The 55,682-nt window shown below is 70.9% G+C and carries 57 protein-coding genes and 1 tRNA gene (1 of these 58 running past the window's edge); 39 read left to right on the top strand and 19 right to left on the bottom strand.

Annotation, left to right across the window (positions count from 1 at the left end):
- The 10 genes from DW296_RS04825 to DW296_RS04780 all read left to right on the top strand — a co-directional run.
- A protein-coding gene (locus DW296_RS04825) for a GyrI-like domain-containing protein (protein ID WP_136051317.1) crosses the window boundary here: on the top strand, positions 1–572 show its 3' portion. The gene continues 64 nt to the left of window position 1, outside the view; the window shows 572 of its 636 coding nt (coding positions 65–636); the start codon falls outside the window, past its left edge; the stop codon is at positions 570–572.
- Between the two features lie 70 nt (positions 573–642).
- The gene (locus DW296_RS04820; RefSeq protein ID WP_136051316.1) at positions 643–1,446 is read left to right on the top strand and encodes a DUF1206 domain-containing protein; all 804 of its coding nucleotides are present in this window, start codon (positions 643–645) and stop codon (positions 1,444–1,446) included.
- Between the two features lie 150 nt (positions 1,447–1,596).
- Positions 1,597–2,904: a cysteine desulfurase gene (locus DW296_RS04815; protein ID WP_136051315.1), complete on the top strand. Its 1,308-nt coding sequence runs from the start codon at positions 1,597–1,599 to the stop codon at positions 2,902–2,904.
- Positions 2,901–3,335 carry a Fe-S cluster assembly sulfur transfer protein SufU gene (gene sufU / locus DW296_RS04810; protein WP_025104553.1) on the top strand — a complete coding sequence of 145 codons (435 nt, stop codon included), beginning with the start codon at positions 2,901–2,903 and terminating at the stop codon, positions 3,333–3,335. Before DW296_RS04815 ends, sufU begins: the two co-directional genes overlap by 4 nt.
- 59 nt (positions 3,336–3,394) lie before the next feature.
- Positions 3,395–4,036: an NADPH-dependent F420 reductase gene (locus DW296_RS04805; RefSeq protein WP_136051314.1), complete on the top strand. Its 642-nt coding sequence runs from the start codon at positions 3,395–3,397 to the stop codon at positions 4,034–4,036.
- 69 nt (positions 4,037–4,105) lie between these two features.
- Positions 4,106–4,765 (top strand): GntR family transcriptional regulator, encoded by a 660-nt coding sequence (locus DW296_RS04800; RefSeq protein ID WP_136051313.1) that lies wholly within the window; start codon positions 4,106–4,108, stop codon positions 4,763–4,765.
- A 100-nt stretch (positions 4,766–4,865) separates the two neighbouring features.
- Positions 4,866–5,111 (top strand): hypothetical protein, encoded by a 246-nt coding sequence (locus tag DW296_RS04795; protein WP_136051312.1) that lies wholly within the window; start codon positions 4,866–4,868, stop codon positions 5,109–5,111.
- Positions 5,111–5,971, top strand: a complete 861-nt coding sequence (locus tag DW296_RS04790) for a hypothetical protein (RefSeq protein ID WP_136051311.1) — start codon at positions 5,111–5,113, stop codon at positions 5,969–5,971. The genes DW296_RS04795 and DW296_RS04790 overlap by 1 nt, the downstream gene beginning before the upstream one ends.
- A 115-nt stretch (positions 5,972–6,086) precedes the next feature.
- Entirely contained in the window at positions 6,087–6,671 is a 585-nt protein-coding gene (locus DW296_RS04785) for an asparagine synthase (RefSeq protein ID WP_136051310.1), read from the top strand.
- Between the two features lie 77 nt (positions 6,672–6,748).
- A tRNA-Arg gene (locus DW296_RS04780) sits at positions 6,749–6,821 on the top strand.
- 75 nt (positions 6,822–6,896) lie between these two features.
- Here DW296_RS04780 and DW296_RS04775 read toward each other — a convergent pair.
- On the bottom strand, positions 6,897–7,832 hold the full coding sequence (locus tag DW296_RS04775; protein WP_168428983.1) for a LysR family transcriptional regulator: 936 nt from the start codon (positions 7,830–7,832) through the stop codon (positions 6,897–6,899).
- Positions 7,833–7,903: 71 nt separating this feature from the next.
- On the opposite strand from DW296_RS04775, the gene DW296_RS04770 reads away from it, so the two are divergent.
- Positions 7,904–9,634, top strand: coding sequence for an L-aspartate oxidase (locus DW296_RS04770; protein ID WP_136051308.1), 1,731 nt, complete (start codon positions 7,904–7,906; stop codon positions 9,632–9,634).
- A gap of 91 nt (positions 9,635–9,725) precedes the next feature.
- Here the strand turns inward: DW296_RS04770 and DW296_RS04765 are convergent, their stop codons facing one another.
- A complete protein-coding gene (locus tag DW296_RS04765) occupies positions 9,726–9,998 on the bottom strand; it encodes a hypothetical protein (RefSeq protein WP_136051307.1) in 273 nt (90 codons plus the stop codon).
- Between the two features lie 136 nt (positions 9,999–10,134).
- Here DW296_RS04765 and DW296_RS04760 point away from each other — a divergent pair, with 136 nt between their 5' ends.
- The 5 genes from DW296_RS04760 to DW296_RS04740 all read left to right on the top strand — a co-directional run bounded on the left by DW296_RS04760 (position 10,135) and on the right by DW296_RS04740 (position 14,744).
- Positions 10,135–11,628 (top strand): L-serine ammonia-lyase, iron-sulfur-dependent, subunit alpha, encoded by a 1,494-nt coding sequence (locus DW296_RS04760; protein WP_136051306.1) that lies wholly within the window; start codon positions 10,135–10,137, stop codon positions 11,626–11,628.
- 104 nt (positions 11,629–11,732) lie between these two features.
- A complete protein-coding gene (locus tag DW296_RS04755; protein ID WP_136051305.1) occupies positions 11,733–12,473 on the top strand; it encodes an AAA family ATPase in 741 nt (246 codons plus the stop codon).
- Positions 12,474–12,483: 10 nt separating this feature from the next.
- Complete coding sequence (locus tag DW296_RS04750; RefSeq protein WP_136051304.1) at positions 12,484–13,080, top strand: TetR/AcrR family transcriptional regulator; 597 nt, start codon at positions 12,484–12,486, stop codon at positions 13,078–13,080.
- A 147-nt stretch (positions 13,081–13,227) separates the two neighbouring features.
- Positions 13,228–14,013, top strand: a complete 786-nt coding sequence (locus DW296_RS04745) for an ABC transporter ATP-binding protein (protein ID WP_136051303.1) — start codon at positions 13,228–13,230, stop codon at positions 14,011–14,013.
- On the top strand, positions 14,010–14,744 hold the full coding sequence (locus DW296_RS04740) for an ABC transporter permease (protein WP_136051302.1): 735 nt from the start codon (positions 14,010–14,012) through the stop codon (positions 14,742–14,744). The genes DW296_RS04745 and DW296_RS04740 overlap by 4 nt, the downstream gene beginning before the upstream one ends.
- 21 nt (positions 14,745–14,765) lie before the next feature.
- On the opposite strand, the gene hrpB is transcribed toward DW296_RS04740, so the two are convergent.
- The 3 genes from hrpB to DW296_RS04725 form a co-directional block, all read right to left on the bottom strand.
- Positions 14,766–17,321 (bottom strand): ATP-dependent helicase HrpB, encoded by a 2,556-nt coding sequence (hrpB, locus tag DW296_RS04735; RefSeq protein WP_136051301.1) that lies wholly within the window; start codon positions 17,319–17,321, stop codon positions 14,766–14,768.
- 197 nt (positions 17,322–17,518) lie between these two features.
- A complete protein-coding gene (locus DW296_RS04730; protein WP_136051300.1) occupies positions 17,519–19,120 on the bottom strand; it encodes an SPFH domain-containing protein in 1,602 nt (533 codons plus the stop codon).
- Positions 19,121–19,291: 171 nt separating this feature from the next.
- On the bottom strand, positions 19,292–19,720 hold the full coding sequence (locus DW296_RS04725; protein WP_025104537.1) for a MarR family winged helix-turn-helix transcriptional regulator: 429 nt from the start codon (positions 19,718–19,720) through the stop codon (positions 19,292–19,294).
- 261 nt (positions 19,721–19,981) lie between these two features.
- Here DW296_RS04725 and DW296_RS04720 point away from each other — a divergent pair, with 261 nt between their 5' ends.
- Complete coding sequence (locus DW296_RS04720) at positions 19,982–21,028, top strand: NAD(P)-dependent alcohol dehydrogenase (RefSeq protein WP_136051299.1); 1,047 nt, start codon at positions 19,982–19,984, stop codon at positions 21,026–21,028.
- Positions 21,029–21,088: 60 nt separating this feature from the next.
- Here the strand turns inward: DW296_RS04720 and DW296_RS04715 are convergent, their stop codons facing one another.
- Positions 21,089–21,682, bottom strand: a complete 594-nt coding sequence (locus DW296_RS04715) for a TetR/AcrR family transcriptional regulator (protein ID WP_136051298.1) — start codon at positions 21,680–21,682, stop codon at positions 21,089–21,091.
- Positions 21,683–21,781: 99 nt separating this feature from the next.
- Between DW296_RS04715 and DW296_RS04710 the strand changes: the two genes are divergently transcribed.
- The 3 genes from DW296_RS04710 (at position 21,782) to DW296_RS04700 (ending at position 24,001) form a co-directional block, all read left to right on the top strand.
- Positions 21,782–22,171: a DUF1304 domain-containing protein gene (locus DW296_RS04710; protein WP_136051297.1), complete on the top strand. Its 390-nt coding sequence runs from the start codon at positions 21,782–21,784 to the stop codon at positions 22,169–22,171.
- Between the two features lie 39 nt (positions 22,172–22,210).
- Positions 22,211–23,233, top strand: coding sequence for an NADP-dependent oxidoreductase (locus DW296_RS04705; protein ID WP_136051296.1), 1,023 nt, complete (start codon positions 22,211–22,213; stop codon positions 23,231–23,233).
- A gap of 120 nt (positions 23,234–23,353) precedes the next feature.
- Positions 23,354–24,001, top strand: a complete 648-nt coding sequence (locus DW296_RS04700) for a GntR family transcriptional regulator (RefSeq protein WP_060921379.1) — start codon at positions 23,354–23,356, stop codon at positions 23,999–24,001.
- Between the two features lie 59 nt (positions 24,002–24,060).
- Here DW296_RS04700 and aspS read toward each other — a convergent pair whose 3' ends face one another.
- A complete protein-coding gene (gene aspS, locus DW296_RS04695; RefSeq protein ID WP_136051295.1) occupies positions 24,061–25,362 on the bottom strand; it encodes an aspartate--tRNA(Asn) ligase in 1,302 nt (433 codons plus the stop codon).
- Between the two features lie 354 nt (positions 25,363–25,716).
- Between aspS and DW296_RS04690 the strand changes: the two genes are divergently transcribed.
- Both DW296_RS04690 and DW296_RS04685 read left to right on the top strand, forming a co-directional pair.
- Positions 25,717–26,736 (top strand): TerC family protein, encoded by a 1,020-nt coding sequence (locus tag DW296_RS04690; RefSeq protein ID WP_025104510.1) that lies wholly within the window; start codon positions 25,717–25,719, stop codon positions 26,734–26,736.
- Positions 26,737–26,830: 94 nt separating this feature from the next.
- Positions 26,831–28,123, top strand: a complete 1,293-nt coding sequence (locus DW296_RS04685; protein WP_029989632.1) for a hemolysin family protein — start codon at positions 26,831–26,833, stop codon at positions 28,121–28,123.
- Between the two features lie 24 nt (positions 28,124–28,147).
- Here the strand turns inward: DW296_RS04685 and DW296_RS04680 are convergent, their stop codons facing one another.
- Both DW296_RS04680 and DW296_RS04675 read right to left on the bottom strand, forming a co-directional pair.
- The gene (locus DW296_RS04680; RefSeq protein WP_136051294.1) at positions 28,148–29,050 is read right to left on the bottom strand and encodes an arginase family protein; all 903 of its coding nucleotides are present in this window, start codon (positions 29,048–29,050) and stop codon (positions 28,148–28,150) included.
- 37 nt (positions 29,051–29,087) lie between these two features.
- On the bottom strand, positions 29,088–29,630 hold the full coding sequence (locus DW296_RS04675; protein ID WP_136051293.1) for a small multidrug efflux protein: 543 nt from the start codon (positions 29,628–29,630) through the stop codon (positions 29,088–29,090).
- A gap of 157 nt (positions 29,631–29,787) precedes the next feature.
- On the opposite strand from DW296_RS04675, the gene DW296_RS04670 reads away from it, so the two are divergent.
- The 9 genes from DW296_RS04670 to DW296_RS04630 all read left to right on the top strand — a co-directional run bounded on the left by DW296_RS04670 (position 29,788) and on the right by DW296_RS04630 (position 40,970).
- Positions 29,788–30,981, top strand: a complete 1,194-nt coding sequence (locus tag DW296_RS04670) for a sensor histidine kinase (protein WP_240742984.1) — start codon at positions 29,788–29,790, stop codon at positions 30,979–30,981.
- Positions 30,978–31,580, top strand: a complete 603-nt coding sequence (locus DW296_RS04665; protein ID WP_025104505.1) for a response regulator transcription factor — start codon at positions 30,978–30,980, stop codon at positions 31,578–31,580. The genes DW296_RS04670 and DW296_RS04665 overlap by 4 nt, the downstream gene beginning before the upstream one ends.
- 75 nt (positions 31,581–31,655) lie before the next feature.
- Entirely contained in the window at positions 31,656–33,059 is a 1,404-nt protein-coding gene (thrC, locus tag DW296_RS04660) for a threonine synthase (protein ID WP_136051291.1), read from the top strand.
- Positions 33,060–33,286: 227 nt separating this feature from the next.
- Complete coding sequence (locus DW296_RS04655; RefSeq protein WP_136051290.1) at positions 33,287–34,627, top strand: purine-cytosine permease family protein; 1,341 nt, start codon at positions 33,287–33,289, stop codon at positions 34,625–34,627.
- Between the two features lie 43 nt (positions 34,628–34,670).
- Positions 34,671–36,218 (top strand): hydantoinase/oxoprolinase N-terminal domain-containing protein, encoded by a 1,548-nt coding sequence (locus DW296_RS04650; RefSeq protein WP_136051289.1) that lies wholly within the window; start codon positions 34,671–34,673, stop codon positions 36,216–36,218.
- Between the two features lies 1 nt (position 36,219).
- Positions 36,220–37,320 (top strand): DUF917 domain-containing protein, encoded by a 1,101-nt coding sequence (locus DW296_RS04645; protein ID WP_136051288.1) that lies wholly within the window; start codon positions 36,220–36,222, stop codon positions 37,318–37,320.
- Positions 37,317–38,420: a DUF917 domain-containing protein gene (locus tag DW296_RS04640; protein ID WP_136051287.1), complete on the top strand. Its 1,104-nt coding sequence runs from the start codon at positions 37,317–37,319 to the stop codon at positions 38,418–38,420. Before DW296_RS04645 ends, DW296_RS04640 begins: the two co-directional genes overlap by 4 nt.
- 10 nt (positions 38,421–38,430) lie before the next feature.
- Positions 38,431–39,459, top strand: a complete 1,029-nt coding sequence (locus DW296_RS04635; RefSeq protein ID WP_136051286.1) for an S-methyl thiohydantoin desulfurase domain-containing protein — start codon at positions 38,431–38,433, stop codon at positions 39,457–39,459.
- A complete protein-coding gene (locus DW296_RS04630) occupies positions 39,456–40,970 on the top strand; it encodes a helix-turn-helix domain-containing protein (protein WP_205807819.1) in 1,515 nt (504 codons plus the stop codon). The genes DW296_RS04635 and DW296_RS04630 overlap by 4 nt, the downstream gene beginning before the upstream one ends.
- Positions 40,971–40,992: 22 nt before the next feature.
- On the opposite strand, the gene DW296_RS04625 is transcribed toward DW296_RS04630, so the two are convergent.
- The 6 genes from DW296_RS04625 to DW296_RS04600 all read right to left on the bottom strand — a co-directional run bounded on the left by DW296_RS04625 (position 40,993) and on the right by DW296_RS04600 (position 45,295).
- Positions 40,993–41,403 carry a VOC family protein gene (locus DW296_RS04625; RefSeq protein WP_025104497.1) on the bottom strand — a complete coding sequence of 137 codons (411 nt, stop codon included), beginning with the start codon at positions 41,401–41,403 and terminating at the stop codon, positions 40,993–40,995.
- A gap of 44 nt (positions 41,404–41,447) precedes the next feature.
- The gene (locus tag DW296_RS04620) at positions 41,448–42,206 is read right to left on the bottom strand and encodes an SDR family oxidoreductase (RefSeq protein ID WP_136051284.1); all 759 of its coding nucleotides are present in this window, start codon (positions 42,204–42,206) and stop codon (positions 41,448–41,450) included.
- A gap of 10 nt (positions 42,207–42,216) precedes the next feature.
- Positions 42,217–42,504 carry a hypothetical protein gene (locus DW296_RS04615; protein WP_136051283.1) on the bottom strand — a complete coding sequence of 96 codons (288 nt, stop codon included), beginning with the start codon at positions 42,502–42,504 and terminating at the stop codon, positions 42,217–42,219.
- A 145-nt stretch (positions 42,505–42,649) separates the two neighbouring features.
- On the bottom strand, positions 42,650–43,819 hold the full coding sequence (locus DW296_RS04610) for an RtcB family protein (protein ID WP_136051282.1): 1,170 nt from the start codon (positions 43,817–43,819) through the stop codon (positions 42,650–42,652).
- Positions 43,820–44,094: 275 nt separating this feature from the next.
- The gene (locus DW296_RS04605) at positions 44,095–44,496 is read right to left on the bottom strand and encodes a VOC family protein (protein WP_136051281.1); all 402 of its coding nucleotides are present in this window, start codon (positions 44,494–44,496) and stop codon (positions 44,095–44,097) included.
- A 31-nt stretch (positions 44,497–44,527) separates the two neighbouring features.
- Positions 44,528–45,295: a siderophore-interacting protein gene (locus DW296_RS04600; RefSeq protein ID WP_136051280.1), complete on the bottom strand. Its 768-nt coding sequence runs from the start codon at positions 45,293–45,295 to the stop codon at positions 44,528–44,530.
- Between the two features lie 100 nt (positions 45,296–45,395).
- On the opposite strand from DW296_RS04600, the gene DW296_RS04595 reads away from it, so the two are divergent.
- Genes DW296_RS04595 through DW296_RS04580 form a run of 4 tightly spaced genes read left to right on the top strand, consistent with a single transcriptional unit; the run spans position 45,396 to position 49,215 of the window.
- Positions 45,396–46,391, top strand: a complete 996-nt coding sequence (locus tag DW296_RS04595) for a siderophore ABC transporter substrate-binding protein (RefSeq protein ID WP_136051279.1) — start codon at positions 45,396–45,398, stop codon at positions 46,389–46,391.
- 49 nt (positions 46,392–46,440) lie between these two features.
- The gene (locus tag DW296_RS04590; protein WP_136051278.1) at positions 46,441–47,427 is read left to right on the top strand and encodes an ABC transporter permease; all 987 of its coding nucleotides are present in this window, start codon (positions 46,441–46,443) and stop codon (positions 47,425–47,427) included.
- Between the two features lie 7 nt (positions 47,428–47,434).
- Complete coding sequence (locus DW296_RS04585) at positions 47,435–48,463, top strand: iron chelate uptake ABC transporter family permease subunit (protein WP_136051277.1); 1,029 nt, start codon at positions 47,435–47,437, stop codon at positions 48,461–48,463.
- Positions 48,460–49,215, top strand: a complete 756-nt coding sequence (locus DW296_RS04580) for an iron ABC transporter ATP-binding protein (RefSeq protein ID WP_062635655.1) — start codon at positions 48,460–48,462, stop codon at positions 49,213–49,215. Before DW296_RS04585 ends, DW296_RS04580 begins: the two co-directional genes overlap by 4 nt.
- Here the strand turns inward: DW296_RS04580 and DW296_RS04575 are convergent.
- From DW296_RS04575 to DW296_RS04560, 4 genes are read right to left on the bottom strand one after another with little or no spacing between them, the layout of a single operon-like run.
- Positions 49,209–49,901, bottom strand: a complete 693-nt coding sequence (locus DW296_RS04575) for a uridine kinase (protein WP_136051276.1) — start codon at positions 49,899–49,901, stop codon at positions 49,209–49,211. The two genes, DW296_RS04580 and DW296_RS04575, sit on opposite strands and share 7 nt — an antisense overlap.
- Positions 49,885–50,082, bottom strand: coding sequence for a hypothetical protein (locus DW296_RS04570; protein WP_025104487.1), 198 nt, complete (start codon positions 50,080–50,082; stop codon positions 49,885–49,887). Before DW296_RS04570 ends, DW296_RS04575 begins: the two co-directional genes overlap by 17 nt.
- A 38-nt stretch (positions 50,083–50,120) precedes the next feature.
- Positions 50,121–51,080 (bottom strand): DNA-3-methyladenine glycosylase family protein, encoded by a 960-nt coding sequence (locus DW296_RS04565; RefSeq protein WP_136051275.1) that lies wholly within the window; start codon positions 51,078–51,080, stop codon positions 50,121–50,123.
- Between the two features lie 55 nt (positions 51,081–51,135).
- Positions 51,136–51,849, bottom strand: coding sequence for a winged helix-turn-helix domain-containing protein (locus tag DW296_RS04560; RefSeq protein WP_085603874.1), 714 nt, complete (start codon positions 51,847–51,849; stop codon positions 51,136–51,138).
- Between the two features lie 330 nt (positions 51,850–52,179).
- On the opposite strand from DW296_RS04560, the gene DW296_RS04555 reads away from it, so the two are divergent.
- The 4 genes from DW296_RS04555 to DW296_RS04540 form a co-directional block, all read left to right on the top strand.
- The gene (locus DW296_RS04555; protein WP_136051274.1) at positions 52,180–52,488 is read left to right on the top strand and encodes a GNAT family N-acetyltransferase; all 309 of its coding nucleotides are present in this window, start codon (positions 52,180–52,182) and stop codon (positions 52,486–52,488) included.
- Between the two features lie 52 nt (positions 52,489–52,540).
- Positions 52,541–53,023, top strand: coding sequence for a DIP1984 family protein (locus tag DW296_RS04550; protein ID WP_136051273.1), 483 nt, complete (start codon positions 52,541–52,543; stop codon positions 53,021–53,023).
- 254 nt (positions 53,024–53,277) lie between these two features.
- Positions 53,278–54,447: an exonuclease SbcCD subunit D gene (locus DW296_RS04545; protein WP_136051272.1), complete on the top strand. Its 1,170-nt coding sequence runs from the start codon at positions 53,278–53,280 to the stop codon at positions 54,445–54,447.
- The coding region (locus DW296_RS04540; RefSeq protein ID WP_136051271.1) for an AAA family ATPase at positions 54,447–55,682 on the top strand (1,236 nt) is incomplete at its 3' end. The genes DW296_RS04545 and DW296_RS04540, both read left to right, overlap by 1 nt.

Here is a 55,682-nt window from a genome sequence, read left to right as displayed (position 1 = left end):
TCCTCGAGGTGCCGCCGCTGACCTATCTGATGATCGACGGCGCCGGAGATCCGAACACCGCTCCGGCCTTCTTCGACGCGGTCGCGGCGCTCTACCCGCTGGCGTACACCCTCAAGTTCGCCAGCCGGGCCGAGCTCGGCGTCGATCAGGTCGTGATGCCCCTGGAAGGCCTGTGGCACGCGCCCGACATGGCCTCGTTCACCACCCGGCGTGACAAGTCGACGTGGCTCTGGACACTCATGATCATGGTGGGCGACCACGTCACTCCCGCCCTGTTCGACCGCGCGGTCGAGACGGTCGCGGCGAAGAGCGCGAAGAAGGGGGAAGAGCTTCCGGCGCTGGCCGCCGTCCGGCGGGAGGTCCTCGACGAGGGGCTCTGCGTGCAGACGCTGCACATCGGACCGTTCGACGATGAAGGCCCGGTGCTGGAGGAGCTGCACGAGCGCTTCGTCCCGGAGAACGGGTTGCGGCTGCGCGGGCGGCACCACGAGATCTACCTCAGCGACCGCCGTCGCACAGCCCCGGAGAAGCTGCGCACCATCCTGCGGCAGCCCGTCGAACGGATCACCTGAGCGCTTCCGCACCGCGCGTGCGGAAAGCAACCCCCTCATTCCGGCGGTCTGCGGCGGATACTCTTCGAGCATGAGCACCGTCAAGCATGCGGCGCGTGTGGCGAAGGACTCCACCGCGTTCCGGCGGACCGCCCGCGCGGGTTTCGTCGTCCTCGGGATCATCCACATCATCATCGGCGCGATCGCCATCACGATCGCGGCCGGCGGGTCGGGGGACGCCGACCAGGATGGCGCGATGGAGCAGGTGCGCAACAACCCGATCGGCGGACTGCTGCTGCTCGCGATCGCCGTGGGCCTCTTCGCGCTCGCCGTGTGGCAGGTGGCGAGCGGGTTCCTCGCCGCCGACCCCGCCGAGACGAAGAAGTGGGGCAAGCGCCTCAAGCTCTTCGGCATCTCCGGCACCTACCTCGTGATCGCCGGCCTCGCACTCGTCTACGCGGTGGGCGGCCGCGCGGAATCCTCCGACGCGTCGAAGACCCTGAGCCAGGTGGTCCTCGCCGCACCCGGCGGGGTGGCCCTGCTCGTAGTGATCGGCCTCAGCGTCATCGGCGTCGGCATCGGCTTCATCATCGGCGGGATCATGCGCTCCTTCCGCAAGCTCATCGACGTGCCGACCGGAGCCGCCCGCGCCGGCGTGATGGCGCTCGGCATCGTGGGCTACATCGGCAAGGGCATCGCGGTGGGGGTCACCGGGGTGCTGTTCGTGGTGGCGGCCGTGACGCAGGACCCGGAGCGCGCCGCGGGTCTCGACGCCGCGCTGCACAGCCTGCTCAGCCTGCCGTTCGGGCGGCTCATCCTCGGTGCCGTCGGCGTCGGCTTCGCCCTGTACGGCGCCTTCTGCATCGCCCGCGCCCGCCTCGCCCGCATGTCCTAGTCCTTCCGCGCTTCCGCCGGGCACGACTTCGGAGATCGTTGCCGACACGCCGCTCGACGGTCCGGCAGCCCGACGTGTCTTGTCCCATCTCCGAAGTTGTGCCCGCCCGGAGGCGGACCCCGGTCGGCCGGAAGATGGGAGACTGGAACGATGAGCGCTTCTCCCGGAGTCGACGTGATCACCCCGCTGACCGAGACCGAGGTGGAGCGGATCCGCGAGGACTTCCCGATCCTGCACACCCGCGTCCACGGCCACCCGCTGGCGTACCTCGACTCAGGGGCGACGTCGCAGCGTCCGGAGTCCGTGCTCGACGCCGAACGCCGCTTCGCCACCACCATGAACGCGGCCGTCCACCGCGGCGCCCACACGCTGGCCGCCGAGGCGACCGAGCTCTTCGAGGACGCCCGCAGCACCCTCGCCCGATTCGTGGGCGCCGATGACGACGAGATCGTCTGGACCTCGAACGCCACCGAAGCGGTCAACCTCGTCGCCTACTCGCTCTCCAACGCCTCCCTCGGCCGGGGTGGGGCCGCGGCCGAGCCTCTCCGGCTCCGCGAAGGGGACGAGATCGTCACCACCGAGATGGAGCACCACGCCAACCTCATCCCCTGGCAGGAGCTCGCTGCGCGCACCGGGGCCACGCTCCGGGTCATACCGCTCGACGACGACGGGGCCCTGCGGCTGGATGCGGCCGCGGAGATCATCTCGGAGCGCACGAAGCTCGTGGCCTTCACCCACGTGTCGAACGTGCTGGGCGTGATCAACCCCGTCGAGACCCTTGTCGCGCTGGCCAGGGAGGTCGGCGCCCTCACCCTGCTCGACGCCTGCCAGTCGGCTCCGCACCTGCCGCTGGACCTCCACGCGCTCGGGGTCGATCTCGCCGTCCTCTCCGGCCACAAGATGCTCGGCCCCACCGGCATCGGCGCGCTCTACGGCCGTCGCGAGGTCCTCACCGCGATGCCCCCGTTCCTCACGGGCGGTTCCATGATCACGACGGTGACCACGACCGAGGCCGAGTACCTGCCGCCGCCGCAGCGCTTCGAAGCGGGCACGCAGCGGGTGTCCCAGGCGATCGCGCTCGCCGCCGCGGTCGACTACCTCTCCGCGGTCGGGATGGATCGCATCGCCGCGCACGAGGCCGCGTTCGGGCAGCGTCTCGTCGAAGGACTCGGGGCGATCGACGGCGTGCGGGTCCTGGGCGCGGGCATCGAGCTGCCGCGTGTGGGGCTCGCGAGCTTCGACGTGGCAGGGATCCACTCGCACGACGTCGGGCAGTTCCTCGACGACCAGGGCATCGCGGTGCGCGTCGGTCACCACTGCGCCCAGCCGTTGCACCGTCGGCTGGGTGTGACCTCGTCGACGAGGGCGAGCACCTACCTGTACACCACCGCGTCCGAGGTGGACGCCGTCATCGAGGCGGTCGCCGGAGCGATCGCGTTCTTCGGGAGGGGCGCATGAGCGACTTGCAGAGCCTGTACCAGGAGTTGATCCTCGACCACTCGCGCACGCCGCACGGCTTCGGCCTCCGCGAGGAGATCCCCGCGCAGTCGCATCAACTCAACCCGACCTGCGGCGACGAGATCACGCTGCAGGTGCATCGCAGCGCCGACGGCGGCGTCGAGGCGATCGCGTGGGAGGGACACGGGTGCGCCATCTCCCAGGCCTCCGCGTCGCTGCTCGCCGAGCTCGCCGAGGGGCTCACCGTGGACGAGCTCGAGGTGCGCATCGCGGCGTTCCGGGAGGCGATGCGCTCCCGCGGAACGATCGAGCCGGACGAGGAGCTGCTCGGCGACGCCGCGGCGCTCGGGGGAGTGTCGCGGTACGTGGCGCGCGTGAAGTGCGCGATGCTCGCCTGGGTGGCCGCGGAGGACGCGCTCACGCGCCTCTGACCGCGTCCGCCTCCCGTTCTCGACGGGAATAGCATCGGCCGGCAGGCGTTGGCCCGAGCATGACAACTCTCGGAATCATCGGAGCAGGCAACATCGGCAGCCAGGTCGCCCGTGTGGCGGTGGCCAACGGCTATGACGTCGTGATCGCGAACTCGCGGGGGCCTGAGACCCTGGCCGATCTCATCGCAGAGCTCGGGCCGCACGCGAAGGCGGCGACGGCGGAGGAGGCGGCCGCCGCGGCGGACGTGGCCGTGGTGACGGTGCCGCTGCGCGCGATCGATCAGCTTCCCGCCGCGCAGCTCGCCGGGAAGATCGTGCTCGACACGAACAACTACTACTTCGAGCGCGATGGGCACATCGAGGCCCTCGACAAGGGCGAGACCACCACGTCCGAGCTCGTGCAGGCGCAGCTCCCGGAGTCCAGGATCGCCAAGGCGTTCAACCACATCTACGCCGCCGAGATCACCACCGACGGCGCCCCCGCGGGTACGCCGAACCGTCGCGCGCTGGCCACGGCCGGGGACGACGAGGAGGCCGTGGCCTTCGTCACCCGCTTCTACGACGAGGCCGGTTTCGACACGGTCAACGTCGGCCCGCTCAGTGAGTCGTGGCGGGTCGAGCGTGACCGTCCGGCGTATGTCATCCGGCAGAACGCGGAAGAGCTGACGGCCAGCGTCGCGCGGGCGAACCGTCTGCCCTGACCCTGGCGCGCGCCCCGGTCTGGGATACCAAACTTGGCTAATCCCGGGCCGGAGTGCGACAATGCCCGGATGGCGGGGGCTGTGGGGGTAAGCGGGGAACTCGAGTCGGTGAGGGTCACAAGGATCCTCCGAGACGACATCGTGCTGGGTCGGCGCGCGCCCGGTTCCCGGCTGGTGGAGCGGGATATCGCCGCCGAGCTGAATGTGTCCCGACTCCCGGTGCGGGAAGCCATCCGCACGCTAGTCGCGGAGGGCGTGGTCGTCGCACGGCCCCGGACGTGGGCCGTGGTGCGGGAGTTCACCCATGACGACATCCGCAACTTCGCGGAGGTGCGCGAGGCGATCGAGACCCTCATCTTCGTGTTCGCGGCCGAGCGCCACGACGCGAAAGGGCTCGCCCGGCTGCGCGAGGCGTACGAGCGCGAAGTCGCCGCGGCGCGGGCCGGCGACGCGGAGACCGCCCGGACGGCGGCCGCGGTGTTCCATGAGGTCGCCGTCGACCTGGCGGGCAACGAGATGCTCGGCGAGCTCATCGCCGTGTTCCTGACGCGCTTGCGCTGGCTGTTCGGACAGCACGACGATCTGGAGGCGATGGCGGAGGAACACCGCGTCATCCTCGAAGCCGTCCGTGCGCGCGATGTCGAGGCGCTACGACAGATCGTCCCCGCGCACCTGGCGAGCGGGCACTCCGCGGCCGAACGGCGGCTGGCGCAGACGGCGACCACCTGAGGCGTCCGTCCGGAGAACGACCCCCGGACGCGCCGCGAGCGGTTGTATCCTTGTCCGGTCGGAGTCGGTCCGGTCTGTTCGCGCTGTCCTGGGGAGCGAGATGCGAAGTCTTGCTGTCGTCGTCGGGGGGATCCTCCTGCTCGGAGGTGCTGCGCTCCTGGTAGTGGCCGATCAGGAGCGCGCCGCCGGTGTCGCTGCCGTGAAGGCGGAGATCGCGCGGATCGAGCAGGTGCTCGCGGAGTCGCAGGCCGAGAACCTCGAACTGGCGGAGCGTCTCACCGCTCTGCGGTCGCACATCGCGGAGCAGGACGCCGAGCTGAACGACACGACGGGCTTCCTGCCGTGATGCGGCGGGTGCTGGCGGTGACGGTGTCCGCAGCCGTGCTCCTCGCGGGGGCCGCCGTCGCGCGATCCGACGCACTGGACCAGGAGCGCGCCGAGGCGGTGGCCGAGCTCTCCGTGCTGGCCAACCGGTCATACGACGCCGCACAGCGTACCGACCACCTGTCCGGCGCGGTGGCCCGGGCCGAGCAGGACGCGGAGGATCGAGCCTCCGTCCTGGCGGTGCGGCCGGCATTCCTGGAGGAGCTCTCGACGTTGGCCGCCGTCCTCCAGGGCGCAGACGGCAAGGTCGATACCGCGGCGCACCTCGCTTCCGCCCGGTCCGCGCAGGAGACCGTGCGCGCCGAGCGCCATGACCCGGCCACCGTGGTCGCGGCGACCGCGACGGTGGAGGCGCTCACGCAGAAGGTCGGCACCGAGGTCGCCGGGTGGCAGGCGTCGCAGAGCGTCGGTCCCGGGGGGCCCGCGTGGGCATCGAGCGGGCCGGACGGCTACGCGCGGGTGCGGGCCGCCCTCGACCGGGTGGGCGGCGGGGGCGTCGGGTTGTATGAGTCATCGTCCTGTGCGGGTGGCACCGCGCCTGCCTGCGCCAACAGCAACGGCTACATCAAGTACCGCGCCGATATCACCGGCTGGAGCGAGGGGCGCCTGAACTGGGCGATGGCGCATGAGCTGGCTCACATCTATCAGTTCCGGGTCTGGGGCACCCTCACCTCATCGGGCGCGTACGGGGCGATGTTCGGCGGCGATCCGGAGTTCCTCGCCAACTGCATGGCCGTGGTCCGCGGCTTCCCGGGGGCGGTCGGGTGCTCCGGGGAGCAGCAGGCCTGGGCCTCGGGTATCTGGGTCGGCGTCGTCGGCTGAGCCTCGATTCGACGCCGCCTCCCGATGTCGGACGTCTGCGGCAAGCTGATCCGGAGCGATTCCGGCCGAGACTGCGCGGCATCCATACCGGTACGCTCGAGAGAAGGAGGTGCCGGTGGGACGGACTGCGGATGCCATCGCCGAAGGCGTCGCGATCGCGACGGCCGCTGCGCGCCTCGCCGTGAAGAACCACATCCTCATCGGCACCATCGCCGAGGACGGCGTCTTCGATCTCGACAAGTACGTCGAGGATGCGAGGGCTGCGCTCGGGGCGATGGCCGAGGAGTCGGAGGAGGCCGCCGCCACGGTCACGGCTCTGCGCAAGCGCGCCCGCGGTCGGCACTCCGATCCGGTGGGCACGCACGACTACCGTGACCGCGACGTGCGCAATCTCCGGCGGCGGGCCAAGCAGTCGCTCGGCGTCGCACAGCGTCTGCGCGAGATGATGGACGACCGTGCCCAGCTGGAGAGCATCGTCGAGGAGGCGCGCGCGGCGGCCTGGGCCGATGTGCGGCATAACCTCGACCGTCGACTGCGCGTCGAAGGCATGCGACCGGACCAGGATCCCGACTACGCACGTATGCGCGAAGCGCGGATGCAAGCGCTGCGACTGGTCGATCTCCAGGCGCTCTCGTCGCAGCAGCGGGCCAGGGAGAAACGGCGGAAGAAGCAGGAGAAGGCGGCCGCGAAGGGCGAGTGAGCCCTCGTTTCGCTTTCCTGTCTCGTCTGTTGTAGGCTGGTCGTCGGCCCGCTGAGCGGTAAAGCACCGCGGGTCCTGCGCCTCTAGCTCAATGGATAGAGCATCTGACTACGGATCAGAAGGTTGGGGGTTCGAGTCCCTCGAGGCGCACACTGTGTTGAGACAGTACGGAACCCCCGTCGCGGAAGCGGCGGGGGTTTTCGCTGTCCCGGGCACATGCTCCGGTTAGAGCAGGCTGGTGATCGCCGGGTCGCGCTCGGCGAGGTCGGCCGCCGTGGCCATGATGGCCGTGCGCATCGCGGCCACCGCAACCGCGGGGGTGACGTCGGAGCGATGGGCGAGACTGATCGTCCGGGACATCGCCGGGTGGGCGAGGCGCGCCGACCGCAGCGCGGGGCGCTCGAACAGCACCATCGCAGGGACCACCGCGACCCCGACGCCTCGTTCCACGAAGCGGAGCACCGCATCCATCTCCGCACCCTCCAGCGCGAGCGTCGGGGTGAGGTCGGCGGCGCGGAAGGCGGCGTCCATCGCGGCCCGCAGCTCATAGCTCTCGTCGAACTGGATGAGCGGGAGGGTGGCGAGGTGCGCGAGGCTCACGGACGGGCCGTGGGTGACCGGAGGTGCGGAGGCCGACGAGATCACCACGAGCTCCTCGGCGAGGAGCGGAACGTGCGTGAGGCTGACCCCCGCAGGTACCGGACCCTCGGACTGGGTGACGAGGGCGATGTCGACGGCGCCGACCGCGAGCTGTTCGACGAGCAGCCGGGAGCCGCCCTCGGTGAGGTGCAGGTCGATGCCGGGGTGCGCGGCGTGGAACGTGCTGAGGGCTTCCGCGACGAGACTGATGCAGAGGGTGGGTGGGGCGCCGAGGCGCACGCGGCCGCGACGGAGGCCGGCGAGCTCGGCCACCTCGTCGCGGATGGCGTCGGCTTCGGCGAGCATGCGCTGCGCGCGGGGGAGGACCGTCTCGCCGGCGGCGGTCAGGGCGATGTGGCCGCGGGCACGATGGAACAGCTCGGCGCCGAGCTCCCGCTCGAGGGTCGAGATCTGACGGCTCAGCGAGGGCTGCGCGAGATGGAGGTGCTCGGAGGCGCGGGTGAAGTGGCCGAGGCGGGCGACTTCGACGAACCCGCGGAGCTGCTCGAGGTTCATATCCATAGCGTACCCGCATGGTTTCCAGACGAACTATGCATTGGAGTTATTAGGATCGCCTAACTAGCGTCGAGAGCATGAATGCACCCGAACGACAGATCTCCACCACGGTCCTTGTGATCGGCACCGGAGGCTCCGGGCTCCGCGCCGCGATCGAGGTGGCCGAACACGGCGTCGACGTGCTCGCCGTCGGCAAGCGCCCCCGGCAGGACGCCCACACGTCGCTCGCAGCCGGCGGCATCAACGCGGCGCTCGGCACGATGGACGCCGAGGACAGCTGGCAGCAGCACGCCGCGGACACGATCAAGGAGAGCTACCTCCTCGCCAACCCCCACACCGTCCAGATCGTGACCCAGGGCGCCGAACGCGGCATCCGCGACCTCGAGCGCTGGGGCATGGACTTCGCCCGCGAAGGCGACGGCCGCATCTCGCAGCGCTTCTTCGGCGCGCACACCTACCGTCGCACGGCCTTCGCCGGCGACTACACCGGCCTCGAGATCCAGCGGACGCTGGTCGCCCGCGCCGAGCAGCTCGACGTCCCCATCCTCGACAACGTCTACATCACGCGTCTGCTCGTTCGCGACAACGTCGTCTTCGGCGCCTACGGCTTCGACCAGGCGGACGGCACGCGCTACCTCATCCATGCGGACGCCGTGATCCTCGCCGCCGGTGGGCACAACCGCATCTGGCGTCGCACGTCGTCACGGCGCGACGAGAACACCGGCGACTCCTTCCGGCTCGCGGTCGAGGCGGGGGCGCGACTCCGCGATCCGGAGCTGGTGCAGTTCCATCCGTCCGGCATCATCGAGCCCGAGAACGCCGCCGGCACGCTCATCTCCGAGGCCGCGCGCGGGGAGGGCGGCATCCTCCGCAATGCCCTGGGCGAGCGGTTCATGGCGAAGTACGACCCCGAGCGGATGGAGCTGTCGACGCGGGACCGGGTCGCGCTCGCCGCCTACACCGAGATCCAGGAAGGACGCGGCACCGCGAACGGCGGCGTCTGGCTCGACGTGTCGCACCTGCCGCGCGAGACCATCATGACCCGGCTTCCGCGCGTCTATCAGACGATGATGGAGCTGCAGATGCTCGACATCACGGCGGACCCGATCGAGATCGCGCCGACCGCGCACTACTCGATGGGTGGCGTGTGGGTGCGGCCGGACGACCACCAGACCGACGTCGACGGGCTGTACGCGATCGGGGAGGCATCGAGCGGACTCCACGGCGCGAACCGTCTCGGCGGGAACTCCCTCATCGAGCTGCTCGTCTACGGTCGGATCGTCGGTCAGGCCGCCATGGCCCACGCCGCGGGGCTCGAGGCCCAGCGCCGGTCGGCCGACGCGGTCGCCGCAGCCCGTGCCGAGATCGACGACCTCCTCGCCGCGGAGGGGCGCGAGAACGTGCGGGCTCTGCAGCGCGCCATCCGCAACCTCATGACCGAGTACGCGGGCGTGGTGCGGTCGGAGGAGGGCCTAGAGGCCGGACTCGCCGACCTCGACATGATCGAGGGGCGGATGGAGGACATCGGCATCCACCCGGACATCGCCGGATTCCAGGACCTCGCGCACGCGTTCGACCTCAAGGCCTCCGCGCTCGCCGCCCGGGCCACGCTGGAGGCGGCGCGGGAGCGTCGGGAGACGCGGGGATGCCACAACCGCAGCGACTTCCCGGACACCGATCCCACGTTGCAGGTGAACCTCGTCTGGTCGCCGACCGCCGGCGTGACCCGCGAGGAGATCCCCGCCGTCCCCGACGAGATCGCCGAGCTCATGCGCGACGTCGACACGACCGGCAAGCTCGTCGAGTAGATTCCCGAGACCCCGCTTTCGCGTCGAGACCCCGCCCTGCAGGCGTCTGCAGGGCGGGGTCTCGACGGTAGTGCGGGGTCTCGCGGAGGGCTCAGTCGACGCCGAGGCCGACCGCCTCGTGGTCAGGCTCGGGGTCGTCGCGCTTCGGGGCCTTCGGCTCCTCGCCGGGGGACTTCTCGGTGCTGGGCTCTTCCAGCTCCTCGGTGCTCGGCACCTCGGCAGGGTCCGCGTCCTCGGGGGAGTCCGCCTGCGCCGGCGTCGTCGCCTCACCCTCCGTGGTGTCGGAGGCCGGGGTCGGGGTGGGGGTCTGCGCCTCGGGCGAGAGCTCGTCGTTCGCGGTCGGTTCGGGAGTGCTGTCGGTCATGATCGTCCCTTTCTGCGATGTCGTCCCCACAGCCTGCCTCCGACTCTCCGGGAGATGAAGGGCCTTGACGCGGACCCGCCGGCCGCGCGGTTAATCGCGGTGAACCGGAATCCCGAACTCGGCGTAGCCTGGAGGGGTGACTGCGTACGTCTCGGCCTTCGACCTCTTCTCCATCGGCGTCGGCCCGTCCAGCTCGCACACCGTCGGACCGATGCGCGCCGCGCTCGACTTCGCGCGGCAGCTCTCCGCCTCCGGCGAGCTCGACCGCGTCGGCCGCGTCGAGTGCACGCTGTACGGCTCGCTCGGCGCCACCGGGATCGGCCACGGCACCCCGGACGCGGTGGTCGCGGGGCTCCGCGGTCTCGCGCCCGAGACGTGTGACCCGGCGGACGTCCGCACGGCTTGGTCCGCCTACCCCGAGGGGGAGCCGCTGCGGATCGACGGCGCCCATGCGGTGCCGTTCCGGAAGGACGACATCGTGTTCGCGCCTCGGACCCGACTCCCCGGACACCCGAACGCCATGACGCTCATCGCCCGCGACGGCGACGGGATCACCCTGTTCGAGCAGACGTACTACTCGATCGGCGGCGGTTTCATCCGGCGCGAGGGGGAGGAGGCGCACCTCGCGACCGGCGCCTTCCCGCATCCCTACGCCGATGCCGCCTCGCTCCTCGCGGTGTGCGATGACCTCGGACTGTCCATCGCCGAGGTCGCCCGCCGCAACGAGACCGCGCTGCGGAGCGAGGAGGAGGTCGCCGCCGGCCTCGACGCGATCTGGGATGCGATGTCGGGTTGTGTGGACGCCGGTCTGCACGCCGACGGCGTCCTTCCGGGCATGCTCCAGGTCAAGCGCCGCGCCGGCACGATCCGCGCGCAGCTCGAGGCGGTCGAAGCCGACGGGCACCGCGAGCTGCCCGGCGAGTGGCTCGGCGCGTTCGCACTCGCCGTGAACGAGGAGAACGCGGCGGGTGGTCGCGTCGTGACGGCACCGACCAACGGCGCGGCGGGCATCCTTCCCGCGGTGGCGATGTACTGGTGGCGCTTCCTCGCCGACTCGGGACTCGGCGCCGGGAACGCGGTGACGCCGTACGGGGAGCTCGTCGGCAGTGCGCTGCTCGGGTTCGACGGCGCCCCGCCGTCCCCTCCCGCGCTCGATGGGGCGGATGAGGAGATCGCCGAGGCGAACCGCCGCCGGGGCATCCGCAGGTTCCTGTTGACGGCCACCGCGCTCGGTTCGCTGTTCAAGGCCAATGCCTCGATCTCCGGCGCCGAAGGCGGGTGCCAGGCCGAGGTCGGCTCCGCGTGCGCGATGGCCGCGGGCGGGCTCACCGCGGTGATGGGCGGCACGAACCGGCAGATCGAGAACGCGGCCGAGATCGCGATGGAACACCACCTCGGCCTCACGTGCGACCCGATCGGGGGACTCGTGCAGATCCCGTGCATCGAGCGCAACGCGATCGCCGCCTCGACCGCCGTCACCGCCGCCCGCCTGGCGCTCCGGGGCGACGGCAGCCACTACGTCTCGCTGGATGCCGTCGTCGAGACGATGCGGCAGACGGGTCTCGACATGTCGACGAAGTACAAGGAGACCAGCGAGGGCGGTCTGGCGGTGAACGTCATCGAGTGCTGACCTCGCCGACCCACCCCCTTTCGCGCGCCCCGGCCCGTTGTGTGCGCACGGAAAGGGGGGGGCAGGCACACAGAGGGGTGGCTCGACGGAGGAGGGAGAGGCGCATGCGGCAGCAGCCGGTCGTCGCGGTGCGGCCGAACGAGGAGGCGCCGATTCCGGATGGGACGTGGCCGTCGAACATCCCCGCGGTCGCCCAGGTGCTGCGCGAGGGACTGGATCTGGGACCGGGAGTGACCTTCCTCGTCGGCGAGAACGGCAGCGGGAAGTCCACCCTCGTCGAGGGCGTCGCGATCGCCTACGGTCTCTCGCCGGAAGGCGGATCCCGCCAGGCTCACCACCGGACACGCCCGAGCGAGTCGCCGTTGTCGGACTGGCTGCGCCTCCAACGGGGCGTCGGGGCGCACCGCTGGGGGTTCTTCCTCCGGGCGGAGACGATGCATTCGTTCTACACATATCTCGAGGAGAACCCCTCCCTCCGCGGCGATGTGCCCTTCCACGAGATGAGCCACGGGGAGTCGTTCCTCGCCCTGCTCGACAGCCGCTTCGATGATCCGGGGTTCTACTGCCTGGACGAGCCGGAGGCCGCGCTGTCGTTCCATTCGACTCTCACGCTGATCGCCGTGCTGCAGCGCATCGCCGACGAGGGCGGCCAGGTGCTGTGCGCCACGCACTCCCCGGTGCTTGCGGCGCTTCCGGGCGCCGCCATCCTGGAGGTCGGGGAGTGGGGGATCCGCCCGGCCGCCTGGGAGGACCTCGAGATCGTGAACCACTGGCGCTCGTTCCTCGGGCAGCCGCAGCGGTATCTTCGGCATCTGCTCGGTGAGCGAGGATCCGCGGAGCCGTAGGCTGACGGGCATGACCGAGCAGCAGGCGCCGAGACGACGCGGGCGCCCGCGCGGCGGCACCGACTCCCGCGAGCGCATCGTGTCCGCCGCCGTCGACGAGTTCGGTGCGCAGGGGTACGACGGCGCGACCGTGCGATCGATCGCCGCCCGCGCCGGAGTCGACTCCGCGCTTGTCCACCACTACTTCGGCACCAAGGCCGACCTGTTCGCCGAGGCCGCCGGGATCCCGTTGCGCCCCGACCTCGACGTCCCGGAGATCCTCGCGGGGCCGAAGGCCGAGGCGGGGGCGCGGCTCGTCCGCTACGTGCTCGATGCCTTCGAGAAGCCCGACGTGCGCCGCCGCGGCGTGCTCCTCCTGCGCACGGCGATAGGGAGCAGACTGACGACGCCCTTGCTCGCCGGGTTCCTCTCCCGCGAACTGCTCTCCCGTGTGGCGCGCCGCCTCGATGTGCAGGACGCCGACCTCCGCGCCGCACTCGTCGCGTCGCAGATGGCCGGCATGCTCATCGGCCGCTACGTCCTGCAGCTTCCCGCGCTCGCCGGCGCCTCCGTCGACGAGCTCGTCCGCCGCGTCGGCCCCACCGTCCAGCGCTACCTCTTCGACTGACCCTCCCCGCGGCGGGCACACCTTCGGAGATCTCGGGCGCCGCGCCGGACGGCACGGGCCGCCGGCGGCGTGTCGATCCGGCGCCCCGAAGCCGTGCCCGCCCGAGAGCCGTTGACGCCCGACGAGGGGAGGCGCATAATTCATCGCATGATGAATAATGCGGCCGTCGAGATCACGCAGCTCCGCGTGCGGCGTGGGGCCGTGTCCGTGTTCGACGGCATCGACCTCGCCGTGCCCCGCGGCCAGATCACGGGTCTCCTCGGCCCCTCGGGGTGCGGCAAGACCACGCTCATGCGGTCGATCGTCGGTGTGCAGCGGATCGCCTCCGGCGACGTCACCGTTCTCGGCCAGCCGGCCGGGTCCCGCCGGCTCCGGCACCGTGTCGCATACGGCACGCAGGGCGCCTCGGTCTACGGCGATCTCAGCGTGCGGCAGAATCTCGCCTACTTCGCGTCGCTTCTGAAGGCGCCGAAGGGTGACGTCGACCGGGTCATCCAGGAGGTGGGCCTCGGCGCGCAGGCGGCGCAACTCGTCGACGCGCTGAGCGGCGGCCAGGCGACGCGGGTGTCGCTCGCGATGGCCCTGATCGGTTCCCCGGAGCTCATCGTGCTGGACGAGCCGACGGTCGGGCTCGACCCTGTGCTGCGCGCAGAGCTCTGGACCCTGTTCCGCAGGCTGGCCGACCGGGGCGTCACGCTCATCGTGTCGAGCCACGTGATGGACGAGGCGGTGCGCTGCGATCGGCTGCTGCTGATGCGGGAGGGGAGGATCATCGCCGACACCACGCCGTCGTCCCTGCTCGCCGACACCGGCACGACCGACGCCGAGGCCGCGTTCCTGGCGCTGATCGAACGGGACAGGGCCGCCGGCGCCGCGTTCTCTCGGCGCGCACGCCGAGAAGCGCAGGAACGCCAGGAGGAGGACGGGACATGAACGGCCGCCGGCTGTTCGCGACCGCCGGCCGTGTGCTCACGCAACTGCGGCACGACCCGCGGTCCATCGCCCTGATGCTCATCGCCCCGAGCCTGCTCGTCGGTCTCTTCGCCTGGCTGTTCAGCGAGCAGGACGGTGTGTTCGATCAGTTCGGCGGTGCGATCCTGGCGCTGTTCCCGTTCATCGTGATGTTCCTCATCACGTCGATCACCACCCTGCGGGAGCGTCGTTCCGGCACGCTCGAACGGCTGATGACCACGCCGCTCGAGAAGGCCGACTTCATCCTCGGGTACGCGCTCGCGTTCGGGCTGATGGCGGTGCTGCAGGCGGTGATCACGGTCGCGTTCGCGGTCGGGGTCTGCGGGCTCGACGTGGACGGGCCGCTGTGGCAGCTGGGTCTCGTCGCGGTGGTCGATGCCCTGCTCGGCACGGCGCTGGGGCTCCTGGCGAGCGCGTTCGCCCAGACCGAGTTCCAGGCGGTGCAGTTCATGCCGTTGCTGGTGTTCCCGCAGATCATCCTCGGCGGTCTGTTCATGCCGCGGGACCAGATGCCCGACGTGCTGTACGCCATCTCCGACTGGCTGCCGCTGAGCTACGCGATCGACACGATCAACGCGGTCGCGGCGGGGGACGAGGGGTGGGACGTGTTCGGCCCGCTGCTCGTCGTCGTGGCCTTCGCCGTCGGTGCTCTGGTGCTCGCTGCCCTCACGCTGCGGCGGCGCACGCGCTGAGCAGCGATCCGGGAGCGCGGGTCAGCGGGCGGCGCGGTTCTTGGTGTGCTTCGTCGGCGCCGCGGCCCAGGGGTCCTCGGGCCAGGGGTGCCGGGGGTAGCGGCCGCGCATCTCGGCGCGCACCTGGGCGTAGGGGCCGGACCAGAAGGAGGCGAGGTCGTCTGTGACGGCGAGCGGACGCCCTGCCGGGGACAGCAGATGGAAGAGCACGGGGACGCGGCCGTCCACCAGCCGGGGGGTCTCCGCCCACCCGAAGCACTCCTGCAGCTTCACCGCGACGACCGGGCGTGCGGTCGGATCCCCGTCGGGTTCCGGGTAGGTGATGCGCACGCGGGAACCGCTGGGCACCTCGAGCCGTTCCGGGGCGAGCGCATCGAGGTGCGCCGCTTCGGGCCAGGGCAACAGGCGGCGAAGGGCGGACGTGAGGTCCAGTCGGCCGATGGGGGTGTCGGATGCCAGCGCGTCGAGCTCCGGTGCCAGCCATGCGTCGAGGGATTGGAGCAGACCCGCGTCCGACACGTCGGGCCAGGGATCGCCGAGCTCCCGTCGCAGCAGTGCGAGACGGCGCCGCAGGGCATCCGCGCCGTCGGACCACGCGAACATGCCGAGGCCGTCGCGTCGGAGTGCTCGGCCCACGGCATCCCGGCCTTCCGAGGCCGCGGCGCGCACCGGCACCGATGACCGCAGGATCGCACCGATCCGGCGTTCGCGGCGGGCCTGCACCCGACCTCCGACGAACTCGGCCTCGACACGGTCGGTCATCAGAGGGCCCGACGCACGCTCCATCTGCTCCTCGGTGAGCACCGCTGCGGAGCGGATGACCGCACCGGAGCCGGCTGCCGCCCGGGACGCGGCTCGGGTGACGTCGGCCACGGCGAGCCATTCCGACGCGGCCAGAGCGCCGCTGACGCCGGCCCGGGTGCCGGAGGCCAGCAGGAAGGTCGCTCCCGACCCGGTGCGTTCGACACGGTGAGCGACGCGCTCGGGGAAGGCCAGCGCGATGAGGAGACCGACGCCGTCGAGACCGGCGCGGGTGTCCGGTGCCGGAGCGACCAGGCGTTCCAGACGGCGCGCGTCCTCGCGCCACCGCCGGGCCTCGGCCGTGCCCTCTCCGCGCAACGCGACGAGAGCGTGGGCGACGTCGGCGTCCGGGACGCGCTGGTCCCCGCCGAGAAGAGCCACGACCTCGGCCGCGAGCCGGCTCCCCACCACGGGACCGCCGTCCCGCAGCGCTCTGGCCAGCCGCGGATCCGTGGGGATGCGTGCCAGCGCACGGCCTTCTTCCGTCGCTCGACCGTCGTCGTCGATCGCCCCGAGAGCGCGGAGCACGGCGACGGCCTCGGCGAGGCGGTCGGCTCGCAGCGGTTCGATCATGCGCAGGCCCGCACCGCCCGGCGCACCCCAGCACGCGAGGAGGAGGGCGGCGTCGGTGAGGTCGGCCGTGGCGATCTCCGGGGAGGGACGCGCGGGAGCCGCAGCGTACGTGCGCTCGTCGACGCAGCGGATGACGGTGCCGGGGCCCTGGCGGGTCGCGCGTCCGGCACGCTGCACACAGGAGGAGCGGGAGGCGGCGGTGGTGACCAGACCGGTCATCCCGCGGGCGGCGTCGCGCTGCGGCTGCCGTGCCAGGCAGCTGTCCACGACCATCCGCACCCCTGGCACCGTGAGAGACGACTCGGCGAGGGAGGTGGTGACGATGATGCGGGGAGGCTCTTGCGGCGCCCGACCGCGGATCACGGCGTCCTGCTCCGCGGGGGAGATCTGGCCGTGCAGCTCCCGCACGTCGAAGGTGCCGTCCAGCGAGCGGACGCGTCGGGCGATCTCCGACACCTCGCGGGCCCCGGGGGCGAAGACCAGCACGTCGGCTTCGGGGTCCGCATGGACCAGCTCGGCGGCTGCGGATGCGGTGACGCCGGCGAGGTGGTCGAGGAATCCCCGGGTGACACCCCGCTCGTCGAGGCGGGGCAGGGGACTCGGTGCCCAGCGTTCGGTGAGGGGGAACGCCGGGACATCGTGGTCGACGATCGGCGCGGGAGCCTCCTCGGTGCCGATGACCGCGGCGATCCGGTCGGCGTCGAGGGTGGCGGACATCGCGATGACGACGAGGTCATCTCGCAGCTCGCGCACCTCCGAGAGCAGGCCGATGAGGAGGTCGGTCTCGAGGGCACGCTCGTGCACCTCGTCGATGATGACCGCACTCACGCCGTCGAGTCCCGGGTCGTCGAGCATCCGTCTCAGCAGGACTCCGGCTGTGACGAACTCGACCCTGGTGTCGGGCCCGGCGGCGCGCTCGCCGCGGACGGTGAAGCCCACCCGGGAGCCGAGCGGGGAGCCGTCGAGCTGTGCGAGCCGGCGGGCGGCGGCGCGCGCGGCGACCCGGCGCGGCTGGGTGACGATCACGCGACCAGTGCTTCGTGAGGCGAGAAGCGGTGGAACGAGAGTCGTCTTGCCCGTGCCGGGCGGCGCGGTCACGACCACGGATCCGCTCGCGTCGAGGGCTGCGGAGAGCTCGTCGAGCGCGCCCGCGAAGGACAGACCGTCGCCGATGGCGGTGAGGTCGAAGGCAGCGCGGGTCACCCGTCCAGTCTGCCCGGTCGATCGACGCCCGGAGCCGTTCACAACTCAGGAGATGCGGGGGGATTCGGAGCACAGAGAGGGATCGCCGCGTCCGTCCCTGCCGATCTCCTGAGTTGTGAACCGGCGGAGGCGGTGCCCGACGACAGACAGCGGATGCCGCGACCGTGTCGGTCGCGGCATCCGCTGTCCTGTGCTGCTTACTCCGCGTCGGGAGCCGCGGGAGCGGGCGGCGGCGGGGTGGTCGGCGTCGAGACGCGGGGTGCGGGCGGGGGAGTCGATGCTTCGGCGACGCCCGCTCCGAAACCGCGGCCGACGGCCTGCCCCTGGATGATCCCGGCGAGGTCGAGGCCGGTCGCGGAGTGCACGCTGTCGAAGACCGAGCGCATCGCCTTCGCGCTGTCGGCGCCGACGACGTTCGACGCGCCGTCCTCGGCGGACCCGCCGACGATCGAGACGCTGCCGATCGCGGCGTAGCCCTTGGCGAACTCCGACATGATCGACGGCAGCACTTCCAGCACGCGCTGCGAGAGGAAGGCGTCCTGGTTGGAGGCGATGGCCTTGGCCTCGGCCTCGACCGCGGCTGCTCGGGCCTCACCCTCGGCGCGGATCGCCTCGGCCTCGGCGTTGGCGCGCAAACGACGGGCTTCGGCTTCCGCCTCCGCCTGGGCGCGCAGCGCGTCGGCGTCACCGGTGGCCTTCGCGATCGCGGCCGCCGCCTCACCGTCGGCGCGCGCCTTGTCGGCCTGCGCCTGCTGCTCGGCGATGCGCGTGCGCGCCTCGGCCTGCTTGACCTGCTCGATCGCCGCCGCCTCGGCCGCGCGCTCGCGCGTGTAGAGCTCGGCCTGGGCGCGGGTCTCGGCCTCGTACCGCTGCGCGTCCGCGACGCGCTTGACGTCGGCGTCGAGCTGCGCCTGCTTGTTCTCGGCCTGCTGCTGCAGCACGGCCTGCTCGGCCTGGGCGCGGGCGAGCTGCTCGGCCTGCTCCGCCTCGGCACGCGCGCGGCCGATGCCGGCGTTGGCATTGGCGGTGTTCGTGTCGAGCGCGGTCTGCTCGACGAGGTTCGCCTCCTGGTTGGCGATGTTCTTCTGGTTGATCGCGCGGTCGGCGTTGGTCTGCGAGATCTCCGCGGCCTGGCGCTTCGCCTGGATCTCCGGGGCACCGAGGGACTGGATGTAGCCGACCTTGTCGGTGATGCCCTTGATCTGGAAGGAGTCGAGGATGAGGCCCTGCTCGGCGAGCTCCTGGGAGACGTCGGCGGCGATCTGGTCGGAGAACTTCTTGCGCTCCCGCATGAGCTCCACGACGGAGAGCGTCGCGACGATGCCGCGCAGGGCACCCTCGAGCTGCTCGGTGGTGAACTGCTCGATGGCCTTGTCCTGGGAGGCGAAGCGCTCGGCGGCCCGGCGCACCAGCAGCGGGTCGGAGCCGATCTTCACGATCGCGACGCCGTCGACGTTGAGGGTCACGTTGTCGAGCGACTGCGCCTCGGCGTTGAGCGACACCTGCCGCGACCGGAGGGAGATGATCTCGTGGCGCTGGGTGATCGGGTTGACGAGCGACTTCCCGTTCACGATGACCGTGACGGGCGATTCCGACATCTCCGAGCTGCTGGTGCCGTCGGCGCCGATGACGGCACGCTGCACCTTCTGCTTGCGTCCGGAGATGACGAGCGCTTCGTCGGCACGAGCGACCTTGATCCAGCTGCGTGCGAACAGCAGCAGGATCAGCAGGACGACGATCGCGGCGACGACCGCGATCCCGACGATGGTGAGGATGCCGATGATTCCGGCGATCTCCATGGATGACCTCCCTGGTTCCCCCCCGAGGGGGCGGTCCGATATGCCCACAGTCGATGTGGGCGTGCGCAACCCACCCTGCCAGAAAAGCGAAGCCCGCCACCGTCGGGGCGTCATGATCCCGTCGTCGGTGGAGACGTCACCGACCGCGGCGACTGTGGAGGAGCGTGCGGATCAGCGGGTGCGGAGCTTCTCCGCGAGGTCGCGCAGCAGACGCAGCTCCTCGTCGTCGAGGCGTGACATCCGGTCGGCGATCGACCGGCCGTGCACCGTCGCGAGTGCACGGAACGCCCGGGCGCCTTCGTCCGTCGCGCGGATCAGGGCGCCGCGGCCGTCGTCCGGGTCGGCGCATTTCGCGACCAGCCCCCGGGTCACCATCCGGTCGACGAGGCGGGAGACGCTCGGCTGGCTGATGAGCATGTTGGCGGTGATGTCGCGCAGGCGGGCGGTCATCTCCGGCGAGCGCGTGACAGTGAGCAGCACGTCGTACTCGGCCTGCGTGATATCGCCGGTGTCGAAGTCCGCCGCCATCTCGGTGAACAGTTCGTGCTGCGCGCGGAAGAGGCTTTCCCAGGCCTCCAGCGCGAGCTTCCGATCGGTCATCCTCACAGAGTACCGGGCGCAGTAAAGGGCCGGTCGGAGAGGCTCCCGACCGGCCCTTGTCCCTTGCACCAAGAGTGTCCTGCAATCACATGCGGTGGATGCCACAGCAAACATTCACCGTGCGATCACTGTATAACGGCGAGGTAACGAATGCAACGGTTTGATCACGATGAATCGGGCGGATACTGGAGGGGACGGTTTCGAGAGCCCCCGCCTCCGCACCGCGCGGCAGACCTCTCGAACGCCAGGAAGAAGATGCTCATGAAAGCTCTCCGCTACGTCGAGATCGGCAAGCCCCCGGTGGTCGTCGACATCCCGATTCCGAAGCCCGGCCCCGGACAGGTCCTGCTCAAGATCACCGCGGGTGGTGTCTGCCACTCCGACGACTACGTCATGGGGCTCCCCGAGAAGGACTACCACGAGCAGGGCTATCCGCTCCCGCTGACGCTCGGGCATGAAGGCGCCGGCATCGTGCATGAGATCGGCGAGGGTGTCGACTCGACCCTGAAGGTCGGGGATGCCGTGGCCGTCTACGGGCCGTGGGGCTGTGGCCGCTGCCACAACTGCTCGATGGGCAAGGAGAACTACTGCACGAACGCCGCGGCCGAGGGCATCCGTCCTCCTGGCCTGGGCAGCCAGGGGTCGATGGCCGAGTACATGATCGTCGACGATGCGCGCCACCTCGTGCCGCTCGGGGACCTCGACCCCGTGCAGAACGTCTCGCTGACCGACGCGGGGCTCACCCCGTACCACGCGATCAAGAACTCGCTTCCGAAGCTCGGCGCCGGCACAGTCGCCGTCGTGATCGGCACCGGCGGGCTCGGCCACGTCGGCATCCAGATCCTCAAGGCCATCTCGGGTGCCACGGTCATCGCGCTGGACGTGAACGACGAGAAGCTGAAGCTCGCCACCGAGGTCGGCGCGGATCACGCGCTGATCAGCGACGCATCGGCGGCCGAGAAGATCCGCGAGCTCACCGGCGGTCTCGGCGCGAATGCGGTGTTCGACTTCGTCGGCGCGAACCCGACGATCGCCCTGGCGCAGAGCGTGGCCGCGCTCGAGGCCGACATCACGATCGTGGGCATCGGCGGAGGCAGCATGACCCTCGGCTTCGGCTCGATCGCCTATGACGCGGCCGTGCGCATCCCCTACTGGGGCTCGCGCGCCGAGCTGATCGAGGTGCTGGACCTCGCCCGCGCCGGCAAGATCCACGTCCAGACCGAGAGCTACACGCTCGACGACGGCCCGAAGGCATACGAAGACCTTGCGTCGAACAGCATCCGCGGACGCGCCGTCATCGTCCCCTGACACCGGCCCCGAACGCCCGGGAGGGATCGTCTCCCGGGCGTTCGTCGTTTCGGTGCGCCCTCAGCCGCGGCGTCGCCGGTCGGCGAGGAGGGCGAGCGCCGCATCGATCGCGCTCGCCGACGCGTCGGGGGCCACGCGCACGAGGGCGAAGGCGGAGACCACCAGACCCGTACAGGCGTCCGCCAGGGTGTCGACCTCCGTTCCCGCCAGCTCGGGGAGAGCGGCCTGGATGCCGCGGGCGAACGCTGCGCGGAGCTCCGCGCGATAGGACGCCACGACCCGGGCGACCGCGTCGTCGGTGCCGATGGGGGCGGCAGCGGTGTTGACCAGCAGGCAGCCGCTCGTCGCCGGGAGGCTGCCTGTCGTCAGCAGGGCTGCACGCAGTCCGCCGAGATAGGTCTCCAGGGCCTCCGGTGCCACGACCTCGCCCGTCAACGGGGCGAGGCGCGGGCGGATGACCTCGTCCAGGTAGCTCTCGACGGCGGCGTCGAAGAGTCCGCGTTTGGAGCCGAAGGCGTGATAGATGCTGGAGCGGCTGAGGCCGGTCGCGCGCTCGAGCTCCGGCAAGGGCGCGCTCTCGAAGCCGCGCTCCCAGAACACGCCTCGTGCCGCGCGGACCGCCTCTGCGGTGTCGAAGGTTTGTGTGCGCCCCATCCGCCCTGCTCCCGCTCTTTTGTGAATCGCTTGATCCAGTATATATTGGAACGACCGATACAGAATGCGCGGCCCCGCCGCGTCGAAGGGGGGACCGCCATGGTCATCGCAGGACTCGTGCTCACCGGCGTCGCGGCGCTCGTGCACGTCTACATCTTCTGGCTGGAGTCGTTCGCCTGGACCAGCGCGCGCGCTCGCCGCACGTTCGGCACCGGCACGACGGAGGAGGCCGCACGACAGAAGGAGCTCGCCTTCAACCAGGGCTTCTACAACCTGTTCCTCGCGATCGCCGTCCTCCTCGGCATCGTCCTCTTCGCCACGGGGGCGACGGCCGTCGGCGCGACCCTCGTCTTCACCGGCACCGGATCGATGGTCGCCGCGAGCCTCGTGCTGCTGCTGTCGAGTCCCGACAAGGCGTCCGCCGCCCTGAAGCAGGGCGTCATCCCGGCGCTCGGCGTCATCGCGCTCGCCATCGGCCTCCTCGTCTGAGCCCGGCCGCAGCCCCCCAGATCCTCACGAAGGAGAGAAATGTCCCACGCCATCAGCACCCAGATCCAGCTCGCCCGCCGCCCCGAGGGGTGGCCGACCCACGACGACTTCCGCACCGTCGAGGTCGAGCTGAGCGGTCCGGCGCCGGGGGAGGTGCGCGTGGCGAACGAGTTCGTCTCCGTCGACCCCTACATGCGCGGGCGGATGAACGACGTCCGCAGCTACGTCGCCCCCTACGCCCTCGACGAGGTCATCGCGGGTGGCGCCATCGGCCGGGTCGTCGCCTCTGCGGCGGATGACCTCCCCGTCGGCACGGTCGTGCTGCACCAGCACGGCTGGAGCGATGTCGTGCAGGCGGACGCGTCGACCTTCCGCGCCGTGCCCGAAGTGCCGGGCATGCCGCTGTCGCTGCGCCTGCACATCCTCGGCATGACCGGCCTGACCGCCTACGTCGGTCTCACCGCGATCGCCGGACTCGCCCCGGGCGACACCGTGTTCGTCTCCGGCGCCGCCGGTGCCGTCGGCACGGCTGTCGGTCAGATCGCCAAGCTCCTCGGCGCGGGCCGCGTCATCGGCTCGGCGGGCTCGCCCGAGAAGGTCGCCCTGCTGACCGAGAAGTACGGCTACGACGCGGCATTCAACTACAAGGACGGCCCGGTGCGCGAGCAGCTCGCCGCCCTCGCGCCCGAGGGTGTCGACGTGTTTTTCGACAACGTCGGCGGCGACCACCTCGAAGCCGCGCTCGACGTGATGAACGACGGTGGCCGGATCGCGCTGTGCGGCGCCATCACCAGCTACAACACCACCGAGCGCGTGCCCGGGCCCGACAACATGGCGAACATCATCACGCGCGCGCTCCGTCTCCAGGGCTTCACGCTGGCCGCGTACCTGCACCTGTCGCCGGAGTTCAGCGAGAAGATGACCCGCTGGTTCGCGGAAGGGCGGATCGCCTACGACGAGACCATCGTCGACGGGATCGAGAACACGGTCGACGCGTTCCTCGACATGATGCGCGGAGCCAACACGGGGAAGATGCTCGTGCGCGTCACGCCCTCCGCCTGACGTCCGAAGCGGGCCGCCAGTGCATTTGAGATATATTGCTTGAGACGTAGAACTTCACTCTCCATGACCCCCACTGGAGGCAGTGTGACACTCTCTGGCGGCCCCCTCGAACGCCGGTCGATGAGCGACGAGGCTTTCGTGCGCCTGCAGGATGCGATCATCAGCGGCGAACTCCAGCCCGGCGAGCGCCTGCGCGACTACGAGCTCGCCGAACGCCTCGGCACCTCGAAGACGCCGATCCGTCACGCCCTCGACCGCCTGGCCGACAACGGCCTCGTCGAGATGCAGCGCAACCGGTACACCCGTGTGGCTCCGATCGATCTGGAGCGGGTGCGCAACGCCGTCGACCTGTTCGGCGACATCTGGATCGGCTCGGTCCGTCACGTCATGCCGGTGATCCAGGACGACGACGTGGCCTACCTCGTCGAGCTTGCCGACGACATGGCGGCGTCGGTGCAGGCGCGGGACATCATCGCGTTCGGCGCGGCCCTCCGCAGCGCGGCGACGGGTTTCGCCCGGATCGAGGGCAACGCCACGCGCGCCAACTCCATCGAGCGCCTCGGCCCGCAGATCCGCCGGTTCACCCAGCACGCGAAGGACGCCGTGGACTGGTCCGCCGTCGAGGAGTTCGTCGGCGCGATCCGCGAGGCGACGTCGGAGCGCGACGCGGTCAAGACCCGTGCCGTGCTGGTGACCTTCTTCGACGAGACGCTCCCGGCGATCATCGATCGGGCCGAGCAGTCAGGACTCGCCGAGATCTCGGAGTGATCGACCGCTGACGAACGAGGGCGACCGCACACCGCGGTCGCCCTCGTCGCGTCTCGGCGCTACGGCGTGAGGCGATGGAGGTCGCGGGGGAACAGCGTCACCTCGCGGACGTTGGCCGCCTCGACCAGGCGGCCCACCCAGCGCTCCAGTCCGATGGCGAAGCCGCCGTGCGGAGGCATCCCGTGCGCGAACGCCTCCAGGTAGCCGGCGTACGCCGAGGGCGATTCTCCTCGCGCCTCGATCGCGGCGGCGACCTCGCTGTGCCGATGCAGCCGCTGTCCGCCGGTCACGAGCTCCAGACCGCGGAACAGGAGGTCGAAGCTGTTGCTCCCCTCCGCGTCGTCGGGCTGCGGATGCGTGTAGAACGGGCGCTTGCGCATCGGGTAGCCCTCGACGGCCAGCACGTCGCTGCCGAACTCCTCCTTCGCCCACGCCCCGAGCACGCGCTCGTGCGCCGGGGAGAGGTCGGGCTCGTCGGCCGGAGCACCGACCCGGCGCAGCGCGTCGCGGAAGTGCACGACGGGGATGTCCTCGGGGATGACGGGGAGCGTCACGTCGAGCAGCGCGAGCTCCTCCGCGGCGTCGGTGCGGATGCCGTCGAGCATGCCGCGCAGCACGGCGCCGAGGAGGCTCAGGACGTCGCGATGGTCGCGGATGAACCCGAGCTCGACGTCCAGCGACACGTACTCCGACAGATGCCGCACGGTGTCGTGGGGCTCGGCTCGGAAGACCGGTCCCACCTCGTAGACGCGTTCGAACACGCCGACGAGCTGCTGCTTGTAGAACTGCGGGCTCTGCGCGAGGTACCCGGTCCTGCCGAAGTAGTCGACGGGGAACACGTTCGCCCCCGACTCGGTCACGGTGTCGACGATCTTCGGGGTCTGCACCTCGGTGAAGTCCGCGGCGTCGAGCACCCGGCGGAACGCACGCACGCTCGCCGCGGCGATCTGCCAGGTCGCACGGCGTGCGGGGTGGCGCCAGGTCACCGCCGCGTGGTCGAGCAGTGTCGGCAGGCTCGTCTCGAGCGTCGGGCGCCACAGCTCCACGACCGGCGGTGCGGCCGGCTCCGACAGGCTCTCGATCTGCGGGTCGACGATCTCGACGCCGCCGGGGGCCTGCGGGTTCGCGGCGACGGTCCCCGTCACGCGGACCACGGTCTCCTCCGGAGGGAGGCCGTCCGCTGGATGTTCGGCGGGACGGACCACGACCTGCGCGAGTCCGGAGCGGTCGCGGACGATCAGGAACGCGACGGTGGCGAGCTCCCTCCGCCGATGGACATGGCCGAGCAGCGTGACGCGGCGGCCGGGGACGATGTGCACGAGCTCCGCGGCGAGAGTGCGGGCGGGGTCGGGTGATCTCATTTCTCCTCCAGGTTGTGGGAGCCCTGGAGGTGTGGGCGGGGGCCAGATCGCGGTGCCACCACACCTTCGCCGGTGAGAAGCCGGCCTCTCGTCGGTACGCCGGACGCGCGGGGACCGCCTGCCCGGAGGCCGGGGGTCGTCACGCCCCGGCGGTCGCCGCGTCCAGTCTAGGGGCGTTCTCGGCAGATCCACAGAATCGCTCGGGTGCCGTCTCGTACCCTGGATTATCCAAGGGGAGTACTCCGACACGGTCGGGTCGTCATTACGGATGCGTCTGCATCCCGGCCTACCGGTCCCGCTCGGGATGGGGAAGACTTTGGCGCTGTTCCGTCACGCCCGAGTCTGGAGTACCCGTTGGAAATCACCCCTTTGATCTGGGTCATCACGATCGCGGTCACCATCGCGTTCTTCGTGTACGAGTTCTTCGCGCACGTCCGCAAGCCGCACGAGCCGAGCATCGGCGAGTCCGCACGCTGGTCGATCTTCTACATCAGCCTCGCGCTGCTCTTCGGCGTGGGCATCGGCATGGTGTCCGGCTGGACCTACGGCGGCGAGTACTTCGCCGGCTACCTCACCGAGAAGGCGCTGTCGATCGACAACCTCTTCGTGTTCCTCATCGTGATGACGGGCTTCGCGGTGCCGAAGATCTATCAGCAGAAGGTGCTGATGATCGGCATCGTGATCGCGCTGATCCTCCGCGGCATCTTCATCGCCGTCGGTGCGACCCTCATCGAGAACTTCTCCTGGATCTTCTACGTCTTCGGCGCGCTGCTGCTCTTCCTCGCGTACCGCCAGGCCTTCAGCAGCCACGAGAGCAACCCCGCGAACGGCCGCTTCATGACGTTCGTCCGTCGTCACCTCCCCGTCAGCGAGGAGTACAACGGCGACAAGCTCACGGTCGTCCAGAAGGGCAAGCGCTACGTTACGCCGATGCTGCTGACGATCATCGCGATCGGCTTCATCGACCTCGTCTTCGCCGTCGACTCGATCCCCGCCATCTACGGCCTCACCGACCAGGCGTACATCGTCTTCACCGCGAACGCGTTCGCGCTGATGGGGCTTCGGCAGCTGTACTTCCTCATCGGCGGGCTGCTGGAGCGCCTGGTGTACCTGGCCCAGGGCCTCGCCGTCATCCTCGCGTTCATCGGCGTGAAGCTCGTGCTGCACGCCCTGCACGTCAACGAGGTGCCGTTCATCAACGGCGGTGAGCCGATGCTGTGGGCGCCCGAGATCCCGATCTGGTTCTCGCTGCTCTTCATCGCCGCGACCATCGCGGTCGCCACCGTCGCGAGCCTGATGAAGACGCGCCGGCACCGCAACGCCGTCTCTTCCTCGACCGATTCCACCCCCACCATCGACAAGGAGCACTCTTGAGCGCGCAGCGCTGTTCTGACTCTTCGGACTCTGACAGTACGAGCACCCGGTTCATCCCGGGTGCTCACCCCGCCACCGAGGAGGTCGCCCGCTGATGGGCGATCTGCTCTGGAACATCGCCCTCGTCCTGCTCTTCGTGCTGATCGGCGGTGTCTTCGCTGCGACGGAGATGGCCCTGGTCACGCTGCGTGAGAGCCAGCTCAACGCGATCGCCGCTCGCGGCCGTCGCGGAGCGAAGGTCGCCGCCCTGGCCCGCAACCCCAACACCTTCCTCTCGGCGGTGCAGATCGGCGTGACCGTGGCGGGCTTCGCGTCCGCCGCCTACGGCGCGACCTCGATCGCGCCGTCCGTCGCGCCGCTGCTGGAGGGCTGGGGTGTCGCGCCTCCGCTTGCGATGACGCTCGCCACGATCGTGCTGACGCTGATCATCGCGTACCTGTCGCTCGTGCTCGGCGAGCTCGTGCCGAAGCGGCTCGCGATCCAGCGCAACGCGCAGTTCGCGTACGCCGTGGCGCCGGCGCTGAACGGCTTCGCGACCGTCATGCGCCCGGTGATCTGGCTGCTGTCGGTCTCGACGAACGCCCTCGTCCGCGTGCTCGGCGGCGACCCGCACAAGACGAGCGACGAGCTCACCGACGAGGAGGTGCGCGACATCGTGGCGACCCACCAGGGCCTGCCCGACGACGAGCGCCGCATCCTCGACGACGTGCTCTCCCTGCGCGGACGTCAGGTGAGCGAGGTCATGCGCCCGCGTCCCGAGGTCGTGGCGCTCGACGAAGCGGCGACCGTGGGGGCGGCGATGGAGCAGGTCCGCGAGCTGCCCTTCTCCCGGTACCCCGTGTCCCAGACGTCGATCGACGACATCACCGGCTTCGTGCACGTGCGCGACCTCTTCGAGGCTGCGGCCGACGATCCGGAGCGTCCGCTGCAGGGGCTCGTCCGCGACATCCCCTACATCCCGTCCACCGCGCGGGTGCTGCCCACCCTGACGCGCATGCGGGCGGAGGGGCACCACATCGCGGTCGTCGTGGACGAGTACGGCGGCACCGATGGTCTCGTCACGCTGGAGGACCTCGTGGAGGAGGTCGTCGGCGAGATCTTCGACGAGTATGACGCCGAGGTCTTCATCTCCGCTGACGACGGCTTGGACGGGCGCCTCAACCTGCAGGACTTCGAGGAGGCGACGGGGCTCGCGATGCCCCGGGGGTCTTCCGACACGATCGCGGGATTCGTCACCGAGCAGCTCGGCCGGCTCGCCGTGGTCGGCGACACCGTCGAGGTGCCGGGCGCGACCATCCAGGTGGCCGAGGTCGATCGGCGGCGCATCGCGCGGGTGCGCGTCTCGATGCACACCGATCCGGGTGCCGAGCGGGGCACCGAGGACTGACGGGCAGCAGGGTGACGGGGCGCGTCAGTCGCGCGCTCCGCTGCCCAGCTCGCGCAGTCCGTCGCCGAGGACCTCGGTCAGGAGCTGGGCGTAGCGGCCGTCCGGATCGAGGTCGGGGTCGAACACGGTGATGCTCGCCCCGATCGCCTGCGGGGCGAGGGCGCGCAAAAGGGCGGTGAGCTCCGCGGCATCGAGGCCGCCCGGATCCGGGCTGTCGACGGCGGGCATCACCGACGGGTCGAGCACGTCGACGTCGAGCTGCAACCAGTAGCGCCCGCCGGCGGACGCGGCGGTCTCAGCGGCGACCGCGTCGGCTCCTCGTGCCAGGACGTCGGCCGCCGGCGTGACGCGCGCGAGGAGGCCGCGGACCTCCTCCTGCTCCTCGTCGTCGTCGCGGTGCCCGATGTGGGCCGTGCGGGTGGCGGAGAAGTACGGCGCGAGTCCGTCGATGTCGGCGATCGCCGGCCAGTGCTCGCCGACGGCGGCCGCCAGCGCTTCGCCGGCCACGCTCGCGCACTCGTCGCTGTTGCCCGGGTGGCGGAAGTCGGTGTGTCCGTCGATGTGCACGAGGCCCGCGCCTCCACGGCGCTTCACGGCGATCCCGGCGCCGACGAGGATGCCGCAGTCGCCCCCGATCACGAGCGGGGCGCGGCCCTCGTCGAGGACCTCGCCGATGCGCGAAGCCAGGCGGAGGGAGTGGTCGACGAAGGCGGCCTCGTTCCGCACCCGGCCGGCGGGCCGCGTGGCGTCGTCGTCCACGTAGCGTCCGGCGAGCACGATGCCGCCGTCGCTCGCGCCCTGATCGGTGAAGCGCCGGAACAGCCCCGCCTCCCGGAACGCCTCCGGCGCCTTCGCGGAGCCGGGCACGCTGCCGGGCTCCGGAGGGCGCAGGCCGAGATTGCTGGGAGCCGACAGCAGTGTGATCATGCGCTCATCCTGCACCGGGCGTCCGACATCTCGCCGCTCAGCGGATGGCGTAGACGGCGCTCCCCACGATCACCGCGATGACGGTCGTCCAGCCGATGATCGCGACGGCCTGCCACACGAGGATGCGCCCCTTGCCGATGCCGGACGCGGCGAGCATCGTGGCGGTGAAGTGCGTCGGCAGCAGCAGCGGTCCCAGCAGGCTCACCCCGGGGACGCCGTAGCGCTCGAACGCGCGCTGGAACTTCTCGCGGCGGGCGGACCCGCGTCCGGTCTCCACCGGGACGCCGTCGGCCTCCAGGCTCGTCCCGCCGCCCACCGTCACCGGCTGCTTCGCCCGCGAGCGGTCCACGATGGCTCGGCGGGCGCCCGCGCTGGCGAGCACCAGGATCGCGACGCAGAGGAAGTTGCCGACCATCGCGGCGATGGCCGCGACCACGGGCGGGATGCCGCCGAGGATGCCGATGCTCGCGGCACCCTCGCCTTCGACGAACGGCACCGCTCCGGCGAGGGCGACGATGAGGGGCTGGACGAGGTCGGGGACCTGGGCGACGAGGCTCTGGAAGGTCTCGATGAGGTTCATGGGGGAAGCTCCGGGTGTCGGTGCAGACGGTCTCTCCGTCGCGATGACCCCAGTCCAGTCGATGGCGGCCTGAGGCGGCAGTGCCGCCGCGTCATCGCTCTCCGTGCGGTTCGCACCCCGATCCCGTGACATGTGTCACGCCTCTATCGTGGGGAGCGTGAGCAGTCCTTCCCCCGCTTTCTCCGATTCCGGTCCCGGTGCCCGCCAGCTCGCCCGGGGCATCACCGCCACCTGGTGGTACACGGTCGGCGGGGTGATCTTCATCGAGCTCATGCTGGTGGCCGCCTGGCTGGGCATCGCCGTGGCACTGGATCGCTCGGGCGTCGCGCTGCTCGTCGTGGGGGTCGGCGGGGTGCTCTGGGCGGCGTCGACCGTCCTGCTGCTGGTCGACTACCGTCATCGCGTCGACGCCGGGCCCGGGGTGGGCTGGGTGCGCTTGGCCGTGCCGACCGTCGTCGCCCTGATCTACGGCGGCGCGGCGGGGGCTCTGGTCGGCAGCTGGCAGCTCGCCGCGATGCCCGTGGTGCAGGTCTTCGTGCTGGTGAGCTGGCCCCGCGGGATCCGGGTGCGCGTGGCCGTGGCCGCGACCGTCGTGCTCGTCGCTCTCGCGCTGCTCGACTCGACTACCCCCCTCGGCTCCGAGGTCCCGGTGTGGGTGCCGGTGCTCTACGGAGTCATGCTGCCCGGGATGACCGTGAGCTCGCTGTGGTGGTGGGACGTGCTCGTGGCCCTCGATCGGGCACGTACCTCGGAGGCGCGACTGGCGGCGACGCAGGAGCGCCTGCGCGTGGCGACCGACGTGCACGACCTCCAGGGGCATCATCTCCAGGTGATCGCCCTGCAGCTCGAACTGGCGGAGCGCCTGCTGCCCACCGATCCGCAGGCGGGGATGGAGCAGCTCCGCGCCGCCAGGGCGAGCGTCGACGACGCGCGGCAGGGCACCAGAGACCTCGCCACGCGGTTCCGATCTGTGCCCCTCGGCGACGAGCTGGCGAACGCCCGAGACCTGCTCGTGGCCGCCGGGCTCACGGTGGAGGCGCGGATCCACCCGGATGCGGACGCGGCACCCGCGGCCGACCTCGGCCCGGTGATCCGGGAGACGACGACGAACGTCCTGCGGCACGGACGCGGCGGTCACGCGCGTCTGATCCTCGACCGGACGGCGGACGCCTGGCGGTACGAGGTCGCCAACGACGCCGACCCCGCGGCTGAGGACGGGGCGGGCGGCTCCGGGCTCGAGGGCGTCCGCCGACGGATCGGCGAGGCGGGCGGCACGTTCGAGCAGCGTCGGGACGCCGACGAGTTCGTCGTGACGGTCACCGTGCCCGCGCGGGCGGAGATCGTCCGATGATCCGGGTGCTGCTCGCCGACGACGAGGGCATGATCCGCTCCGCGCTCGCCGCCCTGCTGCGTCTCGAAGCCGACATCGACGTCGTCGCGGAGTGCGCGGACGGCGAGGAGGCCGTCGCCGCCGCCGTCCGGCTCGAACCCGACGTGTGCCTGCTCGATCTGGAGATGCCGGGACTCGACGGCGTGCAGGTCGCCGAGAGGCTCAACCGCACGATCGCGACCCGCTGCATCGTCGTCACCCGGCACGCCCGCCCCGGGGTGCTCCGGCGGGCGCTCGCCTCCGGCGTGTCCGGGTTCGTGCCCAAGTCGCGAGGTGCGGACGAGCTCGCCGCGATCATCCGCCGCGTCGCGGCCGGCGCCCGGTACGTCGACCCGGAGATCGCCGCGGATGCGCTGAGCGACGAGCGGTCGCCGCTCACCGATCGGGAGCTGGATGTGCTCCGCGCCGGGCGTCGGGGGGAGACCACGGGACAGATCGCGCGGGCGCTCGCGCTGGCGCCGGGGACGGTGCGCAACCACATCTCCGTCATCCTCGGGAAGCTCTCGGTGAGCACGCGTCAGCAGGCCGTGCTCGTCGCCGAGGAGCGCGGCTGGATCTGACCGTCGTCACGCGTCCGTTTCGGTCGTCACGGCCTGCGAGAATGGAGGCGCCGAGTCCCGAGCCGAGGAGCACACGTGCCGTTCATCTCCACCCGCGGCGGCATGCAGCCGCAGTCGTTCAGCGAGACGCTGCTGGAGGGCCTGGCGCCCGACGGCGGCCTGGCCGTCCCCGACGTCATGCCCGAGGTCGACGGCGAGACGCTCGAGCGCTGGCGGGCCCTGACCTATCCTCAGTTGGCGACCGAGGTGCTCGCCCTCTTCGCGACCGACATCCCGCGGGAGGACCTCGCCCGGATGACGGCGGCGGCGTACGCGGACTTCCCGGACGGCGTCGTCCCGCTGCGTCGCGTGGACGACGACCTCACGCTGGTCGGCCTCTCCGAGGGCCCGACGCTGGCGTTCAAGGACATGGCCATGCAGTTCCTCGGGCAGGTGCTGGAGTACACGCTCGAGCGCCAGGGCTCGGTCCTCAATATCCTCGGTGCCACGTCGGGTGACACCGGCTCGGCCGCGGAGCATGCCCTGCGCGGCAAGGAGCGCGTCGCGGTGTTCATGCTGTCGCCGCAGGGCCGGATGAGCGCGTTCCAGCGAGCGCAGATGTTCTCGCTCGACGACGCGAACGTGCACAACATCGCGGTGGAGGGCGTCTTCGACGACTGCCAGAACCTCGTGAAGAAGCTCGCCGGCGACCTCGACTTCAAGCGCGCACAGCACCTGGGCGCCGTGAACTCGATCAACCTCGCCCGCATCACCGCGCAGACGGTCTACTACTTCTGGGCGTGGCTGCGCGCGACCGACGCCGGCGGCTGGGCCGAGGTGTCGTTCACCGTCCCCTCGGGGAACTTCGGCAACATCCTCTCCGGATTCTTCGCGAAGCAGATGGGGCTGCCGATCCGACGCCTCGTCCTGGCCGCGAACGAGAACAACGTGCTCGACGAGTTCTTCCGCACGGGGGTGTACCGCCCCCGCAGCGCCGCCCAGACCCTCGCGACCTCGAGCCCGTCGATGGACATCTCGAAGGCCTCGAACCTCGAGCGCTTCATCTTCGAGCTCGTCGACCGCGATCCGGCGCGAGTGGTCGGCGCGTGGGACGACCTGGAGGCCCAGGGCTTCTTCGACTTCTCGGCCGAGCAGCCGCGCTTCGCGGAGGAGTTCGGCATCGTGAGCGGCACCTCGACGCACGAAGATCGGCTCGCGACCATCCGCGACGTGTACGAGGCCTCCGGCGAGGTGATCGACCCGCACACCGCCGACGGCGTGAAGGTCGCGCGGGAGTACGTCGAGCCCGGAGTGCCGATGCTGGTGCTGGAGACGGCCAAGCCGGAGAAGTTCGCCGAGACCATCCACGAGGCCATCGGGGTCGAGCTGGCGTACGCCCCCGAGCTGCGCGCCATGCTCGACGCCCCCCAGCACGTGACCGAGATGCCCGACGACGAGCACGCTCTCCGCGCCTTCATCGAGGAGAACGCCCTCCACTGACCCGCGAGACCCCGCTTTCGCGCCGAAACCCCCTATCCCGGACGCCGGAGACAGGGGGTTTCGACGTGAACCCGGGGTCTCGGCGACATTGGGGGAGGGGAGAGGGGAGAGGGGGTGGGCAGTGTGCACAGAGGGAAGGGGGATCGGGGCGGAGTGCACATGTCGGGGAGGGGACGGGGGTGAGTACCGTGGCGGGCAACCCGTATCCTCCTCCCGAAGGACTCCCCATGGCACGCACGGCGCACGCAGACGACTTCGCGCTCTCCCGAGTGACTCCCGAGGCCCGCAAGCCCTGGTTCGGAATCGCCGTCCAGCGATTCGGACAGGTCTCCGCCCTCTCGCAGTTCCTCCTCGGCGCGACCCTCGGTTACAGCATGACCTTCGGCGAGGCCGTCCTCGCCTTCCTGTTCGGCTCGCTCATCCTCGAGGTGATCATGTGCGTGGTCGGCTTCATCGGCCAGCGCGAGGGCCTGAACACCGCCCTCCTGGCCCGCTGGACGGGCTTCGGCGAGATCGGCGCCTCGCTCGTCGGCCTCGCGATCGGCATCAGCCTCATCGGCTGGTTCGGCATCCAGTCCGCCATCTCCGCGCAGTCGCTCGACGCGCTCATGCCCGGTGCCCTACCGGTCTGGGCGTGGAGCCTCATCTTCGGCCTCGCCGTCACCGCGATCGTCGCCTTCGGCTTTGTGGGGATGCAGTGGCTCGCGAACATCACCGTGCCGCTGTTCCTGATCCTCGTGGGGTGGTCCGTCATCTCCGAGCTCACCCGCCACGACATCGGCGAGCTGCTCACCGGCCCTGCCCCCGGCCCGACCATGAGCGTCTGGGCGGGCACCGGCATCGTCGCCGGCGGTCTCATCGTCGGCGCGATCATCACGGGCGACATGACCCGCTTCAACCGCTCCCGCGCCGACGTCGTCAAGCAGACGGTGCTGGGCGTCTCCCTCGGCGAGTTCGTGATCGGCCTCGCCGGCGTGCTTCTCGCCCACGCGGCGGCGACCGGCGACATCGTCGCCATCGTCACCTCGTCCGTCGGGTTCGTCGGCCTGTTCATCGTCCTCACCGGCACGCTGAAGATCAACGACTGGAACCTGTACTCCTCCACGCTCGGCCTGGTGAACTTCATCTCCACCGCCTTCGGGAAGAACCTCCACCGCGTCACCACGACCATCGTCCTCGGGGTGGTCGGATCGGTGCTTGCGGCGGTCGGCATCCTCGGCCAGTTCACCGAGTTCCTCGTCGTGCTCAGCGTCGCGTTCCCGCCGATCGCCGGGATCATGGTCGCGGAGTACTACGTGGTGCGCCGCTGGCGTCCTGAGCTCGACGCGACCCGCGAGGCCGGAACCCTGCCCGGCACCGCGCCCCGGATCGTCCCGGCCACGATCGTCGTCTGGCTGGTGTCCTCGCTGGTCGGCTACTTCGTGACCTGGGGCATCCCCTCGCTGCTCAGCCTCTTCCTGTCGATGGTGCTCTACATCGTCGCCGGCAAGCTCGGCTGGGTGCGCGGCGTCGGCGTCGCGACCACCCGGCAGGCGAACCCCGTCGACAGCGCCCCCGCCGCAGTCTGAGCAGACCCGCCGGACACGAACCACCTCCACGAAAGCGAGCATCATGCACATCGGCATCGACGTCGGCGGCACCAACACCGACGCCGTCCTCATGGACGGCACCCGCACTCTGGCCGGGGTCAAGCACTCCACGACCCCGGATGTGACGAGCGGGATCGTCCAGGCCATCGAAGACCTCCGTGCGGGGCACTCCTTCGAGGGCGCCGACATCGACGCGGTGATGATCGGCACGACGCACTTCATCAACGCGCTCGTGCAGGCGAGCCGGCTCGCTCCGGTCGCGGCCCTTCGGCTCGGTCTGCCCGCGACGCGGGCCCTGCCGCCGCTGATCGACTGGCCGGAGGTCCTCGTCGAGGCCACCCAGGCGCGCAGCTACCTCGCGCACGGCGGCTACGAGTTCGACGGCCGCCCGATCTCGCCGCTCGACCCGGACGAGATCCGCGCGCACGCCGAGGACATGAAGGCGCACGGCATCCGCTCCGTGGCCATCTCGTCGGTGTTCAGCCCGGTCAACCACGACCTCGAAGTGCAGGCGGCCGAGATCGTCGCGTCGGTGCTCGGCGAGGACGCCGCCATCTCGCTCTCGCACGAGATCGGCCGCATCGGATTGCTGGAGCGCGAGAACGCGACGATCATCAACGCCGCGCTCCGCGAGCTCGCGTCCGAGATCGTCGACGGGCTCACCTCGGCGGTCCGCGCGCAGGGCATCGAGGCGCCGATCTTCCTCAGCCAGAACGACGGCACGCTCATGGACGAGGACTACGTGCGCCGGTACCCGGTCGCGACCTTCGCCTCCGGCCCCACCAACTCGATGCGCGGGGCGGCGGCCACCAGCGGCCTCGTCGACTGCGCCGTCATCGACGTGGGCGGCACCACGGCCGACATCGGGCTGCTCATCAACGGCTTCCCACGGGAGACGGCGAACGAGGTGAAGGTCGCCGGCATCCGCACGAACTTCCGCATGCCGGACGTGCTCTCGCTCGGCATCGGCGGCGGCAGCATCGTCGACGAGGAGACGGCCGAGGTGGGCCCGGCCTCGGTCGGCTACCGGCTGACGACGGAGGCCCTGGTCTTCGGCGGTTCGACCCTCACGGCCACCGACATCGCGGTCGCCGCCGGTCGTGCGCAGGTGGGGGATCCCGCCAAGGTCGCGCACCTCGACCCCGCGTTCGTGGAGCGCGTGCTCGCCCGCATCGCGGAGCGCGTCGCGGAGGCGGTGGACCGCATGCGCACGTCGCCGGAGCCCATCGCGGTCGTGGCTGTCGGCGGCGGGTCCATCCTGCTGCCCGACGAGCTGCCCCTGTTCGGCACCGTGCATCGTCCGGAGAACTACGCGGTCGCCAACGCCATCGGCGCCTCGATCGCGCAGGTCGGCGGCGAGATCGACAAGGTCTACGCGATCGAGCCGGGCCGTCGCGACGAGACGATCGCCGAGGTGCGCGCGGAGGCCGTCGACAAGGCCATCGCGGCCGGCGCCAAGCCCGCGACGGTGTCGATCATCGACTTCGACGAGGTCCCCATCCCGTATCTTCCCGGCAACGCCACGCGCATCCGCGTGAAGGCCGTCGGCGACCTCGACATGGGAGCCTGACATGAGCACGACGATCACCGCCGCCGACATCGACGGTCTCGCCCGCGGCGCGGCCGTGCTCGGCACCGGCGGGGGCGGCGACCCGTACATCGGCGCCCTCCTCGCCCGCCAGGCCCTCGCCTCCGGAGACGTCACGGTCGTGGCGCTCGACGAGGTGCCGGACGACGCCCTCGTGCTGTTCGTCGCGATGATGGGCGCGCCCACCGTCATGGTGGAGAAGCTGCCGAGCCTCGCGGAGGTCATCGAGCCGGTCAAGGCGCTCGGCATCCATCTCGGCCGTCCGGTCACCCACATCGCCTGTGCCGAGGTCGGCGGGGTGAACTCGACGATCCCGATCGCCGCCGCCGCAGCGCTCGGGCTGCCCCTCGTCGACGCGGACGGCATGGGACGCGCGTTCCCCGAACTGCAGATGGTGCTCCCGACGCTCTACGGCGTGACGGCCTCGCCGCTCGCCTTCAGCGACGAGAAGGGGAACACGGGCGTGCTGCAGACCGCCGACAACTCCTGGACCGAGCGCATCGCCCGCGTCGCGTGCGTCGAGATGGGCTGCTCCGTCATGATCTCCGGCTTCTCGATGTCGGGTGCCGCCGCACGCCAGTCGCTGGTGGCGGGATCGCTGTCCCGGTGCATCGACATCGGTCAGCGGATCGCGGAGGCCCGCGAGGCGAAGACCGACCCGGTCGCCGCCGTCGTCGAGCTCCTCGGCGGTCGCGAGCTGTTCGGTGGCAAGGTCGCCGACGTGAACCGGGCCACGACGACCGGCTTCGCGCGCGGTCGGGCACGGATCGACGGAGAGAGCGGAGCCTCGCTGACGCTGCAGTTCCAGAACGAGCACCTCGTCGCGGAGGCGGACGGGCGGGTGCTGGCGACCACCCCCGACCTCATCATGGTCCTCGACGGCGAGTCGGGGGAGCCCGTCACGACCGAGGGGCTGCGCTACGGCCAGCGCGTCCGCGTGATCGCCGCCCCCGCTGACGAGCGCTGGCACTCGGACGCGGCTCTCGCGATGGTCGGCCCGGGATACTTCGGCTACGACATCCCGGCGCACCGGTTCGACGGCACGGTCTCCGCCGGAGACGCCGCGACAGGGGCCGCCGCATGAGCTGGGAGCTGACCGCGGCAGACCTGCCCGACCTCGCCCGCGGCGCCACGCTGCTCGGCACCGGCGGCGGGGGCGACCCCTACATCGGCAAGATGCTGGTGGAGCGCGTGCTCGGCGACGGGGCGATCACGATCCTCGACCCGGACGACCTCGCCGACGACCTCTTCGTCATCCCGACCGCGCAGATGGGGGCGCCGACGGTGATGGTCGAGAAGATCCCCGCCGGCACCGAACCCACCCTCGCCCTGCGCACCCTGGAGGACCACCTCGGGCGCCGGGCCGATGCCACCATGCCGATCGAGTGCGGGGGGATCAACTCGATGATCCCGCTCATCGTCGCCGCGGAGACCGGTCTTCCGGTCGTGGACGCGGACGGCATGGGCCGGGCGTTCCCCGAGCTGTCGATGGAGACCTTCGCGGTCTACGGCGTGCACGGCTCGCCGCTCGCGCTCGCCGGAGAGCGCGGGGAGCGCGTCGTCATCGATACCGGAGACGACGATCGTCAGATGGAGTGGCTCGCCCGCGGCATCACGATCCGGCTGGGTGGCGTCGGTCACATCGCCGAATACGCCATGACCGGGGCCGACGTCCGGCGCACCGCGGTGCCGCGCACCATCTCGATGGCTCTCGCGCTCGGTCGAGCGATCCGGCTCGCCCGGGAGGAGCACCGCTCGCCGTTCGAGGCGATCGCAGCGACGCTCGCGACCACGCTCTACCCGCATCTGCGCGAGCTCTGCGTCGGGAAGGTGGTGGATGTCGAACGACGGACCACCGAGGGTTTCGCGAAGGGGCGGGCGGTCATCGCTCCGCTCGGCGCCGCGGAGGACGACACGTTCGAGATCGCCTTCCAGAACGAGAACCTCACCGCGCGGCGGGGTGGACGGCTCGTCGCGATCGTTCCCGATCTCATCTGCGTCGTCGATCACGAGACCGCCGAACCCATCACCACGGAGGGACTCCGCTACGGTCAGCGCGTCCGGGTGCTCGGCATCTCGACGCCGGCGATGATGCGCACCCCCGAGGCTCTGGCCGCCTTCGGGCCGTCCGCCTTCGGCCTGTCCGAGGAGTTCGCTCCCGTCGAGGGGATGGCCGCGTCCTAGGCTGGATCCCATGAGGCTGGAGCGGGACGACCTGGAGGCGCTCGCCCGCGGGTACGCCCTGCTCGGCTCCGGCGGCGGCGGGTCCACGACGATGCTCGAACTCATCCTCGGCACCACCGCGCCCTGGCCCCTCGACGTCGCGCCGGTGGACGCGCTGGACCCCGCCACGCCCTGTCTCGGCGTGGCCTTCGTCGGGTCGACGATGCTGCTCGGCGAGCGGATGCCCGGTGCCGCGCCCTTCGCCCCGCTGCTGCGGGCGGTGGAGAGATGGCTCGGGCATCCCGTCCCGGCGGTGTGCTCGCTCGAGGGTGGAGGGATGAACGGCCTCGCGCCGCTCACCCTGGCCGGATCGCACACCGTGGTGGACGCCGACTGCACGGGGCGTGCGGTGCCGGGACTCGATCAGATGTCGCTCTTCGTCGACTGTGTGCCGGGACTGGTCTTCGCGTGCGAGACCGGGGCCGACGGGGTGGCGCTCGTGGAGGCGACGAGGGCGATCGATGCCGAGCGCGTGGTGCGTTCGGCCATCATCCAGGCCGGAGGCGTCGGCTGCGCCGTGCTCGCCGGGTTCACCGTCGGCGACCTGCGCGAGCACGCCATCGCCGACCACCTCGCCCGCGCGCTCGCCCTCGGCCGCAGCTTCCTGGCGCACCGGGCGGCACCGCTGCCGGTCCTCGCCGAGGTCCTCGGCGGCACGCTGCTCGCCGAAGGGCGGATCGTGGCCGGTGCGTCCTCCGGCGCGGACCCCCACGTGAACGCGGTCGAGATCGCCGGACTCGGCGGAGCGGTGCATCGCATCGTCACCCGCTCCGAGACCCTCGCGGTGCTCACCGACGGCCTGCTGGTGGCCGCGGCGCCCGAGATCATCGTCCTCCTGGACGCCGTGTCCCGAGACGTCCTCGAAGTCACCGAGCTGGCCCCCGGGCGCACCGTGGCGGCACTCGCCCTCCCCGCTCCCGCATGGTGGAACGCCCGCCCGGAGCGTCGGGCCCGGGTGGTGCCCTCCGCCTACGGGCTCGTCGATCTGGACGCGGCGTGAGCGGGGCGCTCGCGCTGCCGGCGCTGCTGGCACAGGAGGAGAACGGCGTCCTCCGCCTCGTCGCGGGCCCTCGGGATGTCGCGTGGGACGCGGTGGTGGTGGAAGCCGGCGAGTCCGACCTGCCCGACGGGGGCACCGGCCGGCTCGCGATCCTCACGGCCGGGGCGCCGATCGCCACCTGGCAACAGGACGCGATGCTGCGCCGGGTCCGTGACCGCGGGTTCACCGGGCTCGCGCTCCCCGGCGCCGCCGGTGTCGACCCCGGGGCGCTCCGCCTCGCGGACCGGATCGGTCTCGCCCTGCTCGACGTCGAGAGGCCGGTCCAGCTCGCCCGCGCCTGCTGGATGCTCATCGAGGCCCGCGACGCTCTGACGCTCACGCGGGTGCGCAAGGTCGCGCAGTCGTTCGAGTACGCCGCCGACGACCTCGGCGACCTGCTCGGACACCTCGCGGCGAACCTCGGTCTGGGCGTCGCCCTCGTCGACGCCGCGGGAGTGCTCCGTGAAGCCGGCGGACACCTGGACGCCGAACTGCACGCGGCGATCCGCTTCGACGCGTGGAGCGACAGTGCCAGGGCGGGGGAGGGCACGGCCGCCTCGGTGCGGGTGGACAGCCCCGGCCGGTCCGGTCTGCGTCTCGTCCTGTTCGGCCACGGCTTCGGAGAGGCACAGCTGCGGTCGCTCCTGGTGGCCGCGGAGGTCGCCATGCCCGCGGTGGCCGCCCGCATCCTCATCGACGAGATCGCGGCCGTCAACGACGTCGCGGCATCGTCGGGCCTGCTGCGGGACTTCGTCGAGCTCCGCGGAGCCGCCGATGCCGATGTGGAACGGCGCATGGCGGAGCGGGGGTGGCGCACCGGCGGGCATCACCTCGGCTTCCGCATGGTGGCGCGCAGCCGGGTGGAGCCGCTCGCACTCCTCCGTGCGATCAGGCCCGGGCTCAGCGCGATCGACGCCGAGGCGCACGCGACCACGGCGGGTCGAGGCCTCAGCGGCTGGCTCTCGTTCGCTGAGGCCCCGGGGCCCGATCGCATCGAGCGGGCCGTGACGGCACTGCGCGACCTCCACCTCACGGCACTGCGCGACTTCGCCGTGGCGACCGGGGTGGGCTCGGCGCAGACCGGGCCGGAAGGACTGGCGGCGACCCTCGACGAAGCCGGCGACGCCGCACGGATCGCCGCGGCCCGGTCGGCCACCGGATGGTTCGTCCGCGTCGACAGCCTCGGGCTCGAACAGCTCCTGCTCGCCTGGACCGGCAACGACACCTTCGTCCCGGCCGCGCAGTCGCTGCTCGCCCCTCTGGCCGAGGGGAGCGGCGAGCTGCTCAGGACTCTGTCGGCCTACCTCGACCACGAGTCCGGCATCGCGGCCACCGCGGCCGCTCTCGGGCTGCACCGCAACACGGTGGCCGTGCGGATCCGCCGGGTGCAGGAGCTCCTCGGGATCGACATGAACGACCCCGAGGCGCGGCTGGCGCTGCATCTCGCGTGCCGGGCGGTGCTGCCGGGCTGAGCCCGGAGCACACCGTCCGGGGTCACTCCGGGTCGCCGTGCAGCATCCAGGCGATCCCGAAGCGGTCGACGAGCATCCCGAACGTCCCGCCCCACGGCGGCACATCGAGCGGCATCGTGATCGTGGCGCCTTCGGAGAGGCGGTCCCACACCTGCCGGGTGACCTCCTGGGTGTTGCCGCTCAGGGACACGGAGACGCCCTGCGGCTTCTCGTAGGTCATGCCCTCCGGGGTGTCCGAGGCCATGAGCACGAGGCCGTCGGGGGTCGTGAGCTGCGCATGCATCACGAGGTCCTTCTGGCTCGGATCCTGCACCATGTCGGGGAAGTCGCCGAAGACCGTGATGTCGAGATCTCCGCCGAGGACTCCCCGGTAGAACTCCATGGCCTCGCGGGCCTCGGTGCGGAAGGACAGGTAGGGATTGAGGTTCGCCATGCGTGCTCCTGGTCGCTCGACTGCTGGAAGACCCCCGCCCCTCCTCAGTCTGCGCGCGCCGGCACCGCCTCGGCAAGCCATTCCGTGAACGTCTGCGTCCCGCGCACGGCATCCGGTCCCGGCAGCGCCTTCCCCGCGCGCATCCCCGCCATCTGCGGGCCGGGCACGTTCAGCGCCGGGATCCAGCCTCGGTACCCGATGCGCCGAGCGAACGCCCGCACCATGTCGGCGAGCTGCTCCTCGCGGGGGCCGGCGAGATCAGGCACGCGACCCCGCGCGCCCCCGGTCGCGAGCGTGGCGAGTCGTTCCGCGACCTCGCGGGCCGCCACCGGCTGCGTGCGCGCACGCGGGGCGAGATGCAGAGGTCCCGCCTTCGCGCGCGAGAACATCTGCGCGGCGAACTCGTGGAACTGCGTGGCTCGGAGGATCGTCGAGGGGACGGCGGACGTGGAGACCAGCTTCTCCTGGGCCACCTTGCCCGCGTAGTAGTCGTAGGGGATCCGGTCGATGCCGACGATGGAGAGCAGGACGATGTGTCCCACCCCGGCGTCCGCGGCGGCGGTGAGGAGGTTCCCGGTGGCGGCCGTGAAGAACTCGATCGCCGTGCTCGCCTTCAGAGCCTCGACGCTCACGACATCGATCACGGCATCGGCTCCGTCCAGCGCCGCCTCCAGCCCGCGCCCGCTGACCAGGTCGACGCCGTGCGAACGACTGAGCACGACGGCCTCATGACCGGCGCTCCGGACGGCCTCCACCGTGGGCGTGCCGACGACGCCGGTCCCTCCTGCGACGACGATCCTCATGCGTCGATCCTCACTCCCGATCCAGCCCGAAAGTGCGCTTCACGAGCGCCTGCACATCACGGTCGAGCCCGTCGATGCGGGCGTTGACGCCGTCGATGCGCGTGCCGACCGCGTCGAAGCGCGCGGTCATCTCGTTGCGCAGGCCGCCGAGCTGACCGTTCATCTCGTTGCGCAGGCCCCCAATCTCGCTGCGCAGGACGCGGATGAACAGCGTCGAGACGACCGTGAGCATGCCCATCATCAGCGCCGTGAACGCGCCGATCATGGTCCAGACCTGCGCACCGTCCATGGTTTCCATCCCCTCATCGTGGCACCGGATCCTTCAGCCTGCCAGCATCCTGGCGGACGCCACGCCCGGCCACTCGCGCTCTGTGGAGACACCGGAAATCGCGGGAGTTGGGGAGGAAGGGCCGGGCGAGGATCCCTCCTCACCCGGCCCTCGGTCAGTCGCCCTTCACGTTGACGAGCTGTCGCAGCGTGTGCCGGATCCGCACGAGGCTCGCCGCATCCTCCATCACACGATCGATGGGCTTGTAGGCCTGGGGGATCTGATCGATGAAGGCGTCGGTGTCCCGGAACTCGATGCCGGCCATCGCCTCCCGCAGCTGCGCATGCGTGAACGTCTTCCGCGCCGCGGACCGCGAGTACTCCCGCCCGGCGCCATGCGGTGAGGAGTTCAGCGACAGCGGGTCGCCGAGCCCCTCCACCACGTACGACGCCGTGCCCATCGACCCGGGGATGAGTCCGGGCCGACCCAGGTCCGCCTGGATCGCGCCCTTTCGTGATACCCAGACGCGCTTTCCGAAGTGCTTCTCCGACTCCGTGAAGTTGTGGTGGCAGTTGATCCGCTCCTGCTCTTCGACGGGAGCCTCGAGGAACGCGGAGAGCTGCCGGATGACGCGGTCCATCATCTCCTCGCGGTTCAGCAGCGCGAAGTGCTGCGCCCACCGGAGCTCGCGGATGTAGCGCGTGAACTCCGGCGTGCCCTCGACGAGGTAAGCCAGATCGGGGTCGGGCAGGTCGATCCACCATTGCGTCGCCAGGCGCTGCGCGACCGCGATGTGGTGCCCGGCGATCCTGTTGCCCACGCCGCGGGACCCGGAATGCAGGAACAGCCAGACCCGGTCGAGCTCATCCACAGACACCTCGATGAAGTGGTTCCCCGAGCCGAGCGTGCCGAGCTGGAGCCGCCAGTTCTTCGCGTAGCCCTCGGGCTCGAACTCGGCTGCACGGGCGCGCTCCTCCAGCTCGGCGATGCGTGGTGCGGCCGTCGCCACGACCTTGTTGTTGTAGCGCCCTGCGGACAGCGGGATCGCGCGCTCGATCTGCTCCCGGAGCGCGGCGAGGTCGCGCCCGTCGAGGTCGTCCTTCGTGAACGGCGTGCGGACAGCGATCATGCCGCAGCCGATATCGACGCCGACGGCCGCGGGGATGATCGCACCGAGCGTCGGGATGACAGACCCGACGGTCGCGCCCTTGCCGAGGTGCGCATCCGGCATCAGCGCCAGGTGCGGGTGGATGAACGGCATGCGTGAGGTGGTGCGGGCCTGATCGAGGGTCTTCTCATCGATCAGGGACGCCCACGACAGCAGCCGCGCGGAGAGCCTCTCCATGATTCCTTTCCTTGTGGTGATGTCCAGCCACAGATCGGGGAGGTCTCGTCATGGAGAACGCCCCGGACCTGACGGTGCGGGGCGTTGCGAGAGCGGATGCTGTCACACGGCGCGCGCCGGAGGGTACGACTCGTCGCGGTCATTGCGCTTCGGCTGAAGCGGCAATGCCACGTTCTGGGGAAGATTCCGCGGGGCGGTCATCCGTCGTCTCCTCGGCTGGCGTGCGGCGCCGGTCGGCACAGCCTTGCCACCCTAGGCGTCGACACGCCCGGGCGTCAAGCGTCCTTCGGCGGGTTGTACATGAACTCCAGCCGGATGCCGTCGGCGTCCTCGACGAAGGAGGCGTAGTACCGCTCGCTGTACCGCGGGTACTCCTTCGGCTCGCGCACCGCGGTCCATCCGGCGTCGAGGGCGAGGCCGTGGAGTCGGTCGACCTCGGCGCGCGACGGCACCGCGAAAGCCATGTGCTGCCAGCCGACGCGCCCGTGCCGGTGGGGCGCGGAATCGTCGTCCCACGTGTACAGGATGATCTCGGTCTCCTCGCCGGCGTGCCAGGAGATCGAGTGATCGTCCTCGCCGCCGAGCTCATAGCCGAGCGCGGTGAGCACGGGATGGAACTGCGCGCGCCCGCGTTCGAGGTCGGCGACGGTGATGCCCAGGTGATCGAGGAGAGCCATGCGCCCAGTCTGTCAGCGCAGCGGTCCCGTGTCAGTGCGGAGCGTGGTATTCGGCCTCGCCGCGCTTCCAGTAGCCCTTCACGACGGCGTTCGCGCTGTCCACGTCCCAGCGCCCGAGCACAGCCCGTCCGGGCTTCACGATGGACTGCTCGGCGGCGATGAAGACGAACGGGTCGTCTCCCACGACGTCGTCCGCGGTCAGCGCGTCGAGGAAGGCGATCAGTGCGGAGCCGGCGGGCGCCTCGCCGCGGTGCAGCCACTCGACCGGCACCGGCGCGTCGATCTCGACCTCGCGACCCGCCGACACCGTCTCGATGACGATGCGTGCGGGGGTGCCCTCGGGGATGAGGGCGGCGAAGCGGCGGATCGCGGGGATCGCGGTCTCGTCGCCGACGAGGAGCCAGGATCCCGGCTCTCCGGTGAGGACGGCGGCGCCGCGCGGTCCGCCGACGCCGATGGTCGACCCGAGCGGGGCGTTCGCGGCCCACGGGGCGGCCACGCCCTGATCACCGTGCACCGCGAACTCGACGTCGAGCCAGTCGTCACCCCAGGCGAGGGGCGTGTACTCGCGGCTCGGGGCGGCGCGCAGCTCCTCGACCGAGTCCACGGGGCCGCTCGGGAAGAAGAGCCGCATGTGGTCGTCGGAGCCGGGGGAGTCGAAGCCGGCGAGGTCGGGACCGGACAGGCGGACGCGCACGAAATCCGGAGCGAGCCATTCCCGGGCGCTCAGCGTGACGTTGCGGAAGCGCAGCTCGAGGCCGCGACGCTCGATCGAGAAACCGGATTTCGTATCGCTCATAAAGTAAGGCTAACCTAAAAACCGACGCGGTCGGCTCGCCCGCCCGTCGGACCGGCGCTCCACGAGGGCGCACACATCCCCGCAGAACAGGAGTCTCTCCATGTCCGTGCCCAGAACCCTCACCGCCACGAGCGTCGCTCTCGTCGGCCTGCTCGCCCTCTCCGGCTGCGCGTCCGGCGGCGAAGCTGAACCCGACGAGACGACGGCGGGATCGGGGACCGTGACCATCGAGGACAACACCGGCACGCACGAGATCACCACGCCGCCGACCTCGGTCGTCGCCCTGGACAACCGGACGTTCCAGACCCTCTCCGACTGGGGCATCGAGCTCTCCGCCGGTGCCGTCTCCCTCATGCCGGAGACCGTCTCCTACGCGAAGGACGAGGACGTCGTCGACATCGGCCTCCACACGGAACCCGACCTCGAGGCCATCGTGGCGGCCGACCCCGACCTCATCATCAGCGGGCAGCGGTTCACGCAGCACAACGAGGCCATCGCGGAGCTCGTCCCTGACGCCACGATCATCGACCTGGAGCCCCGGGACGGCGAGCCGTTCGACGAGGAGCTCAAGCGGCAGACCACCGCCCTGGGCGAGATCTTCGGCAAGCAGGACGAGGCCCAGAAGCTCGTCGAGGAGTTCGACGCCGCTGCGGACCGTGCGAAGGCCGCCTACGACGACGCCGACACCGTCATGGCGGTGAACACCTCGGGCGGGCAGATCGGCTACCTCGCCCCGACCGTCGGCCGCTCGCTGGGTCCGATCTACGACATGCTGGGCCTCACGCCGGCACTGCAGGTCGACGACGCGAGCGACGACCACCAGGGCGACGAGATCTCGGTCGAGGCCATCGCCGCCTCGAACCCCGACTGGATCCTCGTGCTCGACCGCGACGCCGTGTTCGCGGCGGAGACGCCGGACTACGTGCAGGCGGCGGAGATCATCGAGAACTCCGAGGCGCTCACCGGCGTCACCGCGGTGAAGGACGACCAGATCGTCTACATGCCCACGGACACCTACCTCAACGAGAGCATCCAGACGTACACGACGTTCCTCAACGACCTCGCCGACGCGCTCGAGAAGAGCGCCGACAAGTAAGGGCTGTGCGGCGGCGTCCCGACCGGGGCGCCGCCGCCGGCATCCCCCCATGACCTCTCCTCTCCTCACAGCGACACCGCGATCGTCGGCACGGCTGTTCGATCCGAAGCTGCTCATCGGCGTCCTCGTCGTGGCGGCACTCCTGGTGATCTCGCTCTTCACCGGTGTGTATGACATCGCCGGCGCGGACGACGGCGCGCAGATGTTCCAGATCACCCGCGTCCCCCGGACCATCGCGCTCGTGCTCGCGGGCGCGGCGATGGCGATGGCCGGCCTCGTGATGCAGCTCCTCACGCAGAACCGTTTCGTGGAGCCGACCACCACCGGGACCACGGAGTGGGCGGGACTCGGGCTCCTCACTGTGATGGTGCTCGTGCCGCAGCCCTCCCTTCCGCTGCGCATGGCCGGCGCCGTGCTCGCCGCGTTCGTCGGCACGATGGTGTTCTTCGCGTTCCTCCGGCGGGTGGCGTTGAAGTCGTCGCTCATCGTGCCCATCGTCGGCATCATGCTGGGCGCGGTGGTCGGCGCGATCACGACCTACTTCGCCCTCGTCACGAACTCGCTGCAGATCATCGGCGTCTGGTTCGCGGGCAGCTTCACCTCGGTCATGCGCGGCCAGTACGAGATGCTGTGGATCGTCGCGATCATCGGCGTCATCGTCTTCCTCGTGGCAGACCGGCTGACGATCGCCGGGCTGGGGGAGGAGATCGCCACCAACGTCGGGGTGAACTACAACCGGATGATCCTGCTCGGCACGGCCCTCATCGCGGTGACGACCGGCGTAGTCACCGTCGTCGTCGGCAACCTCCCCTTCCTGGGGCTCATCGTCCCCAACATCGTCTCGATGGTCCGCGGTGACGACCTGCGCAGCAACCTGCCCTGGGTGTGCCTGCTCGGCATCGCGATCGTCACCGTCTGCGACATCATCGGCCGGACGATCATCATGCCGTTCGAGGTGCCGGTGTCGCTGATCCTCGGTGTCGTCGGAGCCGTCGTCTTCGTCCTTCTCCTCCTGCGGCAGCGTCGACGTGGCTGAGCGGACGATGACGGTGACGGACACACCCCGGACGACGCGGTCGGCCGGGGCGTTCACGACTCCGCGGGCGCGCCGCCGATACATCGTCGTGCTGGTGGTTCTCGGCGTGATCGCGCTCGGCTCGGCGTGCGGTCTCCTCGCGTGGGACAACCCTCTGCCCTTCGGCACCCCCGGGTTCTGGCGCATCGCGCAGCACCGCGCGACCGCCGTGGTCGTGATGGCCCTCGTCGCCGTCGCCCAGGCCGTCGCCACGGTCAGCTTCCAGACGGTCACGAACAACCGGATCATCACTCCGTCGATCATGGGCTTCGAGTCGTTGTACCGCGTCGTCCAGACCACGACCGTGTACCTCTTCGGGGTCGCGGGACTGGTGGCGATCCAGGGCGTCGGCCAGTTCGCGCTCCAGGTGCTCATCATGGTCGGGCTCGCCGTCGTCCTCTACGGGTGGCTTCTCTCCGGCCGATACGGCAACCTCCAGATCATGCTGCTCGTGGGCATCGTGATCGGGGGAGGCCTCGGGGCGATCGCCACCTTCATGCAGCGGCTGCTCACCCCCAGCGAGTTCGATGTGCTCGCCGCCCGGCTCTTCGGCAACGTCTCCAACGCCGACCCCTCGTACCTCCCGCTCGCGATCCCGCTCGTGATCGCGGCCTCGACCCTGCTGTGGCTGCGGTCCCGGCGGTTGAACGTGCTCGCGCTCGGTCCCGACGCCGCGCGATCGCTGGGGCTCGACCACCGCCGGGAGCAGTTCCTCGTCCTGACGCTCGTCGCCGTGCTGATGGCCACTTCCACCGCCCTGGTCGGGCCGATGACCTTCCTCGGCTTCCTCGTGGCGACGCTCGCCTACCAGTTCGCCGACACGCATGACCATCGGCTGATCTTCCCGGTCGCCGTCCTCACCGCGTTCTCGATCCTGGCGGGGGCGTACTTCGTCATGAAGAACGTCTTCTACGCGCAGGGCATGGTGTCGATCCTCATCGAGATCGTGGGCGGCACCGTGTTCCTCGTCGTCATCCTCCGAAAGGGCAGACTGTGATCGCACTCGACGGCGTCCGCCGTGACTACAGCAGCGAGGTGGCGATCGGCCCCGTCGACCTCCGTATCCCGACCGGCGGGATCACGGCCCTCATCGGGCCGAACGGTGCGGGCAAGTCGACGCTCCTGACCATGATCGGCCGGCTGAACGGGATGGACGCCGGAGCCATCGAGATCGCGGGCCTCGACGTCGCCTCGACGAAGTCGAAGGACCTGGCCAAGGTGGTCTCGATCCTCCGCCAGGAGAACCACTTCGTGACCAGGCTCACCGTGCGCCAGCTCGTGGGCTTCGGCCGCTTCCCGCACTCCCAGGGGCGGTTGACGAGGGCCGACGAGGAGGTCATCAGCCAGGCCATCGACTTCCTCGATCTGGGGGCGCTCGAGGGGCGCTACCTCGACGAGCTCTCCGGAGGACAGCGGCAGCGGGCCTACGTGGCCATGGTCCTCGCGCAGGACACGGAGTTCGTGCTGCTGGACGAGCCCCTCAACAACCTCGACATGCGGCACGCCGTGCAGATGATGAAGCACCTGCGGCGGGCGGCGGAGGAGCTCGGGCGCACGATCGTCATCGTGCTGCACGACATCAACTTCGCCGGGCACTACGCCGACCACATCTGCGCCATGAAGGACGGCCGGGTGGTGGAGTTCGGCCCGCCGGCGGAGATCATGACGGACGACGTGCTGAGCCGCGTGTTCGACACCCCGGTCCAGGTCGTGGAGGGACCTTCCGGCCCCCTCGCCGTCTACTACTGACCCGACCCGACGATCCGAGGGGCCTCGAGGTCGTCGTTCTCCACGATCACAGCGGCATGCCGTTCCGGGGCGTCCTCTCGCAGGTAGATCCGCTGACCCTCGATGTAGCGTCGGTTGCTCGCCGCCTCCGGGTCCGGATCCGAGCCGTCGCGTCGTGCCATGCGCGCGGCGGAGACGGCGAAGTCCACGCGGAGGAAGACCGAGAAGTCCCACACCGCACGGAGCTCCCGTCGATGCAGGAAGATCCCGTCGACGACGATCACCGACGGCGCGGTGAGGTGGTGTGCGGGCGCGTCGAGCAGTTCGTCGCTGTCGAGGTCGTGAGACGCCGTGAGGTATGGTCCAGGACCGGCCTGGAGCGGGGCGATCACATGGCGATCGAACGCCGCGTAGTCGTAGGAGTCGAGGAAGAAGCCCTCCGGGGAGTGCCGGCCTCGCCGATAGCGCTCCGTCCTGCGTCGGTGGAACCCGTCGATGGAGATCCGCACCGCGGGGTGCCGCGGCGCGAGGAGTTCGGCGATGTCGTCGGCGAACATCGTCTTCCCCGAGCCGTCCACGCCGTCGATGCCGACGAACACGTTGCGACGGTGATCCTCCGGCCGCGGAATCGCCGACACCACGGCGGTGAGCACGGCTCGCCGGTCGGCGCTGGACTGCCGCTCCACGGCGTCAGAGCTCGACGCCATGGTCCTCGTCGTTCACGCCCGCGTTGTGACCGCGGCGGGACTCGTAGCCGAGGAACCAGCCGAACCACACGATCGCGGCGAGCAGCACGCCCAGCCAGACGTTCTGGAAGATGAGGCCGAGGACGACACCGGCGATCAGCAGGCCGACCGTGACGAAGATGCGCAGGGCGGTACGGGACATGCGCTCAGCATACGTCGGCCGCTGCAGGAACGGGCTGGTCAGCGTCGGCGGTGGTCTTCCGGGGCGAGCCGGGGTCCGCGCCGCGCCTCGGCGACACCGCTCGCGAAGATGAGCCGGATGACGCGCTGCCGGTGGCCGGCCCAGGGTGCGAGCAGTTCGACCATGCCGGCATCGTCCGTGCGGTGCCCGGTCAGGGCGTGTCCGACCTCGTGCGCCAGATGGTAGTCGCCCACGCTGACGGCATCGGGGTCGCCCAGCGCGCGGATCCGGGTCTCCGCAGCGGTCCAGACGCCGACTCCGGGCAGGCTCGTGAGCACGCGGTCACGGTCAGCGCCGGTCGTGGCTGCTCGGACAGCAGCGGCGATGCGGTCGCCGCGCTCCGCCGCCCGCACGATGGTCTTCGACTGCGGCGGCTCCACTCCGGCGCGATGCCACGCCCAGGACGGGATGCGTCGCCACTGCGCCGCCGTGGGAGCGACGGCCATCGGTCGCGGCGTCGGCCCCGGTGCCGGGTCGCCGTAGCGCGAGACGAGGTACCTCCAGGCGCCGAAGGCCTGCATGGAGGTGACCTTCTGCTCGAGGATGCCGCAGGCGAGGGCATCGAAGACCTCGTCCGTCCGCGCGAGCCAGATTCCGGGATGCCGCCGGGCGGCCTCGGCGATGAGGGGGTGCAGGGAGGGATCGAAGCCGGTCGGGTCGTCGTCGGCACCGCACAGCGCGGGCACGAGGGCGAGTGCGTGCTCCGCGCCCGGACCCCAGGCGGTCGCCTTGACCTCGTTCCCCGACATCCGCAGCGCCAACGTCGACGGACCCTGTGGGGTGCGGACCGCGCGCCAGATGACGGGGCCGTCGAAGACCGTCGTCGGATCGGTGCCGCCGCGGCGCAGCATGCCGACGGTGCGCCGGAGATCGAGCGGGTGCGGCGGGCGGTACGTCGTCTCCCGCGGGGCGTCCGCGCGGACGGCGCCCGCCGTCGCGGGGGCGGCGGCGAGGGTCATGCGCCCACCCTACGCGCGGCTGCTGACACCGGCCTCCGGGCTGAGGAGGAGCGGGTCAGAAGCGGTCGGGCGACGGGGTTCCGTGGCCGTAGCGGATAACGACGTCGGCGTGACGGTCGAAGCGGTAGCCGATGCCGCGCACGGTACGGACGATGTCCTCGTAGCGGCCGAGCTTCGCCCGCAGCCGGCGCACGTGCACGTCGATCGTGCGCTCGCCCGGGGTCTCGTCGTCCTGGGCCTGCCAGAGGGCGGCGACGAGCTCGCTGCGCTCGATCGTGCGGCCCTCGCGGAGGACGAGGTACTGCAGCAGCTCGAACTCCTTGTAGGTGAAGGCGGCGGATTCGCCGTCGATGAGCACGCGCTTGCGGGAGATGTCGACGGTGACGCCGGACTCCTCGGGCGTGGTCTCCTCCTCGGCGGCGGCCTTGGTGCGGGCGATCGCGCCGGGCTCCTGAAGAGCGAGACGCACGACGTCGAGGTCTCGGCCGCCGGAGCCGTGCGGGGCGAGGGCGACGGTGGCGTGGGTCTCGGCACCGGGCGCGAGCTCGGCCAGCGTGCGGCGGAGGGCGTCGACGAGCAGCGGAAGGCTCACACCGGCTTCGGCGGCCTTGATCTCGTCCAGGCCGACGTAGAGGGCGAAGCCGCGGGGCGAGCGGACGGCGGGGAGGTCGGCGCCGGCCGGGGCCAGCGGAGCCGACGGCTCGGCGGGGCGGACGGTGCGGTTCGGGGCGGTGACGGCGGGACGCTCGAGAAGGGCGGAGTTCGACATGATGATGGGTCCTCAGGACGTGAGCCCGGCGGGAGGGGGCTCGGATGCGTTGCACGAATGACCGGCGGAGCCGGGGAAGCGAGCACGGGTGTGTGCTCGGGACACTGCTCTCGCAGATGGCGAGGAGTCAGGTCAGGCGAGGTGGCTGTTCGTTCAGCGACACATTCGGCAACACATGTCAACGCGACCGGGCATCATCATCCCGGCAGTCCCGTTCGCCTCCTGGGCGGACAAAGGGCGTGCGTTGATGGTCATGGGGGGATTATGTCCGATCGTGACGGGACATGTCAAAACGCCCGGGCGCGTCGCAAGAGGCGTAACGTGACACGGATGACGATCTCGCACACCGTCGGCGGCTTCATCCTGACCGACGAGAAGGACGCATCGCGGTACACGCTCACGCGCGACGGGAAGCTCGTCAGCGTGCTCGACTACCGGGACGACGGCCACACGGTCGCGCTCACGCGGGCCTACACGGTCCCGGCATTCCGCGGAAACGGGTACGCCGGGAAGGTGGTCGAGGGGGCCGTGGCCGACATCGCGGAGCGCGGCGACCGCAAGGTGGACGCCGTCTGCTGGTACGTGGCGGAGTGGTTCGCCGCGCACCCCGACCAGTCGGGCCTTCTCCGCACGCGCTGACCTTCCGTCCGTATGACGAACTGTTACGGCCTCCGCCTGCGAGGATGAGGTCATGAGACTCGCCGAAGCCCTCGCCGCCCGCGCCGATCTGCAGCGCCGCCTCGAGCAGCTGCGGGCGCGCATCGTCGCGAACGCCCGGTATCAGGAGGGCGAGGAGCCCGCCGAGGACGCGGCGGCGCTGATCGAGGAGGCGGAGGGCGCGTTGACCCGGCTGCAGAGCCTGATCCGACGCATCAACGCGACGAACGCCCGCCTCGACCTCGGCGCGGACGGGACGATGACCGATGCGCTCGCCGCGCGAGACGTGCTGCGCCTGCGCCACGCCGTGCTCACGGACGCCGCGACCGCGGCCTCCGGGGCGAACGAGCAGTACCTGCGCCAGATGCGCTCGGAGTTGCGGCAGGTGTCGGCGCTGCCCGTCGCCGCGCTGCGTGCGCGGGCGGATGCGGTCGCCCAGGAGCTCCGAGAGCTCGACAACCGGATCCAGCAGGCGAACTGGTCGCACGACCTCGAGGAGGAGAGCGGAAGTCGGTAGTCGCGGCGGAGCGGGCACAACCCTCAGCCGGCGGGGCAAGCCGGCACCTGTGGGCGGAGGGCAGCCCTGATCTCGCATCGCGCAGCCCCGCACGCCGCACAGGTGAAGGTGCACAGCGCATCTCGCATCACCACGTGCCGGTCGCCGCGACGAGGGTGGGTCAGGGGACCTTCCGCTTCCTCCTCGCGCCCCGGGAGACGGCGCTCCCGGCACGCCTCGGAGGGAATGTCCGAGGGTCTTCGTACCGTGGGGGTATGCGGATCCTGCACACCTCGGACTGGCACATCGGCCGGACGTTCCATGGCAACTCCACCATGGATGCGCTCGCGGAGGTGCTCGCCGCCCTGACCGCGCAGGTCAGGGAGCACGAGGTCGACGCCGTGATCGTCGCGGGCGACGTGTTCGACTCCGCCACGCCCTCGGCCGCCGCGTACACGCTGCTGGGCGACGCCCTCGTCGGTCTCCACGAGACGGGTGCGCGGGTGGTCGTCACCAGCGGGAACCACGACTCCGCCGCGCGGCTGGGGTTCCAGGCCCGGCTGCTGCGCGAGGGCATCCACGTGCTCACCGATCCCCTCGCGGTCGGCACGCCCGTCACGATCGACGATGCCCACGGTCCCGTGCACTTCTTCGGGATCCCGTATCTGGAGCCGGCGATCGTCCGCCAGCACTGGCCGGAGGGCGACGCCGAGGGGCGGCAGCTGCGCACGCAGGCGCAGACCATGACGCACGCGATGACGCTCGTCCGCGCGGGCATGCGGGAGCACGAGGGCCGGTCGGTCGCGATCGCCCACTGCTTCGCCGCGGGCGTGGAGCCGACGGAGGGCCTGGAGCGCGAGGTGCGGCAGGGCGGCCTCGACGTCGTCCCCCTTCGTGCGTTCGGCGGACCTGACTACGTCGCACTGGGCCACATCCACGGTCGCCAGCAGGTGAGCGAGCGGGTGCGGTACGCCGGCGCTCCGCTGCACTACAGCTTCGGCGAACAGCACAAGCCGCGCGGCTCCTGGCTCGTCGACCTGGATGCCGACGGACTTGCGGGCGTCGAGTGGCTGGAGCTCCCGGTTCCGCGGCGCCTGGTCACGCTGACCGGCACCTTCGAGGAGATCCTCTCCGCAGAGAACATCGCCGCGCACGCCGACGCCTGGGTGTGCGCCGTCTACACCGACGCCGTACCGCAGACCGAGCCCATGCGACGGCTCCGCGAGGCGTACCCGCACTGTGCCATGGTGCAGCATCAGCCCGCTGCGACCGGAGAGGAGCGCGAGCGCTCGTACGGTGAGCGGCTGCGCGCCGCGGTGACCGATGCCGACCGGATCGAGGCGTTCCTCGAGCACGTGCGGGCCGGCCACGGAGCCACCGAGGTCGAACGCGAGCTGATCCGTGAGGTGCTCGACGACCGGGTCCGCGCGGAAGCCCTCGTCTAGTGCGACTGCATCGACTGGAGGTCGAGGGGTTCGGGCCTTTCCGTGCGCGGCAGACCGTGGACTTCGACGCCTTCGCCGACGACGGGATCTTCCTCATCGCCGGCCGCACCGGAGCGGGGAAGTCGAGCATCCTCGATGCGGTCTGCTTCGGGCTGTACGGCGGGGTGCCGCGGTACGACGGCGGGGAGAAGAGGCTTCGCAGCGACCACAGCGAACCGGACGACCCCTCCGAGGTGGTCGTCGAGTTCAGCACGCCGTCCGGTCGCTACCGGGTCACGCGTTCGCCCGAGTACCTCCGGCCGGCTCGTCGTGGCGGAGGCCTGACCAAGCAGGCGGCGGCGGTCTCCCTGGAGGAGTTCACGGACGATGGCTGGGTCGGTCGCGCGGCGCGGGCCGTCGACGTGGCGCACGAGCTCGACGACATCCTTCAGCTCAGCCGCGAGCAGTTCCTGCAGGTGATCCTCCTCGCGCAGAACCGCTTCTCGGAGTTCCTCCTGGCGGGCAGCCGGGACCGGCAGGCGCTGCTGCGCCGGCTCTTCGGCACCGAGCGTTTCGAAGACGTCCAGACGCGGTTCGACGAGCGCCGTCGCCGCGCCGAGCAGAGCCTCGGCGCGCGTCTCGCCACGGTCTCCGCGCGGCTGGACGAGGCCGAGCGCCTCGTGGCGGATGCCGACCTCGGGCGCGACGCCGCCGACGCCGACGGCGAGGTCGGACCGGAGATGCAGGGGGAGGGCGTCACGACGGCCGATCGCCTGGCGGAGCTGGAACTGGCGCAGGCGCGCGCTGCGTACCGGGCGGAACGGCGCGCTGCCGAGCGTCAGGAGGCGGAGAAGCGGTTCGAGGCCGCCGATGCCGTTCTGGCCGCCGCACGTGAGGATCAACGTGCCCAAAGCGAGCGCGACCGTGCCCGTGCGGCGATGGCGCGTCTGGACGCCGAGGAGGGAGCCATCGCCGAGGCGAAGGCGGAGCTCGCCAGGGCACGGGCGGCCGAGGTGCTGCGGTCCTTGATCACCGCGGCCGACCGTGCCGTGACGGCGGCTGATGACGCGGTGGCTGCGGAGAAGCGCGCACGCGCGGACTGGGATCAGCTCGGTGTCGAGACCGACGACCTCGATGCGTGGATCGCCGACCGGACACGGGCGTCCGGGGTCTGGGAGCGCGCCGTCGCGCTGGAAGCCGAGGCACCGCGCCGCGCCGCCGAGCGCGTCACCGCAGCGGAGGCCGTCGCCACTGCC

The sequence above is a fragment of the Microbacterium sp. K36 genome (genome assembly GCF_004794355.1).
Taxonomy (GTDB): domain Bacteria; phylum Actinomycetota; class Actinomycetes; order Actinomycetales; family Microbacteriaceae; genus Microbacterium; species Microbacterium paraoxydans_D.
This window is presented reverse-complemented; position numbering and strand designations above follow the sequence as displayed.

Coding starts and splice junctions, on each gene's coding strand:
- DW296_RS04715 (WP_136051298.1), bottom strand. CDS start 21,682: ATGGGGCGCACACAAACCTTCGACACCGCAGAGGCGGTCCGCGCGGCA.
- DW296_RS04555 (WP_136051274.1), top strand. CDS start 52,180: ATGACGATCTCGCACACCGTCGGCGGCTTCATCCTGACCGACGAGAAG.
- DW296_RS04755 (WP_136051305.1), top strand. CDS start 11,733: ATGCGGCAGCAGCCGGTCGTCGCGGTGCGGCCGAACGAGGAGGCGCCG.
- DW296_RS04750 (WP_136051304.1), top strand. CDS start 12,484: ATGACCGAGCAGCAGGCGCCGAGACGACGCGGGCGCCCGCGCGGCGGC.
- DW296_RS04590 (WP_136051278.1), top strand. CDS start 46,441: ATGACCTCTCCTCTCCTCACAGCGACACCGCGATCGTCGGCACGGCTG.
- DW296_RS04775 (WP_168428983.1), bottom strand. CDS start 7,832: ATGGATATGAACCTCGAGCAGCTCCGCGGGTTCGTCGAAGTCGCCCGC.
- DW296_RS04585 (WP_136051277.1), top strand. CDS start 47,435: ATGACGGTGACGGACACACCCCGGACGACGCGGTCGGCCGGGGCGTTC.
- DW296_RS04570 (WP_025104487.1), bottom strand. CDS start 50,082: ATGTCCCGTACCGCCCTGCGCATCTTCGTCACGGTCGGCCTGCTGATC.
- DW296_RS04610 (WP_136051282.1), bottom strand. CDS start 43,819: ATGGAGAGGCTCTCCGCGCGGCTGCTGTCGTGGGCGTCCCTGATCGAT.
- DW296_RS04655 (WP_136051290.1), top strand. CDS start 33,287: ATGGCACGCACGGCGCACGCAGACGACTTCGCGCTCTCCCGAGTGACT.
- DW296_RS04685 (WP_029989632.1), top strand. CDS start 26,831: ATGGGCGATCTGCTCTGGAACATCGCCCTCGTCCTGCTCTTCGTGCTG.
- DW296_RS04545 (WP_136051272.1), top strand. CDS start 53,278: ATGCGGATCCTGCACACCTCGGACTGGCACATCGGCCGGACGTTCCAT.
- DW296_RS04800 (WP_136051313.1), top strand. CDS start 4,106: ATGGCGGGGGCTGTGGGGGTAAGCGGGGAACTCGAGTCGGTGAGGGTC.
- DW296_RS04605 (WP_136051281.1), bottom strand. CDS start 44,496: ATGGCTCTCCTCGATCACCTGGGCATCACCGTCGCCGACCTCGAACGC.
- DW296_RS04550 (WP_136051273.1), top strand. CDS start 52,541: ATGAGACTCGCCGAAGCCCTCGCCGCCCGCGCCGATCTGCAGCGCCGC.
- DW296_RS04595 (WP_136051279.1), top strand. CDS start 45,396: ATGTCCGTGCCCAGAACCCTCACCGCCACGAGCGTCGCTCTCGTCGGC.
- aspS (WP_136051295.1), bottom strand. CDS start 25,362: ATGAGATCACCCGACCCCGCCCGCACTCTCGCCGCGGAGCTCGTGCAC.
- DW296_RS04700 (WP_060921379.1), top strand. CDS start 23,354: ATGAGCGACGAGGCTTTCGTGCGCCTGCAGGATGCGATCATCAGCGGC.
- DW296_RS04725 (WP_025104537.1), bottom strand. CDS start 19,720: ATGACCGATCGGAAGCTCGCGCTGGAGGCCTGGGAAAGCCTCTTCCGC.
- DW296_RS04650 (WP_136051289.1), top strand. CDS start 34,671: ATGCACATCGGCATCGACGTCGGCGGCACCAACACCGACGCCGTCCTC.
- DW296_RS04620 (WP_136051284.1), bottom strand. CDS start 42,206: ATGAGGATCGTCGTCGCAGGAGGGACCGGCGTCGTCGGCACGCCCACG.
- DW296_RS04740 (WP_136051302.1), top strand. CDS start 14,010: ATGAACGGCCGCCGGCTGTTCGCGACCGCCGGCCGTGTGCTCACGCAA.
- DW296_RS04665 (WP_025104505.1), top strand. CDS start 30,978: ATGATCCGGGTGCTGCTCGCCGACGACGAGGGCATGATCCGCTCCGCG.
- DW296_RS04645 (WP_136051288.1), top strand. CDS start 36,220: ATGAGCACGACGATCACCGCCGCCGACATCGACGGTCTCGCCCGCGGC.
- DW296_RS04640 (WP_136051287.1), top strand. CDS start 37,317: ATGAGCTGGGAGCTGACCGCGGCAGACCTGCCCGACCTCGCCCGCGGC.
- DW296_RS04705 (WP_136051296.1), top strand. CDS start 22,211: ATGTCCCACGCCATCAGCACCCAGATCCAGCTCGCCCGCCGCCCCGAG.
- DW296_RS04770 (WP_136051308.1), top strand. CDS start 7,904: ATGAATGCACCCGAACGACAGATCTCCACCACGGTCCTTGTGATCGGC.
- DW296_RS04790 (WP_136051311.1), top strand. CDS start 5,111: ATGCGGCGGGTGCTGGCGGTGACGGTGTCCGCAGCCGTGCTCCTCGCG.
- DW296_RS04615 (WP_136051283.1), bottom strand. CDS start 42,504: ATGGAAACCATGGACGGTGCGCAGGTCTGGACCATGATCGGCGCGTTC.
- DW296_RS04820 (WP_136051316.1), top strand. CDS start 643: ATGAGCACCGTCAAGCATGCGGCGCGTGTGGCGAAGGACTCCACCGCG.
- DW296_RS04625 (WP_025104497.1), bottom strand. CDS start 41,403: ATGGCGAACCTCAATCCCTACCTGTCCTTCCGCACCGAGGCCCGCGAG.
- DW296_RS04565 (WP_136051275.1), bottom strand. CDS start 51,080: ATGACCCTCGCCGCCGCCCCCGCGACGGCGGGCGCCGTCCGCGCGGAC.
- DW296_RS04675 (WP_136051293.1), bottom strand. CDS start 29,630: ATGAACCTCATCGAGACCTTCCAGAGCCTCGTCGCCCAGGTCCCCGAC.
- sufU (WP_025104553.1), top strand. CDS start 2,901: ATGAGCGACTTGCAGAGCCTGTACCAGGAGTTGATCCTCGACCACTCG.
- DW296_RS04765 (WP_136051307.1), bottom strand. CDS start 9,998: ATGACCGACAGCACTCCCGAACCGACCGCGAACGACGAGCTCTCGCCC.
- DW296_RS04635 (WP_136051286.1), top strand. CDS start 38,431: ATGAGGCTGGAGCGGGACGACCTGGAGGCGCTCGCCCGCGGGTACGCC.
- DW296_RS04805 (WP_136051314.1), top strand. CDS start 3,395: ATGACAACTCTCGGAATCATCGGAGCAGGCAACATCGGCAGCCAGGTC.
- DW296_RS04795 (WP_136051312.1), top strand. CDS start 4,866: ATGCGAAGTCTTGCTGTCGTCGTCGGGGGGATCCTCCTGCTCGGAGGT.
- DW296_RS04575 (WP_136051276.1), bottom strand. CDS start 49,901: ATGGCGTCGAGCTCTGACGCCGTGGAGCGGCAGTCCAGCGCCGACCGG.
- DW296_RS04745 (WP_136051303.1), top strand. CDS start 13,228: ATGATGAATAATGCGGCCGTCGAGATCACGCAGCTCCGCGTGCGGCGT.
- DW296_RS04720 (WP_136051299.1), top strand. CDS start 19,982: ATGAAAGCTCTCCGCTACGTCGAGATCGGCAAGCCCCCGGTGGTCGTC.
- DW296_RS04730 (WP_136051300.1), bottom strand. CDS start 19,120: ATGGAGATCGCCGGAATCATCGGCATCCTCACCATCGTCGGGATCGCG.
- DW296_RS04710 (WP_136051297.1), top strand. CDS start 21,782: ATGGTCATCGCAGGACTCGTGCTCACCGGCGTCGCGGCGCTCGTGCAC.
- DW296_RS04815 (WP_136051315.1), top strand. CDS start 1,597: ATGAGCGCTTCTCCCGGAGTCGACGTGATCACCCCGCTGACCGAGACC.
- DW296_RS04680 (WP_136051294.1), bottom strand. CDS start 29,050: ATGATCACACTGCTGTCGGCTCCCAGCAATCTCGGCCTGCGCCCTCCG.
- DW296_RS04600 (WP_136051280.1), bottom strand. CDS start 45,295: ATGAGCGATACGAAATCCGGTTTCTCGATCGAGCGTCGCGGCCTCGAG.
- DW296_RS04560 (WP_085603874.1), bottom strand. CDS start 51,849: ATGTCGAACTCCGCCCTTCTCGAGCGTCCCGCCGTCACCGCCCCGAAC.